This is a genomic window from Haloactinomyces albus (genome assembly GCF_031458135.1).
Taxonomy (GTDB): domain Bacteria; phylum Actinomycetota; class Actinomycetes; order Mycobacteriales; family Pseudonocardiaceae; genus Haloactinomyces; species Haloactinomyces albus.
Genome location: NZ_JAVDXW010000001.1, coordinates 56026 through 112716 on the forward strand (window position 1 = coordinate 56026; position 56691 = coordinate 112716).

At 67.9% G+C, this 56691-nt stretch carries 55 protein-coding genes, 1 pseudogene and 1 riboswitch (2 of these 57 cut by a window edge); of the genes and pseudogenes, 30 read left to right on the forward strand and 26 right to left on the reverse strand.

All coding sequences use genetic code 11. The features are described 5' to 3' along the window. A protein-coding gene (locus tag JOF55_RS00285; RefSeq protein WP_310278236.1) for a tyrosine-type recombinase/integrase crosses the window boundary here: on the reverse strand, positions 1 to 416 show its 5' portion. 613 nt of this gene lie to the left of the window's left edge; 416 of the gene's 1029 nt are visible here — the first part of the coding sequence; the start codon lies at positions 414 to 416; its stop codon lies beyond the left edge, outside the window. A 327-nt stretch (positions 417 to 743) separates the two neighbouring features. On the opposite strand from JOF55_RS00285, the gene JOF55_RS00290 reads away from it, so the two are divergent. From JOF55_RS00290 to JOF55_RS00300, 3 genes are all read left to right on the forward strand, one after another. After that, complete coding sequence (locus JOF55_RS00290) at positions 744 to 2375, forward strand: ABC-F family ATP-binding cassette domain-containing protein (protein WP_374727332.1); 1632 nt, start codon at positions 744 to 746, stop codon at positions 2373 to 2375. 431 nt (positions 2376 to 2806) lie between these two features. Beyond that, on the forward strand, positions 2807 to 3454 hold the full coding sequence (locus JOF55_RS00295) for an ArsR/SmtB family transcription factor (protein ID WP_310267707.1): 648 nt from the start codon (positions 2807 to 2809) through the stop codon (positions 3452 to 3454). A 26-nt stretch (positions 3455 to 3480) separates the two neighbouring features. Beyond that, on the forward strand, positions 3481 to 4758 hold the full coding sequence (locus JOF55_RS00300) for an MFS transporter (RefSeq protein ID WP_310267711.1): 1278 nt from the start codon (positions 3481 to 3483) through the stop codon (positions 4756 to 4758). Positions 4759 to 4959: 201 nt separating this feature from the next. On the opposite strand, the gene JOF55_RS00305 is transcribed toward JOF55_RS00300, so the two are convergent. Further along, on the reverse strand, positions 4960 to 5589 hold the full coding sequence (locus JOF55_RS00305) for a trimeric intracellular cation channel family protein (RefSeq protein WP_310267714.1): 630 nt from the start codon (positions 5587 to 5589) through the stop codon (positions 4960 to 4962). 139 nt (positions 5590 to 5728) lie between these two features. Next, the gene (locus JOF55_RS00310) at positions 5729 to 6775 is read right to left on the reverse strand and encodes an NAD(P)-dependent alcohol dehydrogenase (RefSeq protein WP_310267717.1); all 1047 of its coding nucleotides are present in this window, start codon (positions 6773 to 6775) and stop codon (positions 5729 to 5731) included. A gap of 122 nt (positions 6776 to 6897) precedes the next feature. Here JOF55_RS00310 and JOF55_RS00315 point away from each other — a divergent pair, with 122 nt between their 5' ends. From JOF55_RS00315 to JOF55_RS00345, 7 genes are all read left to right on the forward strand, one after another. Continuing rightward, positions 6898 to 7530, forward strand: a complete 633-nt coding sequence (locus tag JOF55_RS00315) for a TetR/AcrR family transcriptional regulator (protein WP_310267720.1) — start codon at positions 6898 to 6900, stop codon at positions 7528 to 7530. 159 nt (positions 7531 to 7689) lie between these two features. Next, a complete protein-coding gene (locus JOF55_RS00320; RefSeq protein WP_310267723.1) occupies positions 7690 to 8319 on the forward strand; it encodes a DUF2238 domain-containing protein in 630 nt (209 codons plus the stop codon). 129 nt (positions 8320 to 8448) lie between these two features. After that, complete coding sequence (locus JOF55_RS00325) at positions 8449 to 8955, forward strand: hypothetical protein (protein WP_310267727.1); 507 nt, start codon at positions 8449 to 8451, stop codon at positions 8953 to 8955. Between the two features lie 43 nt (positions 8956 to 8998). Further along, positions 8999 to 10528, forward strand: a complete 1530-nt coding sequence (locus tag JOF55_RS00330; protein ID WP_310267730.1) for an ArnT family glycosyltransferase — start codon at positions 8999 to 9001, stop codon at positions 10526 to 10528. Between the two features lie 103 nt (positions 10529 to 10631). Beyond that, positions 10632 to 11108 carry a hypothetical protein gene (locus tag JOF55_RS00335; protein ID WP_310267733.1) on the forward strand — a complete coding sequence of 159 codons (477 nt, stop codon included), beginning with the start codon at positions 10632 to 10634 and terminating at the stop codon, positions 11106 to 11108. 29 nt (positions 11109 to 11137) lie between these two features. Beyond that, positions 11138 to 12628 carry a molybdopterin-dependent oxidoreductase gene (locus tag JOF55_RS00340; protein WP_310267736.1) on the forward strand — a complete coding sequence of 497 codons (1491 nt, stop codon included), beginning with the start codon at positions 11138 to 11140 and terminating at the stop codon, positions 12626 to 12628. Beyond that, on the forward strand, positions 12628 to 12897 hold the full coding sequence (locus tag JOF55_RS00345) for a hypothetical protein (RefSeq protein ID WP_310267739.1): 270 nt from the start codon (positions 12628 to 12630) through the stop codon (positions 12895 to 12897). Before JOF55_RS00340 ends, JOF55_RS00345 begins: the two co-directional genes overlap by 1 nt. 25 nt (positions 12898 to 12922) lie before the next feature. Here JOF55_RS00345 and JOF55_RS00350 read toward each other — a convergent pair whose 3' ends face one another. Further along, on the reverse strand, positions 12923 to 13255 hold the full coding sequence (locus JOF55_RS00350) for a hypothetical protein (RefSeq protein ID WP_310267741.1): 333 nt from the start codon (positions 13253 to 13255) through the stop codon (positions 12923 to 12925). A gap of 45 nt (positions 13256 to 13300) precedes the next feature. Then, positions 13301 to 14374 (reverse strand): hypothetical protein, encoded by a 1074-nt coding sequence (locus JOF55_RS00355; RefSeq protein ID WP_310267744.1) that lies wholly within the window; start codon positions 14372 to 14374, stop codon positions 13301 to 13303. Positions 14375 to 14593: 219 nt separating this feature from the next. On the opposite strand from JOF55_RS00355, the gene JOF55_RS00360 reads away from it, so the two are divergent. Continuing rightward, positions 14594 to 15439 (forward strand): SAM-dependent methyltransferase, encoded by an 846-nt coding sequence (locus tag JOF55_RS00360; protein WP_310267747.1) that lies wholly within the window; start codon positions 14594 to 14596, stop codon positions 15437 to 15439. Between the two features lie 101 nt (positions 15440 to 15540). Here JOF55_RS00360 and JOF55_RS00365 read toward each other — a convergent pair whose 3' ends face one another. Beyond that, positions 15541 to 16056 (reverse strand): hypothetical protein, encoded by a 516-nt coding sequence (locus tag JOF55_RS00365; RefSeq protein ID WP_310267749.1) that lies wholly within the window; start codon positions 16054 to 16056, stop codon positions 15541 to 15543. A 163-nt stretch (positions 16057 to 16219) separates the two neighbouring features. On the opposite strand from JOF55_RS00365, the gene JOF55_RS00370 reads away from it, so the two are divergent. The 5 genes from JOF55_RS00370 to JOF55_RS00390 are packed head-to-tail and all read left to right on the forward strand — an operon-like array spanning position 16220 to position 22114. Continuing rightward, complete coding sequence (locus tag JOF55_RS00370; protein ID WP_310267750.1) at positions 16220 to 17749, forward strand: AMP-binding protein; 1530 nt, start codon at positions 16220 to 16222, stop codon at positions 17747 to 17749. Next, positions 17746 to 19122, forward strand: a complete 1377-nt coding sequence (locus JOF55_RS00375; RefSeq protein WP_310267752.1) for a condensation domain-containing protein — start codon at positions 17746 to 17748, stop codon at positions 19120 to 19122. Before JOF55_RS00370 ends, JOF55_RS00375 begins: the two co-directional genes overlap by 4 nt. Further along, positions 19119 to 20294, forward strand: a complete 1176-nt coding sequence (locus JOF55_RS00380) for a cytochrome P450 (RefSeq protein WP_310267756.1) — start codon at positions 19119 to 19121, stop codon at positions 20292 to 20294. Before JOF55_RS00375 ends, JOF55_RS00380 begins: the two co-directional genes overlap by 4 nt. 15 nt (positions 20295 to 20309) lie before the next feature. Further along, positions 20310 to 21863: a class I adenylate-forming enzyme family protein gene (locus JOF55_RS00385; RefSeq protein ID WP_310267758.1), complete on the forward strand. Its 1554-nt coding sequence runs from the start codon at positions 20310 to 20312 to the stop codon at positions 21861 to 21863. Continuing rightward, complete coding sequence (locus tag JOF55_RS00390; protein WP_310267761.1) at positions 21860 to 22114, forward strand: acyl carrier protein; 255 nt, start codon at positions 21860 to 21862, stop codon at positions 22112 to 22114. Before JOF55_RS00385 ends, JOF55_RS00390 begins: the two co-directional genes overlap by 4 nt. Before the next feature lie 112 nt (positions 22115 to 22226). On the opposite strand, the gene JOF55_RS00395 is transcribed toward JOF55_RS00390, so the two are convergent. The 4 genes from JOF55_RS00395 to map form a co-directional block, all read right to left on the reverse strand. Further along, the gene (locus JOF55_RS00395) at positions 22227 to 23651 is read right to left on the reverse strand and encodes an aldehyde dehydrogenase family protein (protein ID WP_310267764.1); all 1425 of its coding nucleotides are present in this window, start codon (positions 23649 to 23651) and stop codon (positions 22227 to 22229) included. Beyond that, complete coding sequence (locus JOF55_RS00400) at positions 23644 to 24672, reverse strand: NAD(P)-binding domain-containing protein (protein ID WP_310267767.1); 1029 nt, start codon at positions 24670 to 24672, stop codon at positions 23644 to 23646. The genes JOF55_RS00395 and JOF55_RS00400 overlap by 8 nt, the downstream gene beginning before the upstream one ends. Before the next feature lie 148 nt (positions 24673 to 24820). Next, a complete protein-coding gene (locus JOF55_RS00405; RefSeq protein ID WP_310267770.1) occupies positions 24821 to 26002 on the reverse strand; it encodes a macrolide family glycosyltransferase in 1182 nt (393 codons plus the stop codon). Between the two features lie 256 nt (positions 26003 to 26258). Beyond that, complete coding sequence (gene map, locus JOF55_RS00410) at positions 26259 to 27026, reverse strand: type I methionyl aminopeptidase (RefSeq protein WP_374727333.1); 768 nt, start codon at positions 27024 to 27026, stop codon at positions 26259 to 26261. Between the two features lie 256 nt (positions 27027 to 27282). On the opposite strand from map, the gene JOF55_RS00415 reads away from it, so the two are divergent. Continuing rightward, on the forward strand, positions 27283 to 27717 hold the full coding sequence (locus tag JOF55_RS00415) for a DoxX family protein (protein WP_310267774.1): 435 nt from the start codon (positions 27283 to 27285) through the stop codon (positions 27715 to 27717). Positions 27718 to 27803: 86 nt separating this feature from the next. Here JOF55_RS00415 and JOF55_RS00420 read toward each other — a convergent pair whose 3' ends face one another. From JOF55_RS00420 to JOF55_RS00430, 3 genes are read right to left on the reverse strand one after another with little or no spacing between them, the layout of a single operon-like run. Beyond that, positions 27804 to 28271, reverse strand: coding sequence for a DUF6314 family protein (locus tag JOF55_RS00420; RefSeq protein WP_310267776.1), 468 nt, complete (start codon positions 28269 to 28271; stop codon positions 27804 to 27806). Next, complete coding sequence (locus JOF55_RS00425; RefSeq protein ID WP_310267778.1) at positions 28264 to 28950, reverse strand: histidine phosphatase family protein; 687 nt, start codon at positions 28948 to 28950, stop codon at positions 28264 to 28266. Before JOF55_RS00425 ends, JOF55_RS00420 begins: the two co-directional genes overlap by 8 nt. A 54-nt stretch (positions 28951 to 29004) precedes the next feature. After that, entirely contained in the window at positions 29005 to 29835 is an 831-nt protein-coding gene (locus JOF55_RS00430) for an undecaprenyl-diphosphate phosphatase (RefSeq protein WP_310267781.1), read from the reverse strand. A 322-nt stretch (positions 29836 to 30157) separates the two neighbouring features. On the opposite strand from JOF55_RS00430, the gene JOF55_RS00435 reads away from it, so the two are divergent. From JOF55_RS00435 to JOF55_RS00445, 3 genes are all read left to right on the forward strand, one after another. Beyond that, on the forward strand, positions 30158 to 31153 hold the full coding sequence (locus tag JOF55_RS00435; protein ID WP_310267784.1) for an aldo/keto reductase: 996 nt from the start codon (positions 30158 to 30160) through the stop codon (positions 31151 to 31153). Between the two features lie 107 nt (positions 31154 to 31260). Beyond that, on the forward strand, positions 31261 to 32262 hold the full coding sequence (locus JOF55_RS00440) for a YncE family protein (RefSeq protein ID WP_310267786.1): 1002 nt from the start codon (positions 31261 to 31263) through the stop codon (positions 32260 to 32262). Beyond that, the gene (locus JOF55_RS00445) at positions 32259 to 32498 is read left to right on the forward strand and encodes a DUF5703 family protein (RefSeq protein ID WP_310267788.1); all 240 of its coding nucleotides are present in this window, start codon (positions 32259 to 32261) and stop codon (positions 32496 to 32498) included. The genes JOF55_RS00440 and JOF55_RS00445 overlap by 4 nt, the downstream gene beginning before the upstream one ends. A gap of 94 nt (positions 32499 to 32592) precedes the next feature. Here the strand turns inward: JOF55_RS00445 and JOF55_RS00450 are convergent. Then, a pseudogene (locus JOF55_RS00450) lies at positions 32593 to 32889 on the reverse strand (2Fe-2S iron-sulfur cluster-binding protein); the annotation flags it as partial. A 138-nt stretch (positions 32890 to 33027) separates the two neighbouring features. Here JOF55_RS00450 and JOF55_RS00455 point away from each other — a divergent pair. After that, complete coding sequence (locus JOF55_RS00455) at positions 33028 to 33210, forward strand: hypothetical protein (RefSeq protein WP_310267793.1); 183 nt, start codon at positions 33028 to 33030, stop codon at positions 33208 to 33210. 287 nt (positions 33211 to 33497) lie between these two features. On the opposite strand, the gene JOF55_RS00460 is transcribed toward JOF55_RS00455, so the two are convergent. After that, positions 33498 to 33761 carry a WhiB family transcriptional regulator gene (locus JOF55_RS00460; RefSeq protein ID WP_374727192.1) on the reverse strand — a complete coding sequence of 88 codons (264 nt, stop codon included), beginning with the start codon at positions 33759 to 33761 and terminating at the stop codon, positions 33498 to 33500. Between the two features lie 434 nt (positions 33762 to 34195). Here JOF55_RS00460 and JOF55_RS00465 point away from each other — a divergent pair, with 434 nt between their 5' ends. The 7 genes from JOF55_RS00465 (at position 34196) to JOF55_RS00495 (ending at position 41342) form a co-directional block, all read left to right on the forward strand. Then, positions 34196 to 35275 carry a sensor histidine kinase gene (locus JOF55_RS00465; RefSeq protein ID WP_310267796.1) on the forward strand — a complete coding sequence of 360 codons (1080 nt, stop codon included), beginning with the start codon at positions 34196 to 34198 and terminating at the stop codon, positions 35273 to 35275. Beyond that, positions 35272 to 36066, forward strand: a complete 795-nt coding sequence (locus tag JOF55_RS00470) for a LytR/AlgR family response regulator transcription factor (RefSeq protein WP_310267798.1) — start codon at positions 35272 to 35274, stop codon at positions 36064 to 36066. Before JOF55_RS00465 ends, JOF55_RS00470 begins: the two co-directional genes overlap by 4 nt. Beyond that, on the forward strand, positions 36066 to 36413 hold the full coding sequence (locus tag JOF55_RS00475; RefSeq protein WP_374727193.1) for a hypothetical protein: 348 nt from the start codon (positions 36066 to 36068) through the stop codon (positions 36411 to 36413). The genes JOF55_RS00470 and JOF55_RS00475 overlap by 1 nt, the downstream gene beginning before the upstream one ends. Beyond that, positions 36413 to 38113, forward strand: a complete 1701-nt coding sequence (locus tag JOF55_RS00480; protein ID WP_310267804.1) for a sodium/solute symporter — start codon at positions 36413 to 36415, stop codon at positions 38111 to 38113. The genes JOF55_RS00475 and JOF55_RS00480 overlap by 1 nt, the downstream gene beginning before the upstream one ends. 99 nt (positions 38114 to 38212) lie before the next feature. Beyond that, positions 38213 to 39091, forward strand: coding sequence for a haloalkane dehalogenase (locus JOF55_RS00485; RefSeq protein ID WP_310267807.1), 879 nt, complete (start codon positions 38213 to 38215; stop codon positions 39089 to 39091). Between the two features lie 299 nt (positions 39092 to 39390). Further along, complete coding sequence (locus JOF55_RS00490) at positions 39391 to 39735, forward strand: DUF485 domain-containing protein (protein WP_374727194.1); 345 nt, start codon at positions 39391 to 39393, stop codon at positions 39733 to 39735. After that, positions 39732 to 41342 carry a monocarboxylic acid transporter gene (locus tag JOF55_RS00495; RefSeq protein WP_310267814.1) on the forward strand — a complete coding sequence of 537 codons (1611 nt, stop codon included), beginning with the start codon at positions 39732 to 39734 and terminating at the stop codon, positions 41340 to 41342. Before JOF55_RS00490 ends, JOF55_RS00495 begins: the two co-directional genes overlap by 4 nt. 105 nt (positions 41343 to 41447) lie before the next feature. Here the strand turns inward: JOF55_RS00495 and JOF55_RS00500 are convergent, their stop codons facing one another. The 4 genes from JOF55_RS00500 to JOF55_RS00515 all read right to left on the reverse strand — a co-directional run bounded on the left by JOF55_RS00500 (position 41448) and on the right by JOF55_RS00515 (position 45512). Then, on the reverse strand, positions 41448 to 42263 hold the full coding sequence (locus JOF55_RS00500) for an ABC transporter ATP-binding protein (RefSeq protein ID WP_310267817.1): 816 nt from the start codon (positions 42261 to 42263) through the stop codon (positions 41448 to 41450). A gap of 22 nt (positions 42264 to 42285) precedes the next feature. Next, positions 42286 to 43323, reverse strand: coding sequence for a FecCD family ABC transporter permease (locus JOF55_RS00505; protein ID WP_310267819.1), 1038 nt, complete (start codon positions 43321 to 43323; stop codon positions 42286 to 42288). Further along, entirely contained in the window at positions 43320 to 44348 is a 1029-nt protein-coding gene (locus JOF55_RS00510) for an ABC transporter substrate-binding protein (protein WP_310267824.1), read from the reverse strand. Before JOF55_RS00510 ends, JOF55_RS00505 begins: the two co-directional genes overlap by 4 nt. 62 nt (positions 44349 to 44410) lie before the next feature. Then, positions 44411 to 44588, reverse strand: a riboswitch (cobalamin riboswitch). A 168-nt stretch (positions 44589 to 44756) separates the two neighbouring features. Further along, the gene (locus tag JOF55_RS00515) at positions 44757 to 45512 is read right to left on the reverse strand and encodes a TetR family transcriptional regulator (RefSeq protein ID WP_310267826.1); all 756 of its coding nucleotides are present in this window, start codon (positions 45510 to 45512) and stop codon (positions 44757 to 44759) included. 180 nt (positions 45513 to 45692) lie between these two features. On the opposite strand from JOF55_RS00515, the gene JOF55_RS00520 reads away from it, so the two are divergent. Beyond that, positions 45693 to 46847: an acyl-CoA dehydrogenase gene (locus tag JOF55_RS00520; protein WP_310267827.1), complete on the forward strand. Its 1155-nt coding sequence runs from the start codon at positions 45693 to 45695 to the stop codon at positions 46845 to 46847. Positions 46848 to 46937: 90 nt separating this feature from the next. Here the strand turns inward: JOF55_RS00520 and JOF55_RS00525 are convergent, their stop codons facing one another. Then, on the reverse strand, positions 46938 to 47369 hold the full coding sequence (locus tag JOF55_RS00525; protein ID WP_310267829.1) for a hypothetical protein: 432 nt from the start codon (positions 47367 to 47369) through the stop codon (positions 46938 to 46940). Positions 47370 to 47692: 323 nt separating this feature from the next. On the opposite strand from JOF55_RS00525, the gene murJ reads away from it, so the two are divergent. Beyond that, a complete protein-coding gene (gene murJ, locus JOF55_RS00530) occupies positions 47693 to 49261 on the forward strand; it encodes a murein biosynthesis integral membrane protein MurJ (protein WP_374727334.1) in 1569 nt (522 codons plus the stop codon). A gap of 10 nt (positions 49262 to 49271) precedes the next feature. Here the strand turns inward: murJ and JOF55_RS00535 are convergent, their stop codons facing one another. The 6 genes from JOF55_RS00535 to JOF55_RS00560 form a co-directional block, all read right to left on the reverse strand. Next, positions 49272 to 50000, reverse strand: a complete 729-nt coding sequence (locus tag JOF55_RS00535) for a type 1 glutamine amidotransferase (protein ID WP_310267836.1) — start codon at positions 49998 to 50000, stop codon at positions 49272 to 49274. After that, positions 49997 to 51358 carry a Mur ligase family protein gene (locus JOF55_RS00540; RefSeq protein WP_310267839.1) on the reverse strand — a complete coding sequence of 454 codons (1362 nt, stop codon included), beginning with the start codon at positions 51356 to 51358 and terminating at the stop codon, positions 49997 to 49999. The genes JOF55_RS00535 and JOF55_RS00540 overlap by 4 nt, the downstream gene beginning before the upstream one ends. Positions 51359 to 52000: 642 nt before the next feature. Next, complete coding sequence (locus JOF55_RS00545) at positions 52001 to 52867, reverse strand: siderophore-interacting protein (protein ID WP_310267845.1); 867 nt, start codon at positions 52865 to 52867, stop codon at positions 52001 to 52003. Positions 52868 to 53152: 285 nt separating this feature from the next. Further along, positions 53153 to 55588, reverse strand: coding sequence for an FtsX-like permease family protein (locus JOF55_RS00550; RefSeq protein WP_310267847.1), 2436 nt, complete (start codon positions 55586 to 55588; stop codon positions 53153 to 53155). Continuing rightward, a complete protein-coding gene (locus tag JOF55_RS00555; RefSeq protein ID WP_310267850.1) occupies positions 55585 to 56301 on the reverse strand; it encodes an ABC transporter ATP-binding protein in 717 nt (238 codons plus the stop codon). The genes JOF55_RS00550 and JOF55_RS00555 overlap by 4 nt, the downstream gene beginning before the upstream one ends. Then, positions 56298 to 56691: the 3' portion of a PadR family transcriptional regulator gene (locus JOF55_RS00560; RefSeq protein ID WP_310267853.1), read on the reverse strand. 131 nt of this gene lie beyond the right edge of the window; 394 of the gene's 525 nt are visible here — the last part of the coding sequence; the start codon falls outside the window, past its right edge — the gene reads right to left on this strand; it ends in the stop codon at positions 56298 to 56300. Before JOF55_RS00560 ends, JOF55_RS00555 begins: the two co-directional genes overlap by 4 nt.

Below are 56691 nucleotides of genomic sequence, written 5' to 3' on the forward strand. Positions count from 1 at the left end.
GGCGAATGCCGCCGATCGTAGCGAGGGCGGGAGACATCCCGAGCGGGGTTGGAGTCGATGGCGTCGGCGCGCACCAGGAAGGTGTACCAACTCGACACCGCCGCCAATTTGCGAGCACTGGTCGAGGCCGCATACGGGCGCCCTGTCCGCGGGTTGGGGCTCACGGCGAGTTCGGTGGCATACATCTGCACCTCGGGCAGCCGCATCGTCAGCGGATCGAGTCCGCGGCGGGTGCACCAGGTGAGGTACTCCCGGAGATCACGAGCGTAGGCCCCGCGCGTGTCGGCCGAGGCGGTGAACGATCCCAGCCACGCCGAGATCAATCCGGACACGGTATGTCCCGTCCTGGCCGTGGTGGCCAGGACCTGTGTCTGTTCACGGTGGACGAGCTCGTCCCGACCTGCTGCTTCCCACATCACTGTCCCAGCGCCTTGCCGACTGATCATCAAAACCGCCACCGATCATGGCAGAACCGCATCAGCCCCGACCACAGCACCGCCGGTTCGGCACGCACCGGCTGTGCTGCCGAACCACTGTCGGCAGCACTCGTCGGCACTGCGCTTTCCGGTGAGGACTGCAGTGCCGAACGCGATATTCGGCTGGCGCACCAGCAGGTCGTGTGCTTATCCTGGGGCCACTATGAGGAACTGACATCGAGTTCGGCCCGCGTCTGCGGCCGCACGCTGGTGCGTGCGTGGTGCCCGGCGGGCGTTGTTATCGCTCTTGCGATCGGTGATTACTTGATGTCTGCTGCTGCCCTGCTGGCTCGTGATCTGGTCAAGTCGTATGGGGATCGTCGTGTTCTCGATGGCGTGTCCCTGACGGCCGCCCCCGGCTATCGCCTGGGGCTCGTCGGAGACAACGGCGTCGGTAAGTCCACCTTGCTGCGCCTGCTCGCCGGACATGAGCACCCCGACGTCGGTGACGTCGAAGCTCCTCATGACCTGGGTTTCCTGCACCAGGAAATGCCCTTCGACCTGCGGAACACGGTGCAGTCGGTTCTCGATGACGCACTGGCCGAGATCCGTGCCGTCGAGCGCACACTCACCGAACTGGCCGAAACGCTGGCGCAACGCCCCGAGGATGCCGAAGTGCTCGCCGAGTACGGGCAGGCACTGGAGTGGGCCCATGACCACGGTGTGTGGGAGGCCGAGCACCGCGTCGAGACCGTCCTGGCCGGGCTCGGCCTCGATGGTCTCTCCCGGCGGCGCACCCTGGATACGCTCTCCGGCGGGCAACGATCCCGGCTGGGGCTGGCTGCGCTGCTGTTGCGCCGGCCCCGGGCGCTGTTGCTCGACGAACCCACCAACCACCTCGACGATGCCGCGATCGCGTTCCTGGAGCGGCACCTGGCGGCATTGCCCGGTGTGGTCGTGCTGGCCAGTCACGACCGCGTGTTCCTCGACGCGGTGTGTACCGACATCGTCGATATGGAACCCGGTCTCGATGGTCTCACCCGCTATCGCGGCACGTTCTCCGACTATTTGCACACCCGGCGCGCCGATCGACTGCGGTGGGAACAGCGCTACACCGACGAACAGCGTGAACTCGCCGAGTTGCGGCGGGCGGTGGCGGTCACCGCCCGCGAGGTCAGCCACGGCTCGGCGAGAGGCAACACCAGCAAGCTGGCCTATGACTACAAGGGCGGCCGGGTGCAAAAACAGATCTCCCGGCGCGTGCGCAACGCCCGGCAGCGTCTCGACGAACTCACCCGAAACCAGGTGCGCAAACCACCGCGACCGCTGCAGTTTTCCGCAGCGGTCACCAGCCACACCACCGAGGAGGTGCTCATTCAGCTGCGGCACACCGCCGTCGACGGTCGTGTGCGCATCGACGAGCTCGACCTGACAGGAGGCGATCAACTCCTGATCACCGGACCCAACGGGGCGGGCAAATCGACGCTGCTGCGCCTGGTGGCTGCCCAGCTACAGCCGGATGCCGGCACCGTGCACCGCAAGCCTGGTTTGCGCCTCGGTCTGCTCGAGCAGGACGTGATTTTCCCCGATCCCACGCAGACCCCCCGGCGGGTCTACGCCGAGGTCACCCGTCGGCGAGAGGATGTTCCCGCGCTGGCCGAGCTGGGACTGCTCAGCCCACGAGACCTGGATCGCCCCCTCGCGGCACTGTCGGTCGGCCAGCGCCGTCGGCTGGCGCTGGCCACGCTGCTGGCCGACCCGCCTCAGGTGTTACTGCTCGACGAACCCACCAACCACCTGTCGGTGACCTTGGCCGCGGAACTCGAGGATGCCCTGCACACCGCTGCCGGGGCCGTCCTCATCGCCAGCCACGACCGCTGGCTGCGGCAACGCTGGAACGGCCGCGTTCTCACCCTCGACCACGGACGGATCACCGGCCTCAGCCAGACGACTCCGTGAGGAAGAGACCCAGCACCCTATTTCGTCACGGTGACGCCCCACCAGTTTTGACGCCTGCTGACCTTCCCTCGGCAGTCCCGGAAAAAGCCCGGCGACTGTTCCTTGCTCCGTTCCTGCCTCTTCCGGCGGTCGCAGACCACCCTCGCCCCGCAACCGCACATAAGCGCACTTATGCGCGGTCGTCAAACCTATTTTAGTTTGGTTTGTAACGTAATAAACAAACCAAACGAAATTGAGCAGAGAAACAAGGGGGTGCGCCAGAGCGGCACGATGAGCGCTGCGTTCCCGCATCCCGTCTTTCGAGGGCCGCCTTCGGTCGCCGACAAGGCGCGATGACTGGTGCGTAACCGATTCGGCTAACGAGTGGGCGCAGGTTGGTGGACACATATCTCTCTTATTCCACGGAACTATGGAATAATGGCGGCGTGGCCATGGACAAGACTGATCTGTACGACGCCATCGCCGGCACCGGTAAGGCCTTGGCGCACGGCAAACGTCTGGAATTGCTGGAACTGCTGGCCCAAGGCGAACGCCCGGTCCGGGAGCTGGCCCGGGCTGTGGGCCTGAAGCTGACCACCGCCTCGGCCCACCTGCAGGTGCTGCACGAGGCAGGGCTGGTGACCACGCGCAGACAGGGAACGAGCGTGTGGTATCGGCTGGCCGGTGGCGATGTGGCCGGCTTGCTGTCGGTGCTGTGCCGGGTCGCCGATGCCCACCGCGCCGAGGTGGAGACCATCCGCCGCGCCTATCTCGACACCGCAGGCATCCGGCTGGTCGGTCGAGCGGAGCTCATGCAGGCCGCCGCCGAGGGCAGGGCCCTGGTGCTGGACGTGCGCCCCGCCGAGGAGTACGCGGCCGGGCACGTGCCCGGCGCGGTCTCCATCCCCGTGGACCAGCTGACCGACCGGTTGGCCGAGATCCCGGCCGATACCGAGGTCGTCGCCTACTGCCGCGGGCGCTACTGCGTGCTGTCCTACGACGCGGTGCGGCTACTGCAGGCCAGCGGACGCGACGCCGCGTTGCTGGAGGACGGCATCCTCGAATGGCGCCGCGACGGCCTGCCCGTCAACGCCGCCTGATCCACCACTTCCCCGAAGGAACGTTGATGACCACCGCGACCGCGGCCGCACTACACCCTGCCCAACGACGCATCCTGGCCGTCCTCGTCGCCGCCCAGATCTTCAGCGGCGCGGGGCTGGCCGCAGGCATCACCGTCGGCGCCCTGCTGGCCCAGGACATGCTCGAGACCACGGGCCTGTCCGGCCTGCCCAGTGCCCTGTTCACCGCAGGCTCGGCCGTAGCGGCCGCGCTGATCGGACGCACCTCGCAGCATCGGGGGCGCCGCACGGGGCTCGCGGCCGGCTACGCCACCGGGGCGCTGGGTGCCCTCGGTGTCGTGGTCGCTGCCGCCGTCGACAACGTGGGTCTGTTGTTCATCGCCTTGTTCGTCTACGGGGCCGGGACCGCCACCAACCTGCAAGCCCGCTATTCCGGTGCCGACCTGGCCACCCCCGGCCACCGTGCTCGAGCACTCAGTACCGTGCTGGTGGCCACCACCCTCGGCGCTGTCGTCGGCCCCAACCTGGTCACCCCGCTGGGCGCGCTGGCCCGGTCCTGGAGCATCCCGCCCCTGGCGGGGCCCTTCCTGCTGGCCGCGGCCGCCTACGCCGCCGCCGCAGTGGTGCTGTGGTCGCTGCTGCGTCCCGACCCACTGATCACCGCACGCGCGCTGGCCGAGCCCGACGCCGAACCCGGCCCGACTCGTTCCACCACCGCAACCGGCAACAGGCGCCGCGTGGTGCTCGGGGCCGCTGTGATGGTCGTGACCCAGCTGGTCATGGTCGCGATCATGACCATGACGCCGATCCACATGCAGCACCACGGCCACTCCATCGGCGCGGCCGGAGCCGTCATCGCCATCCACGTCGCAGCGATGTACCTGCCGTCCCCACTGAGTGGTTTCCTCGTCGACCGCTTCGGCCGGCTGCCCATCGCCGCCGCCTCCGGCCTCACCCTGCTGGCCGCCGGAGTGGTGGGCGCCTTCGCCCCACCACGGTCGGTCGCGCTGCTGGCGGTCGCGCTCGGCCTGTTGGGCCTGGGATGGAGCCTCGGGTTGGTCAGCGGCACCGCGATCATCGCCGACAGCACCTCGCCGGCCACGCGCGCCAAGACCCAGGGGCTGGTCGACGTCGCCATCGCCGTGGCGGGAGCCGGAGGCGGCCTGGCCTCCGGCATGATCGTGGCCGCCGGAAGCTACACCCTGCTGTCCCTCGCGGGAGGCATCATCGCGGTGGCCCTGGTGCCGGTCCTCGTGCTCACCACACGATCCGGCAGCACGCCGCGCCCGCACGACCAGCCAGTGTCCACATCAGCCAGCCGATGAGCCGAACAGCCCCCTTCTTCCGTTGTGGACCGTGTCCTTCCCTGCCGTGATCGCCGGGAGCGTAGCGCTGTCAGGCAGGTGGCACCGGCTTCGGCGGCCACGGTCTCGGCGGTGTTGGGGTGGCAGCCGAGCATTCCGGCTCAGCGGTTTGTGCCGTTGCGTCCTGGTCGGTTCGCCGCTGAACGCGGCCTCCGCTGGAGTTCAGTGGCGCCCGCCGGGCGGTGAGGGAGCCTGCAGGCCGAAGTGGACTCCGAGCATGCGCACGGTGAAGCAGGTGGCGACCGCCACCAGCGCGGCAGGCAGTCCGTGGACGCCGGCGTGGATGGTGCCGACCGTGACCGCCGCGCCGAGCAGGGCGGGGATCGCATAAAGGTCGCTTTGCAGCACCGACGGGATCCGCCGGATGAGGGTGTCGCGGATCGTGCCGCCGCCCACCCCGGTGATCGCCCCCAGGATGATCGCCGGTCCGATGCCCAGCCCGGCCCCGAGCGCCTTGCTCGCACCGATGACCGCGAACGTGCTCAACCCGATGGCGTCGAGCACGTTGATCGGCATCTCCAGCCGGTCCAGCCACTGGCTCAGGGCGAAGGCGACCAACCCGCCGCCGAGGGCCAGGGCCAGATACCGCCAGTCGCGGAAGGCCGCGGGCGGGACCGAGTCGATGAGCACGTCGCGCAGGATGCCTCCCCCCAGTGCGGTGATCATGCCGAGCGCGACGACACCGACGATGTCGAGCCGGGCGGCACGCACCGCGGTCAGCGCGCCGTTGAGCGCGAACGCGAACGTGCCCGTGAAGTCCAGCGCCAGCAGCAACGGCGGTTCGGTCGTCATGTGGCCGCTCTCCTCGTGCGGGCAGGCCTGCGCCTCTCCCGGACGACCGCGGGCCAGCGGTGGAACCAGGCCGGAGTGCACCGGTGCGGGACCACTCGTGCCGAGTGGTCCCGCACCACCGGGGCCGGTGAGCGCACCCTCAGCTGTGGCCGAGAGTGGCGGTGTCGATGACGAACCGGTACCGGACGTCGCTGTTCTGTACCCGTTCGTAGGCCGAGTTGACCTGATCGGCGGAGATGACCTCGATCTCGGCGCCGATGTGGTGTTCGGCGCAGAAGTCCAGCATCTCCTGGGTTTCCGGTAGCCCTCCGATCATCGAGCCGGTGAGGACCTTGTTACCTGCGATCAGGGAGAACGGGTTGTACGACAGCGCGTTGCCGGGTGCGCCGACGTTGACCATCGCCCCGCCGACGCGCAGCATTGCCAGGTAGGAGTCCACGGCCAACTCGGCCGAGACGGTGTTGAGGATGAGGTCGAAGCTGCCCCGCAGAGCGGAGAAAGTGGACTCGTCGCTGGTGGCGTAGTAGTTCTTCGCTCCGAGACGCAGGCCGTCCTCCTGCTTTTTCAGGCTCTGGCTCAGGACGGTGACCTCAGCACCCATCGCCACGGCGATCTTGACTGCCATGTGACCGAGCCCGCCGAGGCCGACCACGGCGACGTTCTTGCCCGGACCGGCGTTCCACCGATTCAACGGTGAGTAGGTGGTGATACCCGCGCAGAGCAGTGGCGCGGCGACATCGAGCTCGATACCTTCCGGGATTCTGCAGACGAAGGCATCTTTGACCACGACCTGCCTGCTGTAGCCGCCGTAAGTGTTCTCACCGTCGAGGCCGACGCCGTTGTAGGTGGGCACACTGCTCCGGCAGAACTGCTCGGTACCGGTCTGGCAGTATTCGCACTCGCCACAGGAGTCGACCAAGCAGCCCACGCCGACCCGGTCGCCGACCTGGTGTGCGGTGACCGCGGAGCCGACGGCCGAGACCACGCCGGCGATCTCGTGGCCGGGCACCATCGGAAAGATCGCGCTGCCCCAGTCCTCGTTGGCCTGGTGAATATCGGTGTGGCAGATCCCGGCGTAGGCGATGTCGATGCACACATCGTCCGGGCGAAGCTCACGTCGCTCGAGGGTGGTCGGCTCCAGCGGCGCACCCGGTCCGGCAGCGGCGATCGCGTGAGTCTGTGCCATGAAATCCTCCGTGGAGGTCCCGGTTTCGCCGGAACACACCGAGATAGTGCTCTGTCTGGATACAGATCTACAGTAAGAGGCCTCTTACATTGAGGGCAAACCGAGAGAGTGTGATCCGTCTTATGCCAGGCAGATACCACCACGGCGAGCTGCGTGCCGCGCTGATCACGAGTTCGCTGGAGCTCATCGCCGAGCGGGGGCTCCGTGGTTTCTCGGTGGCCGAGGTGGCCAGGCGGGCCGGGGTGAGCACTGCCGCGCCGTATCGGCACTTTCCCGACCGGGAGTGTCTGCTGGCCGCGGTCGCCACCACGGTCGCCGACCAGCTCACCGAACGGATCCGTCTCGCGGCCGCAGCCCACACCACTCCCGTGGATCAGCTGGCCGCGGCCGCAGGCAGTTACACGGGGTTCGTGATCGAGCGGCGCGCCGGGCTCCACGTCGTGTTCGCTTCCGGACTGCAGGACCCCGAACATGCCGAGTTGCACACGAGCAGCCGTGCGCTGATGGATTGTTTTCTCTCGCTTGCCTGCGCGGTGGCCCCCACCGCGCAGGAGGCTCTGGAGCTCATGGAGCAGCTGCTTGCCCAGGCGCACGGCTACGCGACGTTCCACCTGGACGGGGTCCTGGACCAGTACGGCTACGGCACCGATCTCGTGGTGGGCAAATCCGTCGAGGCGGCCCGGATCGTGATCGCCGAACGAATGCGCTGCCAGACACATTCCCGGGCGTGGGGCGAGAGTCCCGACAGCCCGTAGCGGCCCCCGGGATGGACGCCACCCTTCGGTGCCACAACAGTCCTGCTCATCCCGCACCCGGTGTGGTCGTCGACCGCAAAAGCCGCATCGGTCACGTGGCGTGCTGCGTCGGTGCTGTGCCCTGAGGCACAGTGGCCGGGGACGGAAAGAGGCGGTGCCATGGACAGGACACACCGGAACACCCTGCTACGGGGCGTGGACATCATTGCCGACCTCCTGCGGTTGGTGAGCCTGGCGGGCATACCGCTGGCTTGGGTACTGTATTCCTGGTCGTCGGCCTTGGTGTTCGTCATCGTGTCGGTGATCCTGATCGTGCCCAGAGCCACGGCTCTGCCCCGCCCGGTCGACCTCGCCGTCGCAGTCACCTGGCTACTGGCCGGCTGGGCCAATGTCGCCGGCTGGTACCTGCTCCTGGACTGGATCGACATCCCGATCCACATCATCACTCCCGCAGCCACTGCCGCAGCCCTCTACCTGCTGCTGGTCCGAGTCGAGCTGGTGCCGCCCCTGCAGGAACGCCAGGTCCGTAATCCCGCCCTGATCCTGCTGACCTTCGCTCTCGGAGCCGCGATCGCCGTGCTGTGGGAGTTCTACGAATGGCTCCGCTACCCCGACCCGCAGGGATCACCGTTCGTCGGCTACGCCGACACCATCGGCGATCTGTTCAACGGGTGCATCGGCTCCGTGGTGGCAGGGATCGGTCTGGCCGTGTGGGCCTGGTTCGGCTGGGGAACCCGGCGGATCCCGCTGAGGGGCATCGCGTCGCGGGCAAGAGTGGGTGATGCTTGATCGGATCGTGACCGGTAGGGTCTGGATCGCCGGTGGGGCTCACTCGCCGGTGGTACTGGCCGTTGTTCCTCACCCGAGTCGATACGGATGACACTTCAAGACGACCTTGCTCGACCTTGGTTCCAGCCGATGGTGCCGACGGAGTCCCCTGCCGACGACCAGGCACGGCCGGATTCAGGGCCGCTGACCACCCGCATCGTGGGCGAGTTGCCACCGCTGGACGAGCCACGCACCCCCGCCCACCCCGAGCCCGAACAGCTGGAAGTCACCCAGCCCTACATCCCCGCCATCCGGGAGAAGCCCCCCGAGTTCGCCAAACGCCTCAATCCCGACCGGTCCCCGGCCGGGACGGGACAGGACAGGCAGGCAACCGAGACCACCACCGCCGCCGAACCGGCCGCAGAAACAACGCAGACGCCCACCCCGCCCCCCTCGGCCGAGCCGCACAGCACGCCGGTCGAGACACAGCACATAGCTGCCGACACCATCGCGCGCCCGCCCGAACCGGCGCGGACCGAACCGGCGCGGACCGAACCGGCACCGGCGGGCAAACGCCGGAGCCTGGCCCGGCGCGTGGTGCGGCGGATCATCGGGCCGGACCTGCTGCGCAAAGATCCGGCACCGAAGCGGCGCTGAGGCAGCAACCGGCCAGGTAAGGATGGTTTCCTCATCTCCGCGCGTGCCCCCGACACGGGCGGCGCCGGAGCTGCCGTCTCCTGCTGCCCCTCGTGACTTGGCGGCACCGGCTGTGGGACCGGTGCTGGTGCTGGCCGCGGCGCTGACCGGTGTGCTACTGCTGACCAGCGGCCGCTACGGCTATTTCGGAGACGAACTGTACTTCCTGGCAGCCGGAGATCACCTGTCCTGGGGCTATGCCGACCAGACACCGGCCGTGCCGCTGCTGGCTCGGGTGATGCAGAGCCTGTTTCCGGATTCGCTGGTCGCGCTGCGTATTCCGGCGTTGCTGGTCACCGTGGGCTGTGTGGTGTTGGCTGCGGTCACGGCACGGGAACTCGGCGGCAACCGCCGGGCTCAGACACTCACCGCGGCAACGTGTGCGGTCTCGCCGCATTTCCTCGGTTCCGGGCACCTGCTGGTGACCTGGTCGTTCGATCAGGCCTTGTGGACATTGATCATCTGGTTGCTCGTGCGGTGGGTGCGATTGCATGCCCGGGGAACCCCCGACGACCGGTTGTTGCTGGGGGCCGGTTGTGCCACGGCCGCAGCGCTGCAGGTCAAGTTCCTGGTTCCGGCCCTGTGGGCTGCGCTCGCCGTGGCGGTGGCACTGGCCGGTCCGCGCGCACTGCTGCGGCGGCCGCTGCTGTGGGTCGGCGGGGCCGTGGCGGTGCTGACGGCCGTGCCCACGCTGGTGTGGCAGGCCACGCACGGCTGGCCCCAGTGGGCCATGGCCGAAACGGTGGCCACCGAGACGGGCAGCCCCTGGTCGTTTGTGTTCGCGGTCGGGCGCCAAGTGGGGGTGCTCGGCACCGTGCTCGGACTTCTCGGCCTGTGGTTCCTGCTTCGTGCCCGCGACTTCCGCCGGTACCGGTTTCTGGGATGGACGGTTCTGCTGCTGCTCGGGGTGTTCCTGCTCGCCGGTGGCCGGACCTACTACATCGCCGGGCTGTATCCGCTGCTGTTCGCCGTGGCCGTGGTGGGGCTGCAGCACCGCCGTACCCTGCTGGGCTCACCTCGCCAGTGGTGGACGGTGGCCGGTGCCTACACGGTCTCGGCGGGGTTGGCGTTGGGGGCCCTGCCGGTCCTGCCCGCCACCTCGATCGGGGCTTCCGAGGTCATCAGCAGAGCCAGCATCGGCTGGCCCGCCCTTGCCGAGACCGTGGCCGAGGCGTATCGCAGGGTGCCGCGCAAGCAGCGCCGCACCACCGCCGTGCTCACCCACGACTACTGGTCGGCCGCTGCGCTGCACCACTACGGTCCCCAGCGCGGTATCGCCGAGGTCTACAGCCCCAGCCGGGGATTCTGGTATTTCGCACGCCCGCCGCAGACCACGAACCAGGTGCTCTACCTCGGCGCCGACCGCACCTTGCTGACCCGCTATTTCCACACCGTGCGCCAGGTGGGCACGGTCCACACCGGACAGGCGGTGGCCACCTACTACGAGGGCATGCCGATCTGGCTGGCCCGAGATCCCATACAGCCGTGGCCGGTGCTGTGGCCGCAGCTGCACCACATGAGCCTGTGGGGATGATCCGGCGCGGGTTCTTCCACCATGCATCCACCTTCGGGTGGTGCTAGCGTCAGCGGGTGGCAGGTTGGCAGGTGGTCACGATCGAATCGACCGGTGGCAGCCGATGAGCACTGTGCTTCGGTGGACGGGGCTGGGCAAGCTTTTTTCCTTCTACCGGTATTTCGCCTTCAACGTCCCGCGAGTGACCACGTTCTCGGGGGTCGTGCTGCTGGGCGGTCTCGCGGCGATCCACCTCTACCTGCTGCTGGGGACTGCCGTTTTCCCGGTCTACCTCGCCGCGTATTTCGCTCTGCTGGCCACTGGTGCGCTGATGGCCTCGGCGGGCATGGTGATCGGACGCAGGCCTGCCCTGACCAGGGCCGGGTGGGCGTTGGGAAGCCTGGCCTCGGCGACGTCGGTGGCCATGTACCTGCTCAGCCGCACCCTGGGTCTGCCCGGACTGTCCCAGTTGGTGGGCCGGTGGGATTACGCTCTGGGCACCTTCTCCCTGCTGCTCGCGGTGTTGTTTCTGGCCCTGCACGTCTCGGTGGTGACCGGGATGAACGTCGCTGTGCCCCAGCGGCGGCAGTGGCACAGCTGACGAGGTGTCGATGTGCACAGGAGGCGATCGTGGCCGAGTTGGACTTTCCCGTCTGGCTGCGGATCGAGCACTGGGTCAACGTGTTGTTTCTGACTCTGCTCATCCGCAGCGGCATCGAAATCCTGGCCACTCATCCCAAGCTGTACTGGCGCGACGACAGCAGACCCGGCACCGAGTGGGCAAGATTCACCCGCAAGACCATGCCCACCGACAAGCTCTACGACACGCTGGATGAGGAAGAGGACTATTCTCCCGTGCTGTCCTTGCCCGGACACAAGAAACTCGGGATGGGCAGGCACTGGCATTTCCTCAGCGTGATCGGCTGGGTCGTGACCGGGGCCACCTATTACATCCTGCTGTTCGCGACCGGGCAGTGGCACCGCTACATCCCGTACTCGTGGTCGATCTTTCCCACGGCATGGAACGATCTGCTCACCTACCTGAGTTTCAATCTGCCTCCGCTGCTGCCGGGCCAGCCTTTCGACGGCATCCAGAAGCTCAGCTACGCCTTCGTCATCTTCCTGCTGGCACCGTTTCAGATCCTGACCGGGATCGCACAGTCCCCGGCATTGGAGGCGCGGTTCCCGCGGTATGTCCGGCTGTGGGGAGGCAGGCAGACAGCGCGCAGTCTGCATTTTTTCGGTCTGCTGGCCTTCCTCGGGTTCCTCGCCGTGCATCTCATGATGGTCGGTCTGTGGGGCTGGGGACAGCTCAACGCCTTGATGATCTTCGGGGATGTGCGGGATCCGCAGTGGGCGATCGCCTGGTCCCTGGTCATCATCGCCGCGATCGTGGTGGTTCACGTCGCGGCCACGGTGGTCAGCCTGAAAAGCCCGCGCACGGTGCAGCGAGTTCTCGGGGCGCTGGTCATGGGAGTCCGCAAGCTGCTGTTGACGCCGCTGGTGTCCAAGCAGGACTACTCGACGGCCCGGATCTCGCCCGAGCATCGGGTCAACGGCAAGCCCCCCGACAGCGACGAATACAAGATCATGGCCGTGCACAACTTCGTGGATTGGAAACTGGAGGTCGGGGGCCTGGTGGAAAGCCCGATGACTTTCACCCTGGCGGATCTGCGTGCCCGGCCCGAGAAACAGACCCAGCGGGTACTGCACAACTGCATCCAGGGCTGGACGAGTATCGGGGAGTGGAGCGGCATGCCGATGCGGGACCTGGTGGATCTGGTCAAGCCACTGCCACAGGCCCGCTACCTGTGCTTGTTGACGATGCAGGATGCCGGCCGGGACGAACCGAGCGCACAAGGAGCCGGACAATTCTACGAGGTCATCGATCTGAGCCTGGCCCGGCATCCCGAGGCGCTGCTGGCCTACGAAATGAACGGTGGCCCGCTGCCCATCGAGCACGGTGCTCCGCTGCGCCTGCGCCTCGAGACCCAGGTCGGGTTCAAGATGGCCAAGTGGATCGAGCGTATCGAGGTCCTCTCCGACTACTCGGCCATCGGCGAGGGCATGGGGGGATGGCGTGAGGACAACGTGTTCTACGACAAAAACGTGGAGATCTAGTGAGCACCTCCGAACAGATCCGTCCGGAGATCACGGTGCTGAGCGAGGAGCACAAGCACCGGGCTCGCCGGCAGCTGCTCCGCAGGCGCCCGGCCTGCGGCGGCTGCGGTGGCGGTGATTTCCAGGTCGGCGACGCCCTGTATCTGGGGTTTTTGTTCCTGCACGAGGACACCGATGCCTACATGGTCGCGCTGACCTGTACCAACCCCGCGTGTCCTGCTGCCCACACCGGGATCACGCTGCGCGGATCCGAGTTCCTGACGTCCTGACGGCCGGGCGGTTCCTGCTCGGCCGCTACCGAGGATCGGCGTCGGCGAAGGCTCTGTCCGGACGCGGCAGGCCCAAGCGCTCGACCAGCGGTACCGCCTCGCGCAGTTCGGCGCGCAGCCTCTCGTAGCGCGCCTGCTCGTCCGGTGCGAGCTCGCTGCGGTGGTGGTAGTGGTCCAGGCGCTGCAGGCGGCCGTACAGCAGTACCGCCCACCGGATGCCGAAGTCGTAGACCCGGTCGCTGTCCTGGGCCTTGTCCGGGTCGGATGCCAGCTCACGCAGCGCCTGAACCTGGGCGAACAGCAGATCGAGGTCCGTGTCCGCGCCGATCACGCGGCTGTTTGCTCGCTCGTCGGTCACACCACCCACCTTCCCTCCGGTCGACCGGATCTTGCCTCTTCCGGGTCAGAGATTCGGCTTGGCCACGCTCACGACATGGGGATGGCCCTGCAGAGTCAGGTAGACGCGGTCGGAGCCCACGGCCAGGCCCGACAGCGGTGCGTTCTCGAGTGCCCGGTTCTGCAGAGCGGCTCGGAAGTCGATGGTCTCGACGAGCGGGAACCTGTGGTGGGCATACCCTTCGAAGCTGTTCGTCTCGAAGACCACCAGCTCGTGCTCGGTCGCCGCATAGATGCGGGTCTCGTCCACACCCAGGTGGCGCACCGGCTCGCCCAGCCTGGCCTGGGCCACCACCTCCATGCCTTCTCCGGTGGGCGTGGTCTGCACGGCAAGCAGCCGGTCGGTGCCGGTGACCGCGACGTAGACACGCGAGGCTTTGACGAGGTCACCGGCGGTTTTCTCGGCGCTGATGGGGATTTCGCTCTTCTTGTGCACCGACGTCGGGACGCCCTTGTAGTGGGCGATGCCGTCGGGTCCTGCCACGTGGTATTCGATGCGCCGCCCCCGTTTGGCCCCGTCCAGCTCGGCTTGCGGGCCTGCCCGCACGTCGTCCGCGGGCAGGGCCGTGGACCCCTGCATATCCACCTTGGTCACGGTCGAACCGTCCTCGGACAGGGCGAGCAGCACGTGCGATCCGACATCGATGGCCAGAAACGACGGCGACGGGCCTGCCTGCACGACCTCGACCCGGCGCAGGCCCTCGAGACCGACCACGGCGATCCGGTCGAGGTTCGGCTGGGGAACATAGACCACGTCGTCGCCGGTGGGGCTGGTGACGATGTTCTCTCCGACATCGCGCAGTGGCCGGGACAGCGTGGTCCGGGCCGTGGAGGGCGTGCCCAGCCGTGCGGACGGATCGATCTTGGCGATGCGGGGACTGTGCTCGGCCAGGGCCAGCAGCACTTGCTCGGTGTGCGACCACATCGGCTCGTGCACGGGCACCTCGATCCGCAGGACCGCGACAGGGTTTCCGGGCCGGGCTGGTGTGCCTGCCGCCGAGCACCCGGCGAGACCGAACACCGCCACGACCGCGACGGCCAGCACCCGGCGAGTCCGCCACCGCAGCCGTACGGGATGCATGGTCCTCCTTACTCGTAGACAGCCTCTCCTGCTCCGCGACCACGCTGTCCTAGGGTGACAACTCGGGCGACAGCGGCCTACCCCGGTGATCGCGGCCTCAATCGTTGTGCTCGCCCGTCGAAACAGCCACCGGGACAGACGGTCGGGCTGTGGTGTGGGCTTCTGCGGTGGGATTACGGTTTCGTGGAAACCGTGCTCGGCACTGCGAAGGAGGAACCGATGGGCCGAGGGGACGAATCGGGGCACACGGCGTTCGACCCGCTGGTCGATGTGCCGCCCGAGGTGGATGTGGACCGGCCGAGCGCGGCACGGATGTACGACTATTACCTGGGTGGGTCGGCGCATTTCGCGGTGGACCGGCAGGCGGCCGAGCAGGCGCTGGCCGCGGCCCCGGGTGGCGGTGACTACACGCGGGCCAACCGCTCGTTTCTGCGGCGCGTGGTGGGTTATCTCTGCCGGGCAGGCATCGACCAGTTCCTGGACCTGGGCTCGGGAATTCCCACGGTCGGTAACGTGCACGAGGTCGCCCACGAGCACAATCCGGCCTCGCGCATCGCCTACGTCGACATCGAATCCGTGGCCGTGGCCCACGCTCGCCAGCTGCTCGGCACCGAACCGCGGGTGACCGTGACCCAAGGGGATCTGCGCCGGCCGGATACGGTGCTGTCGGCTCCGGGTGTGGCGGGACTGTTGGATTTCACCCGCCCGGTGGCGGTGCTGGCGATCTCGATCCTGCCGTTCATTCCCGACTCCGACGAGCCGGTCGCGATCATGGCGGCCTACCGGCAAGCCTGCGTGCCGGGCAGCTACCTGGCCGTCTCGCACGGCTCACCGGTCACCCTCAGCGCCGAGCAGGTCCGCCGCAGCGAGGCGGTCTATCGCCACACCACCACCCCGTTGACCTGGCGCAGCCGCGACGAGATCGCCGCGTTCCTGCCCGGCTATCGACTGGTGGAGCCCGGGCTGGTGCTGCTCGGTGACTGGCATCCCGACCCGGGTGAGCACACCCCTGCCGAAGCCACCAACGGATACGGTGCCCTGGGCTTTCTGCCCGGCCCCTGCTGATTCGGTCGTTTCCGCCGGATGGCAGGCACCCACCACGCCGAGATCCGGGCCGAAAACCACCGTGGCGCTGTGGCGGTACGCCGGCCACTTCCGCCGCCCGGCTACTTTCGGCGCATGTCCTGTTTGAGATGCGAGTACAGCAGGTAGCCCGTGGCGGCAGGCACGATCACGTGCATCGTGTGCGCCATCTTGCGCAGCTTCTCGGCCTGCTCCATCGCGACGCCCTCACCGGAGTGCTGGTCATGCAGCTTCGATCCCTCGGCGCGCAGCCGCTTCGCGGTGATCGCCGCGCTCAACGCGACGACGGTGACCGCCGTGCGTGCCTTGTTCTCCACACCTTCCGTGATCCACCGAGGAACGCCGTTGGCGGTGAAGGCCTTGCCCTGGAAGCGGACGAGGCCGGTACCTGCCAGATAGGCGGTGACCGAACCGGCGACCAGTCCCCTGCTGCCCTTCCACCCCGCGTCGAGCACGCGATGGCGCGTGGCGGCATCCGGCTGCGACTCGCTGGCGGGTACCAGACCCGCCAGCCCCATCAGCGAGCTGCCGAACCAGGCGGCCAAGCCCATGTCACGAATGGCACGGTAGTTGACCTCGGCGGGATTACGAAAGATCATGGCGCCTCCTGTCTGTGCACACATACCAACAACACGTGCTGCAGGTACCCGCTGCGTGCGGCTCGAAACCCGCTGCGTGTACGAATCGGACTCCGGCAGGGTTTAGAAATCGCGCATCCGGGCATCCATGCGCACGAGGCGGCGTGCGAGGTGAGGAGCTGGGATGCCGGACAGTGCGGACGAGACGCTGCGGCGGCTTTACGCGCAGGTGCTCGCCGTCGACACAGCCGGCGATGATGAGGGCTTTTTCGAGCTGGGCGGCACCTCCCTGCATGTGGTGCGGCTGCTGGAGCTGGTCCACGAGCACCTCGGGGTCACCGTCGAGCTGGAGTCGTTCTTTCGCGAGCCGACGCTGACCGGGCTGCGCCACGCGGTGGACCGGCAGCGCGCCGACCTGGTGAGCCCGCTGGTGGAGGCGGCCTTCGCCGGGCCGGTCGACCGCCCGGCACTGGTGGCCCCCGACGGTCGGCTCTCCTATGCCGAACTGGCCGACCTGGTCACCACGGCCGCCAAGGAAGCAGACCCGCAGGCCGAACCCGCCGCGGTACGCGCCGACAGTTCCCTCGCCGGGGCGCGGGAGGTGCTGGCCGGGCTCGCCGCGCAACAGCCGATGCTGCTGTGCGATCCCGCAGGCACCGCCGCGGAGCAGCAGGCGGCGTGGCAGTCCTTCACCACCGACCCGCTGCCCGAGGCTGCGCGCGCCGTGCACGCCATCACGACCTCCGGCTCGACAGGGCAACCCAAGGTCGTCGTCTCGCCGAACGGCGGGATGCTCGCCGTCCAGCGCGCCCATGCCGGGCTGTATGAGCTGGGTCCCGAGGACTCCTACCTGGTGATGGCACCGCTGCACCATTGCTTCGGCCTCAAGGCCGGGATGCTGGTCGGCCTGCTCTCCGGTGCCACGGTGGTGCTGGCACCGCAGCCGCTGCGGCCCGAGTCCTTACGAGCCTGCGCGGAGCAGCATCGGATCACCATGACGATCGGTGTCAGTTTCGCCTACCGCATCCTGCTCGCCGCCGACGCCGAGCTGCCCGCGCTGCGGCACGCCATGGTCGGCGGCGACCCGCTGCCCGCCGACGTGGTGGTGGCATGGCAGGCACGAACCGCAGCCCCCCTGATCAACTCCTACGGCTGCACCGAAACCGACCACATCAGCGACAACATCGACGGCGTTGCGGACTCGGTGGGGCGCCCACTGCCCGGTGTCGAGCTACGGGTGCGCCGTGCGGACGGGACGATCACCGACACCGGCGAGGGCGAGCTGCTGGTCGACTCACCCGGCGTGGCGCACGGCTACGCCGCCGACCCGCAGCGCACCGCCGAACGGTTCACCGATGGCTGGTATGCCACCGGAGATGTGGCCGAGTTGCGCACCGACGGTCATGTGTTCCTGCGCGGCCGGCTCGACGACCAGCTCAACGTGGCCGGGACGAAAGTCGACCCGCGCGAGGTCGAGCAGACCTGCCGGGAAGCACTCGGCCTGATCGACTGCGCGGTGCTCGGGGAGACCGGCGCCACCGGTGTGGTCGAGATCAAGGCCTACGTCGTGGCCGAGCACCCTGTGACCCGCGACGGGCTGGCCCGCGCGGTGTCCGGCAGGCTCAGCGCACACAAGATCCCCAGCCGGGTGGTCCAGCTCGACCAACTGCCCCGCTCCGCGGGTGGCAAACTGCTGCGCGGGGAGCTGCCGTGACCAGCGCCGCACTCGCCGGGCAGTTCGAGGCGGCACCGCAGCGGCCACAGCAGGTGCTGACACTGGCCGAGCGGATGCGGCCGGGCAGCGTGCTCGACCCGCGCTGCACCGTCTACCGCGCCTACCGGTTCGCCGCCGAACCGAACCTCGGGCTGCTCGCCCGAGTGCTGTCGATGGTCATCGAGCGGCATGACGCGGTGCGCACCGTGCCGGTGTCCGACGGCGACGACCTCCGCCCGGTATGCCATCCACCCACCGCGGCCGAACTCGACGTGCGGCAGCTGCCCGGCGCGCGGCCTCGCGCGGCGATCACCGAAGCGGGCTGCGCCCCGCATGATCTCGACGGCGGGCCACTGCTGCACGGGACCTGGCTGCGCGCGGAAACCGGTGGGGTGCTCGTGCTCAGCCTGCACCACTGGGCCGGGGACGGTGGGGCGCTGGACGCCCTGCACCGGGAGGTCACCGAGCTGTACGCGGCGCTGGCGCACGGTGCCCCCCTGCCGCCGGCCCCGGTGCCCTACGCCCGGCCCGGCCACCGCGAGTCGGAGACACCACCGGAGACACCGCTGCCCGAGGCCGGCGTGTCCTGGTGGCGTGATCAGCTGGCCGGAGCACGCCGGGCAGCGCTGCCCACGACCGGACCGGGCCGCACTCCGGGTGGGGCGACCGCCCTGGTGTCGACCTCGCTGCACCGCGATGGCCACGCCGCGTTGCTGTCGCTGACTCGCCGGCACCGCGCCTCGCCGTACATGGTGCTGCTCGCGGCGCTGTGCGGGCTGCTCGACGGAACCAACACCCACTCCGACGGCCGGGCCGACCTCACGGTGTTCGCCACGCACGACACGCGGCGCCGCGAGACCCGGCGGACCCTGGGTTTCTTCGCCGAGCCGCTGCCGTTGCGGCTGCGGCTCGGCCGTGCCGAACCGTTCGGTTCCGCCGTGGCTCGGGCTCGCCAGACCGTGTTGGGAGCGCTGGGCCACGGCGACGTGCCGCTGCTGGAGCTGCTGGCCACAGCGCCCCGGCTGGCGGTGGCGCTGCTGCGCGGGCGCCAGCCGGCCACCCTGGTGCAATATCTCGCACTTGCCGATCTCGACCTCGACGGGCTGCGCGGGCGGGCACTGCCGACTTTCGAGGCCACCGTCGCCGGTGAGGCCCACCCCGCAGTGCTGCCCATCGACCTGGACATCACCATTGAGCGCTGCCGTGACGAGCGCGGCGCCGAGATGCATCACGTGGCCGCACTGTACGATCCCGGCCTGTGGGGGCGCGGCGACATCGAGACCGCGCTGGCGAGCCTGCACCGCATGCTGCCGCTCGCCGCCGCCTTCCCGGACCGGACCCTGGCCGAGCTCACCGCCGAGGCGGCATCGTGACCGCGCCGGTCGACTGGTTCGAGCTGACCCTGCAGCACGACAGCGAGGACCAGGACCACCACACCCTGCTTGCGCGTAAACGCCGCGACAGCCCCGTCGAGCGACTGGCGCCGTTCGGGCCCGACGGCCCCGAAGTCGGCATGGTCTACGGCTACGACCAAGCTGCCGCCGTGCTGGCCGACACCGGGCGGTTCTCGCTGGACGTCGTCGAGCAGCGCTACCGCACCGTGCTCGGCAGCAGCTTCCTCACCGCCGCACCCAGAGCACGGCGGGCACTGCGCCGGGTGCTGCGCGAGCGGCTTCATCCCGGCGAGCCGGAGGTGGCCCGGCTCGCCGGGCAGGTCGCCGAGGCCCGCGTCGACACGTTGCGCACCACGCACGGTCCGGTCGATGTGGTCGAGCCGCTGGCCGCCCAGATACCCGCGCGGGTCATGGTGAGGCTGCTGGGTCTGCCCGAACAGCAATGGCGATCGGTGGCCGAGCTCTCGGCCGCCACCGCCGGTTTCCTGCGGGACCCACGCGGGGCGGTGCGCGCCGCCCGAACGCTGCGCCACCGTTTCCGGGCAGCGCTGCGGGACCGGCACACCGAGGTGGGCGACGACCTGATGTCGGTGCTGGCCTGCACGGACGTCGACGGCAGGCGGCTCGATGACGCCGAGCTGACCTCGTCGCTGCTGCTGCTGGCGTGGGCAGGCACCGAAACCGCCGGGCCCGCGATCGCCAACTGCCTCTACGCGCTGCTCACCCACCCCGAGGAGGCCGAGGCCGTGCGCACCGGGGCCGAGCTGCTGCCTGCCGCAGTGGATGAGGCGCTGCGCTGGGAGACTCCCGTACAGCTCACGGCCCGCCGCGTCGAGTCCGGCACCGAGATCGCCGGGGTGTGGCTGCCCGAGGGCACGACCGTGCTGGCCCACCTGGGCGCGGCCAACCGCGACCCGCGACGTTTCGACCACCCGGATACCTACGCCCCCGGCCGCGCCGATGCGGGGCAGTTGGCTTTCGGGCACGGCCCGCACCACTGCTTGGGTGCGGCGCTGGCGCGCACCGAGATCGCAGGCTGCTTACGGGTACTTCTCGAGCGTTTCCCGAACGTGCGGCTCGCACCGCAGGCACCCGTCCCGCAGGGCCGGGTCGTGCGCTGTCCGCGCGAGTTGCCGGTGTGGCTGCACTGACGCGAAGGAGATCGGATGGGACGGGTTCGGTTGGCGCCGACGATGACGCTGCCCGACGTGGTCGACGAGGCCGTCCGCGCCGCAGGTGGCGCGTGGCTGGCCGCCGACGGCGAGCGAGCTCCATTGCGAGAGCTGGTCGACCGCGCCGATGCGCTGGCCGCGCGGCTGGGCGCCGCGGGCCTTGTTCCCGGCGACCCTCTCGGGCTGCTGCTGCCCAACGGGCTGCGCTACGCCGAGGCTTTCCTGGCTGCCGTGCGGCTGGGTGCGGTGATCGTTCCGCTCGACGAGGCACTGCCCGAACGCGGGCTCGACGATGCCGCGCGCACCGTCCCGCTGGCGGCGACGCTGGCCGAGCATCCCCGCCCGGTGCGGGGCAGCCTCGCAGTCACGGCAACCGGCGGCGGCTGGCACGTGCCCGGACAGCCGGATTCGGCAGGAGCAGCCGCTGCGCCGCGGCCGCGGCGCAGCGACCCGGCCGCGGTGTTTTTCACCTCCGGCACGACCGGTGAGCCGAAGCCGATCACGCTGACCCATCACCAGCTCGTGCGACCGTTGATCGCCTTGCAGCAATTGCACGCCTCGTTCTTCGCCGGTTCGCCTGCCGAGCAGGTCAAGCGGCTGACCACCGTCGTCCGCCGCCACGGCACCCGGCTGCTGGGTGCCGCCGGCCGTCAGACCTGGCTGTGTACGACACCGTTTCGCGCCATGGCGGGCCACCAGGTGTTCACCGGGGCGCTGCTGCTCGGGCACAACCTGGTGACCTCGAGTGCGTTTCACCCGCGCCGCACCCTCGAACTGGTCGATGCCCACCGCGTCAACGTCCTGGCAGGCACACCCGCCGTACTCGAAGTCCTGCTGCGCGTCGGCGATCTCTCCCCCTACGACCTGTCCTCGCTGCTGGTCATCGGCGTCGGTGGCGGACCGGCCGCGCCCGGTCTCGTCGACCGCGCAGGCAGGCGGTTCGGCTGCACGGTCACCGTCGGATACGGCTCCACCGAACTCGGCGGCGGCGTGCTCGCGACCCGGCTGCAGGACTCACCACAATCCCGGCAGCACACCGTCGGGCATCCGTTTCCGGGCTCGGACGTGCGCATTCTCGACGAGTACGGGGCCGAGATGCCGCCGGGCCGGCCGGGCGAGTTGGTCTGCCGCACCGACGGCCAACCGGACTGGCTGCACACCGGCGACCTCGCCCTCCGCGACGACGACGGCACGGTCACCATCCTCGGCCGCAAGGACGACCTCGTCATCCGAGGCGGGGCCAACATTCACCCGAACGAGATCGAGCGCGTTGTCGACGAGTTCCCGGCGGTGGCGCGCAGCGCCGCTGTCGGAGTCCCGTCCCACCACGATCAGCAGCTGTGGTTGTTCGTCGTCCCTGCAGGCGGGTACGACCCGAGCCCGGAGGCCGTCCGCGCAGAGTGCCGGGACGTGTTGGCACCGGGCAAGCAGCCCGACCGGGTGCGCGTCGTCGACGAGCTGCCGATGACCGAGCACGGCGAGGTGTGCCGCCACCTGCTGCGCGAGCAGGCAGGCGACCACGCCGGAAAGGAGACAGCACAGTCATGAACGAACCGCTGGCCTTCGAGGCCTTCCGCAACCATCTCGCCGAGCAGCTCGAGGTGCACCTCGGCGACATGGGTCCGCAACATCGCCTCGCCGACGACGCCGAGCTCGACTCGGTGCAACGCCTCGAGGCGCTGGTGGCGATCGAGGATCTCGGGGTCGAGCTGCCCTACGACAGCGTGGAGCCACAGCAGACCCTCGGTGGGCTGCACGGGCGCTACACCCAGGCGTTGCTGACCAGCTCGGAATCCTAGTTCCGCACCGGGGCAGCCACCCGTTCGACGGGCCGGATCGGCCGAGTCGAGGCACGGCGCCCGGGGCTTGTCACCCGCGCCGCGGGCGCAAGCCCCTTGCCGAAAGGACTCCTCACCGCCGGTACAGCAGCCTGGCCAGGCGTATCCAGGCCGCCGGTCCCGCGAGACGCGGGAACCACTGGAGCTCACGGGGCAGGTCGAGCCAACCGGCCGTGACGGTCTGGGGGAAGCAGTACTCGCGCAGTCCCTCGGCACCGCCTTGGCGCCCGGACCCGGACGCGCCGACACCGCCGAACGGCATCGACGGCACCGCATAGTTGACCAGGCAGTCGTTGATCGCCACCGCACCGGCCCGCAACCCGGCGGCCAGCTGCCGGGCGCGGCGGGTGTCGCGGGTCCAGATCGAGGGATGCAGCCCGAAGGCGGAGTCGCTTGCCAGCTCGATCGCCGCCTGTTCGTCGGTCACCCGCATCACCGGCAGGATCGGGCCGAAGATCTCCTCGCGCATCACCCGCATGCGGTGATCCACCCCGGTCAGCACCGTCGGCTCCAGGTAGTCGCGACCCCCGTCGCGGTGCCTGCGTCCGCCGTGGCGCACCGTGGCGCCCAGCCGCACGGCGTCGTCGATCGTGCGTGCCAGGTCCTCGGCGTGGCCCGGATCGAGGATCGGGCCGATGTCGGTGCGCCAGCGCCCGCCTGCGCTGACGGTGCTCATCTGCCCGTCCAGCTCGGTCAGGAAGGACTGGTAGGTGCCGTCGACGGCGTAGACACGCTCGACCGAGACACAGTTCTGGCCCGCGTTGAAAAAAGCGCCCCACACCGCGGCCCGGGCCGCCCGGGAGGTGTCGGCCCCGTCCAGCACGAGGAAGGCATCGTTGGCCCCGTACTCGCCGATCACCGGGATGAGCCGCTCGGCGGCCAGTGCGGCCACCCGGCGCCCCGTGGCCGACGAGCCGGTGACGGCCACGATGTCCGGACCGGCCCGCACCAGGTCGGCACCGGACTGATCGCTGCCGTGCACCAGCTGGACGGCATCAGGAGGAATGCCTGCTTCGCGCGCCAGGAAGGAGATCAGTTCGGCCGAACGTGGCGCCGTCTCGGCCGGCTTGAGCACGACCGTGCAGCCCGCGGCCAGCGCCGAGCAGGTCGCCAGGAACGGCAGCAGAAACGGATGGTTGGCAGGCGTGATCACCAGCGCGGTGCCGCGCGGGCGGTGGGCCTGCCAGGCCCGCTTGGTCAGCACCGGCCACGCCAGGCTGGGGCGGGCGGCCAGAGCGCGTCCGGCATGGCGTGCACAGAATCCGGCGTGCGCGGCGGCATGCATGACCTCGGCCTGCGCCACGTCCGGTGCCGGCTTGCCGGTTTCACCGGAGACCACCGCCACGATCCGGGCGGCATGCCGCAGAATTCCGCGTCGCAGTGCGGTCAACAGTGGTCGGCGCTGGGCGTGGCTGCGGGCGCCCCAGTCGGCGAAAGCCGCCCGCGAGGCCGCCAGCACTGCCTCGGTCTCGTCGGCGGCTGCCGGATGCTCAGCCATCACCGTCGGCGTCCCCGGTCGCGCGCAACACCGGGAACTCCTTACGCAGGTTCTGCTCGGCGTCGGTGATGGGGCTGGGGCTGTCGGTGAATTCCCGGACCGCCTCGAGTGTCGGGTATCCGGCGTCGCGTTCCTGCTGCAGCCGTTCGGCGAACCCACCGTCACGGATGTCGGCCAGTGTCTGGCGGAAGAACGCGAGCATCCCCTCGGTATCGACGCCGGACAATCGGGTCACTCCACCGTAGGCGGCGGTGGTGCCGTGGTGACCGACGGCGCGGAAGAATCCCTGGTCGGCGAATGCCTGCAGTGTCCGGGCCATCTCGCCGGACATGTACAGCTCCAGCGCCATCGCCTCCGACGGCAGTCCCGCCTCGGTGCCGACCTGGAAGGCCGTCTGCAGGGCCATGCCCAGATACGGGCCGAAGGTCTGCTCGACGAACAGGTCCAGCAGTGCCTCCTGCTTCGCGCTGAGTGCGACCGCACCCCGCCGTAGCGAACCGACCGCGTCGGCGAGCGCGAGCAGCCGCGGCTCGGCCTGCCCGCTGGCATCGTGTTCCACCGAGATGTAGCTGAAGAATCCCTCGGTGTAGGCGCGGCGCACCTCGTCACCGAGCATTCGAGGGGCGATCACGAGGACGTCGACCCCCGCAGGCGGGTCGACGAGCCCGTAGGCGAGGGCATAGCCGGAGGCGAAGCACACCGCCGAGCCCGCACGCAGGGCCGGTGCGATGGCATCGGGGAAGACGTCGGGGATGACGTCGTCGGGGAGCAGGACCAGCGTGATCTCGGCGCCTGCCACGGCTTCCGCGATCTCACAGGATGTGAACCCGTCTTCGGCAGCCACCGTGCGGTACTCGTCGCCGATGTTGCCCACCAGCACCTTGCACCCCGAATCGTGCAGGTTCAGCGCAACCGAGCGGCCCAAGTTCCCGTATCCCACCACCGCTACGGTTTGTTCCTGCAACGCACCCGGATCGCAGTCCTGCGAACGAAAACAGCGGATCGGGTTGCCCTCGCTCATCTCGCCTCCGTCATCAGCTCCATCCCGGGCGAGGTTTCCCACTGTCCCCAGCGCGAAAACCTCCCAGCGCTGCTCGGGGCCGCGAAAGGGCGGGGTCTTTCGGTGACGGTCGAGCACGGCAGCCACGGACCGCCTGCCCCGCGCCGGCTCAGGCCAGGTGCGCTTCGAGGGCCTCGGCACCGGCGACCGGGCCGCCGCCGCTGCGCACGGTCTCGCGCATCGCCGCCACATTGGCCCGGATCCGCTCGTCGCCTGCGACCTCGTCGACGGTTTTGCGCAGTACCTCGGCGGTGGGCTCGGCAGGCACCATGCGGCCGAGCCCGAGTTCCTCGGCCCGGCGGGCATTGGCCTCCTGCTCGGGCATCTGCGGAAATGTCACCAGTGGAACCCCGTAGTACAGCGATTCCATGGTGGAGTTCATGCCCGCATGCGACAGGAATGCGGTGGCACGGGCCAGCACGGCGGGCTGGGCGAACCGGGTACGCACCTCGAAGTTGTCCGGCACCACGCCGAGCTCGTCCGGATCGACGTGCTCACCGACGGCCATGGCGACCTGCCAGGCACTGTCGGCGAAGGCCTCCAGACACATCCGGTAGAAGTCGGGCCGGTTGTTGAATGCCGTGCCCAGGGAAATGAACAGCAGCGGGGACTCGTCCTCGCGGGGCTGCCACTGTTCGGCATACTCGCGGTGGCCCAGGGACGGGCCGAGAAACCGGAAGCGCTCGTCGAAGGTCTCCGCGGCAATCTGGAACTGTTCGGGAATGAACACCAGGTTCAGCGGCGCCGGTGTGGCCGCGAACGGCGACGGCGGTTCGGTCACACCGTAGTCGGCGGCGAAACCCTCGAATTCGGTGCCGATCTCGAGCAGGGCCGGATGCCGCAGGTCGAACGAGGCAGGCATGAACATCTCCTGCGGGGAGAACCGTTCGTTGGCGGCGAAGCTGGGCAGCAGCGCAACGTTGGTGACGCCGAGGAGCTCGGCCAGCACCCGCCCGGTGAGGGCCAGCATGTCCGAACACACCGCATCCGGCCGGTCCTGCTGGAACCACGAGACCAGCGTCGGGAAGCTCTCCCGCGCATCGGCCAGGAGCATCCCCATCATCTCCGCCAGATGCTGCGGAGTCATCTCGGCCGCGGCCGGTGGCGGCGAGGGCATCCGCGTCGGCAGCGCCAGCCCCGTGGCCCCGGCGGCCTCCACGGTCGGGAGCAGATTTTCGCCGGTGGCATAGGTGACTCGATGCCCGCGCCGGACGAGTTCCTCGACCAGCGGCAGACTCGGATTGACGTGCCCGGGTGCGGGCGGGGCAACAACGGCGAAGTGCTTGGACACGGATCCTCACCACGACACAGCGACAAATGGCACGACTGCCATTTTAGAGCACGGTCTCGTCCGGCCGGGCCGCCTCCGGGCCGTCTGCCGATACCCGCGGCACGGCATGACCCTCGCCCGCGAACTCCCGACCACCTCGTTCTGCGGGGACTTCCCATGCAGAAAGGTAGTTTTCCCGAGGTCTTTGATCCGTCTCCGCTGCCTGTGGCCGGGGAATTCCACGCGCGCACCACCGAAAGCCGGTCTCCGTGAGGACTCACGCGATGGTGAGCACCCGCGGGCCGTGTTCGGTGATGGCCACCGTGTGTTCCATGTGGGCCGATCGGGTGCCGTCACCGGTATGCAGGGACCATCCGTCGGCAGCATATTCGAAGCTGTCGCGCCCTCCGGTCAGCAACATCGGTTCGATCGCCAGCACCATGCCGGGACGCAAAGGCGTTCCCTGACCGGCACGGCCGTCGTTGGGCACGAACGGTGCCTCGTGCATCCGGCGTCCGATGCCGTGCCCGCCCAGCAGGTCGGGGATGCCGTAGCCGCCGCTGCGGCCCACGACGCCGATCGCGCGAGAGACGTCACCGATGCGATTGCCGGGAACGGCTGCGGCGATGCCGTCCTGCAGCGCGGCCTGCGTCGTCTCCAGCAGCATTCGATCCTGCTGCGTGCTCGGGCCGATCGGGAATGTCACGGCCGCGTCACCGTGCCACCCGTCGACACTGGCGCCGCAGTCGATGCTGACCACGTCCCCTTCGGCCAAGCGATACGGGCCGGGGATGCCGTGCACGACGACGTCGTTGACCGACGTGCAGATCACTCCCGGGAACGGGCTCGGAGCCCAGTTCGGCCAGTAGTGCAAAAACGCCGGTTTCGCCCCCGCCTGCTCGATCATCGCCCGGGCCACCTCGTCGAGCTCGGCCAAGGACACCCCGGCCTGCGCATGACGACGAACCGCCTCCAGCGTCGCGGCCACCACACGCCCCGCCTCGCGCATCCTGTCGATTTCCGTGGCGGTTTTCAGTTCGATCACGCCTCGCCCCCCGATCCTGTCCGGCACCGGTGACCATCCTGCCTGCGAAGCAGCCAGGCAGCGAGGAAACCCGCAGGAAATCACGCCGTCTTCGGACACCGCGGCAGCCTCGATCCCATCGTGGCCACACCGGTCGGAGACCACCGGCATTCCCGGGATGCTGCCTGCCGAGCGGGCCTGGCGCACACTGTCGGTACGCAAAGGCACTGCACCCGGAGCGGGTGCAGCAGGCACGGGCCCGACAACGGAGGTGAGCATGAACGGCATTCGTGATCTGTTTGCGCTGATCGGCCGACTCGGCATCGGCGCGATCTTCATCGCGCACGGCTGGCAGAAGCTCAGTCAGGGCATCGCAGGAACGGCCGAAGGTTTCGCCCAATTGGGCGTTCCGCAGCCGCAGGCAGCCGCCTGGTTCACCACGATCGTGGAACTGGGCGGTGGGATCGCGCTGGTGCTGGGAGTGGCACTGCCCCTGGTCGGGGTGCTGCTGGCCATCGACATGGCAGGCGCGTTGTTCCTCGTGCACCTGCCCTACGGACTGCTCGGTCAGAACGGCTACGAACTCGTTCTCGCGCTGGGGACGGCCTCGCTGGCACTGGGCTTCAACGGCGGACGCTGGACACTCGATTACGCCGTGCTCGGCCGCAACCGTCGCAGCGCACCCGGTCAGCGGGCACACACCGCGGCGTGATCGCCACTCCGCCAGGGCAACCGCCGCAACGCCGAGAGGTGGACTCGGCTGACAGCAACCGCAACCGAGGGCGCTCGCACACGCCACTACACCGCGACGGTCGCGTCGTCGGTGGCCCGCCGAAACGAGGTGGTCATGCTGTGGTTCTTCGTGGGCCCGGCCACCGTCCACCATTGCTGCCACCGGTCGGGTCCCTGTACCCGGAACTCACCCCGGTAGAGATCGTCGCGGCACGGGTGCCGGGTCTGCCAGTGGCCACCACGCAGATCCAGTTCGTGGAAGAAGTCACCGTAGTCGAAATACACCGCAGCCCGGCCCGGACCGGTCAGGTGATAGTACAGCCGGCGATACGCCGAGCCCCGATACGTGCCGAGCTGCAATGTTCCCTGCTCGGCGTAGATCAGGCCCTCGCCGGCATCGCAGAACGTGGCACTGCCGGTGAACGTTCCGGCAGGCGCGCCACTGCCGTCGACGATGTCGCGTTCCAGGATCCACCGGCCGGTGAAATATTCCACCAGGTCCGCCACCGGATACGTCGTGCCGGGCTCAGCCACCGGTCGAGCCCCCGACCACCGCCTCGGAACCGGACGTGTCGTCCTTCGGCGGCAGCAACCCGGACACATCCGCGCCCGTGTCGTTGATCTTGAGCACAAACGGGCGAGTTTCGGTGTAGCGCACCACGCTGACCGAGCATGGTTCGACCACGATCCGCTGGAACCCGTCCAGATGCATCCCCAGTGCATCCGCCAACACCGACTTGATCACATCTCCGTGGCTGCAGGCCATCCACACCGCCTGCGGACCATGCTCGGCGGTGATGCGGGCATCGTGCTCGCGGAGGGCAGCCACCGCACGCGCCTGCACCTGTGCCAGCCCCTCACCGCCCGGGAACACCGCCGCAGACGGGTGCTGCTGGACCACGTTCCACAGCGGTTCCTCGGTCAGCTCCTTGAGCGCACGGCCGGTCCAGTCGCCGTAGTCGACCTCGGCCAGACGCGGCTCGACCGCCGCGGTCAGACCGCGCTGCTCGGTGACGCCGGTGATCGTCTGTGCGCATCGCTGCAGCGGGGAGGTCACCACCGCCTGCAGGGGGATCGCCGAGAGCCGCTCGGCAAGTCCGCACACCTGCTCGGTACCGGCCTCGTCCAGGCCGATCCCGCTGGTGCGTCCCGCCAGAGTTCCCGAACCGTTGGCTGCCGAACGCGCATGCCGCAGCAGGATGAGAGTCGCCACGGCGCCGAGGATAAAACCCATCCCTCGCACGCCGTGGCACAGGCCCCCACGGGATTACGGCTGCAGGACGCCCAAGCCCAGCAGCGCATACACCAGCAGGCCCACCACGACCCGCCACCACACGAACAGATACACACTGTGCCGTTGCACGTAATGCAGCAACCAGGCGATGCACGCATAGCCGATCAGCCCTGCCAGGATGGTGGCCACGATCATCTGGGCCCCGCTCGGCTGCAGCCCCGGGCCGGTGGCGTCGAACACGTGGGGGATTTCCATCAGCCCTGCCGCGAACACCGCCGGGATCGCCAGCAGGAACGAAAACCGCACTGCGGTGGGCCGGTCCAATCCCAATGTCAGCCCCGCGGTGATCGTGCCTCCGGACCGGGACACTCCCGGCACCAGCGCCAGCGACTGCGCCAGTCCCATCAGCACACCGTCACGGAGACGCAACTGTTGCTGACTGCGCACCTGACGCCCGTACCGTTCGGCCAGTCCCAGCAGTAAACCGAACACGATCAACGTGGTGGCCGTGATCCACAAGCTACGCAGGGCACCGCGGATCAGATCCTGAAAGAAAAACCCGAGAATCCCGATCGGGATCGTGCCGACGATGACATACCACGCCAGCCGGTAGTCCTGGGTGCGGCGCACCGTGGCGTCCCGCAATCCACGAAACCAGGTTCCCACCAACCGCGCGATGTCACCGAAGAAGTAGATGACCACCGCGAGCTCGGTGCCGATCTGGGTCACCGCCGTGAACGAGGCACCCGCATCAGCCCCGAAGAACAACTGCGACACGATCGCCAAATGCCCGGATGAGGACACCGGCAAGAACTCGGTCAATCCCTGCACCACCGCAAGCACGACGGCCTGCAACCACGTCAATGAAACCCACTCCAGTGCACCTCGACAGCTTGTGCGCAACGGTCGCGCACGCTTGCATGACCCCCTTGGGTGACGATCTTTGCAGTATTCACCCACTGTCACCGTGGCGGCCCGCACCTGCCCCGAAAGGCTCCGTCACCGCAGGACATCACCGTTGATGCGGCCACAGCGCAGCCCCCTGCCGAGGTCGAAATCCCCCCGAAGCCCACACCCGAACAGGGTGTGATCCGAGACACAGTAAGCGTCTTCGTTCGGGGGTCGTGCCCATCGGGTGGGCACGGCCTGCAACACGGCAAGCACGCACCGAATAAGCTCGGTGATCGTGGATCACCGACAGCTCGGCCGCAGCGGCCTCCGCGTCTCCCGTCTGGCACTCGGCACGATGACCTGGGGGCACGGTACCGACATCAACGAAGCAGCCGATCAACTCGCGGCCTTCCACGATGCCGGCGGCACCCTCGTCGACACCGCGGACATCTACCAGGACGGCCACAGCGAGCACATCCTCGGCGAACTGCTCGACACCGTCGCTGCCCGCGATGAGATCATCGTGGCCACCAAAGCCGTCGCGCGCCGCACCGCGGGCCCCTTCGGCGGTGGCGCTTCCCGCGGTGCCCTGCTCACCGCGCTCGACGGGTCACTGCGACGTCTGCAACTCGATCACATCGATCTGTGGCAGTTGCATGCCTGGGACCCCTCGGTGCCCCTCGACGAAACCCTTGCCGCCCTGGAGTCCGCCGTGGCCAGCGGCAAAGTCCGCTACGTCGGCGTGTCCAACTACACCGGCTGGCAACTGGCCACCGCAGCGACCCTGCAGCAGACCCGGCACACCCGCACCCCTGTGGTGTCCACCCAGCTGGAATACTCCCTGCTCGAACGGGCCGGAGAACACGAAGTCGTCCCGGCAGCCCACTACCACGGCATCGGCCTGCTGCCCTGGGCCCCGCTCGGACGTGGCGTGCTGACCGGCAAATACCGCAACGGCACACCCCCCGACTCCCGCGGCGCCGACGCCCACCTCGCCCGGTACGTCGAGCACCACCGCACCGAACGCGCCGCCCGCATCGTGCAAGCCGTCTCCACCGCCGCCGACGGCCTCGGAACCTCTCCACTGGCCGTGGCCCTGGCCTGGATCCGCGATCGTCCCGGTGTGGCCGCCCCCGTGGTCGGCGCACGCACCACCACCCAGCTCACCATGGCCCTGGACTCCGAGGACATTCACCTGCCCGCGGCCATCCAAGCCGCACTCGACGACGTCAGCGCCGAAGACTCCGTGCCGCACCTGCCCATTCCCCCGCCCCAACCGGCCCTCGAGTAATCGAGAACACCGCCGACCCACCCGGCCGGTGACGCCGCACGCGGTGTCAGGGATCCTGGAGACCACACCGCCGTGGTCGATGGTCGCACTCATCGAGGAGGTCGCTGTTGCGTCGCCTGGTAGCCGCCTGCCTGATCGCATCGGCCGTGCTCACCGGATGCGCCACCGGCGGCACCGGCAGTCCCCTGCAAGTCACCGACACACTCGTCGCCGCGACACCGGCCGCCTCCCCACCCGCCGACACCGCCCCCGCGGGCACCGTTGTCCCCGCACCACCTGCCGACCTGACCGCCCTCGACCCCGCCACCCACACCCTGGCCCTGGCCGGCGCGGACCGGGCCACCCTCACCCTGTTCGACACCGAGGCACCCCAGCAGCAGCCCCGCAGCATTCGCCTGCCCAGCCCCGCGGCAAGCCTGCGCGCCACCGGCACCGCAGGAACTCTGCTCGCTGCTCTGCCCGCCGACGACGCCGTCGCCAAGATCGACATCGCCACCGGCGCCATCGATCGGATCCCCATTCCCGGTGGCCCCGTCGATGCCCTCGAATCCGGTGGGCACCTCATCGTGGCACGACGCGACAACAAAGACGTCGTCGTCACCGACCACGGCACGATCCTGCGCACGATCGGCGGCTTCAACGGCCCCGCACGCCTGCTCCGCCACGGCCGCAACGAGATCCTCGTCCTCGACCGGCTGGCCACCTCACTGACCCCCGTCAACACCGCCACCGGCGATAAAGGCGCCGCGCTGCGCGCCGGGGAAGGAGCCACCCACGCCGTCACCGACCGCTACGGGCGCATACTGACCGTCGATACCCGCGGCAACGAGCTCTTGGCATTTGCCACCGATCCGCTCATCATGAAGCAGCGTTACCCCGTTGCCGGGGTGCCCTTCGGGCTGGCCTACGACCCCACCCGCAACCTCGCCTGGATCACCCTGACCGCACGCAACGAGCTCGTCGCCTACGACATCGCCGGGGGCCAGCCCCGCGAAAAGTACCGGCTGCCCACCATCCGCCAGCCCAACACCGTCACGGTCGATCCCCACACCGGCACGGTCTATGTCGCCTCGGCAACCGGCACAGGACTACAGGTGGTGATGAAGTGACCCGCACCAAAACCGAGACGAAACACAAACAGGATTCCGGCGACCCCGACTGGGAATACCGGCCGCTGCACCTGCCCCCCGGCATCACCCGGCCGAGCGCGGCGACCCAGCTGGCCATCCACGCCGAATTCGCCGGCTGGGAACTGTCCCGAGTGCTGCTGTACTCCGACGGAAGCCGCCGGGTCTGGCTGCGGCGGCGCCGTACCACCCCCGGGATGCCGGAACTGTTGACCTGAAAAGACGCACCGGATCGTCGAGGCCCAGTTCTCCGATGGCCGATCCAGTGGGACCTCACTGGGGATGTCCCAGGTCGACGCCATCGTGCCGTCGACCTGGACCTGGGACGATGTCGACCTGGCACAGTCCGCACTCACCCTTGCGGCAGTCGAACATCACGTCCACGTCGGCGCGTTCAAGAGCATCGAGCGGTGATTCGCCGGTGCCGACGGTGGTTTCGACACCGTGCCCGGGAACCCTGACGACGAATTCCTCGGCCTCGAACCAGCCGCTGTTGCCGAAGGTTTCGTACCGCAGGTTCGGCAGCGGCAGGTCCCGTTCGAGCCAGGTGCCCTCGTCGTCGACGTGCACCTCGAGCCGATCACCGTGCACCTCGGTGCGTTCGGTCAAAACGCCATCGCCGCCCGGGCGGCTCGATGATCACTCCATCGGGGCGCACAGGTCGGTTTGTCAGCGCGTCGGCCTGCACAGACACAACGCGGCCCGCATCATCACTCGATATATCCCGCCACGAAAGAGGAACCGCCCGTGATCTCCCACGACCACGAAGCCGCGCCACGACGCCACAGTGCCGCCGAGGCCGCCGGCACGATGCCTGCATCACCCCTGGTGCCGACGCAGGCACGTCCTGCCCACCACTCCGCCGAGCACACATTCGCCCCCGACCGCGATGAGACCGAGGAAAGTCACCTCGTGCGTGGCTACGACTGACCAAAGACCCGGCCTCCGAGCACGGCCAACCCGCGACAGCGCCGCGTGATCGTGCCGGCCACGACGGTGCGCCTCCCTGCACGCAACGAGCACCGCGGGCGACAGAACACGTCTCCGGCCCGCGGACTCCTGAGCGGATCCGCGGGCCGGAGACGTGTGCCGGGCGCTGCGGGCACGACCCACCGCATGGGCACAAAAGGCCACTACGAAAAAGGACACCGTGCCGGTCACCGAAGGCGGTGCGGTGCGGCGACGATGGTGCACTACCACCGCGTGGCTGTCGGTGGTCAGGCGGCCCGGGGCCGGTCGTGGGACTTGCGGGCCAGCTGCTGGCGTTCGCGTTCGGTCGTGCCGCCGAAGATCCCGTGATGCAATCCGTTGTCCACGGCATAGTTCAGGCATGCAGAGCGCACCGGGCAGCGCGCGCACACGGCCTTGGCCTGTTCGACCTGCCGGGCACCCGGCCCCATGTCGGACACGGGGAAAAACAGTTCGGGGTCCTCATCGCGGCAGGCGGCACGGTGCCGCCAGTCCGTCATCTCGTTCTCCACGAGTGTGCCGCCTCCTTTCGGGGCGTCGGATTGTCGTTGTTGGTCAAGCACTGCTTCAGCTGCGGCGAAGCCGCTGCGGGCACCTCTTTCGGCTGTGCATTCCCGGATAAACCCGGAAATACACAGCCCACGGCGAGGAGTCGATACTTCCGCTCGCCTCTCGGCAAACGACACGGCGTGGCCGCCACGCCGAACGGTGTTGTGCGAGGGCACAGGGATGCGACCCGGCAACACAGTACGCATCGACCACGGCGAACAACACCGTTGCCGCCGTGTGATGTTCCGCTCGGGGCTGTGATCTCACTCCCGTTGCCCCGGTGCTGGGCCGACCACCTCGAGTAGTGCCTGCATGATCTCGTTCCGGCGCCGCGGCCTATTCGATCACGAGACGATCTGATATCAACGAACTCCTGTCGACAACGATGGGAGCGTCCATGTCGGCACCTGCCGATCGCAAGCTGCGCCGAGCACGACTCGGCTCCCGACGGGCACGCGCACACACCGAATCAACCCGGACACTGGCAACCGCACGCCGCGTCGCCGAGGAACTCCAGCAGGGGCTGGGCACCCCCCGGGCCTCGGCTGCCGCTCGTGGCCTGCGCCGACTGCTCGACGTCGAGGGACTCGGACTGTGCGACCTGTCCGGACAGGTGCGGTGGGCGGGCCACCCCGCCCCCGAGGAGACCGTCTCGGCGCTGGTCGATAACGTTCTGCATACCGAAACCCGCCGCGGACGACCCCCACTGATCGCCGTACCCCTCCACAGCTACGAGGAACTCGCCGGTGTCCTCGTGATCTCCGGACAGACCCGGATCTCCGCGGTGCGCGAGGTGGTCGGCTGGGTCGAACACGCGCTGGAACGCGGCCGACTGGAATCCTCCGCAGAACAGGCCGCGCAATCCGAACTGCGAGCCCTGCGGGCACAGATCTCGCCGCATTTCGTGTACAACGCGCTGACCGTCATCGCCTCACTGGTGCGTTCCGACCCCGAGCGGGCCCACGAGTTGATGCTCGACTTCGCCGACCACGCCCGCTACAGCCTGTCCGGCAACATCGAATACACGACAGTGGCCGACGAGTTCCACGCGATCGAAACCTACCTGACGCTGCAGCGCGCGGTTCTCGACGACCGTCTGCGCGTGCAGGTCCGGGTCGCCCCCGAGGTCCTCGCCGTGGCCATCCCCTACCTCGTTTTACAGCCCCTGGTGGAAAACGCGGTCCGGCACGGCATCGAACCACACGGCGGCTCCGGTCTCGTCCAGGTATGCGGCGAAGCAGAAGGCAACGACCTCGTCATCAGTGTCGAAGACGACGGCCTCGGCATGGACCCCGAACTCGCCGAAGCGATCCTGGCCGGGCAGGGCAACCACAGCAGCGTGGGCCTGACCAATGTGGACCGACGGTTACGCACCGTGTACGGCCCCCGGTTCGGTCTCGTCGTGGAAACCGCCACAAACGCGGGCACCCGGGTGGTGGTGCGGGTTCCCCTGTTCCAGCCGGGAGTGGTGCCGTGACCACGACGCCGGGGGAACTGCACGTACTGGCCGTGGACGACGTTCCGCCCGCCCTGGACGAGCTGTGCCGACTGCTACACGAGGCCCCCGAAATCGCCGAGGTCGCCGCAGCCGGAGACCCCCTCGGGGCACTGAAGATGATCCGGACCACTCGCTTCGACGCGGTGTTCGTCGACATCGCCATGCCCGGACTCGACGGGCTCGAACTGGCCTCGCTGCTGGCCAAACTCAACCAGCCACCGGCGATCGTGTTCGTCACCGCCTACGATGGCCACGCGGTCAGCGCCTTCGACATCGGCGCGGTCGACTACCTGCTCAAACCCGTGCGGGCCGAACGCCTCTCGGCAGCTCTGGGCCGGATCCGCAAAATGACCGCGCACCACCACGTCTCCGGCACCGACCGAGCGATGTCGCCACCGGATGCGATGGCCGCGCTCCCCGTCGACACCGCCGGCCGCACCTGGTACGTGCGGCGCAGCGACGTGCAGTTCGTGGAGGCACACGGCGACTACGTACGGCTGCACACCCGTTCCGGGGCACACGTGGTGCGGATGCCGATATCCCGTCTCGAGGAGTACTGGGAAAGCCACGATTTCACGCGCGTGCATCGAAGTTTCCTGGTCGCCCTGAGCGCGATCCGCGAACTCCGCAGCGGTTCGACCGGAGGGCTGATCGCCCATACCGAACTCGGCGACGTCCCGGTCAGCCGACGCCACGCCCGCGCACTACGGCAACGACTGCTGGACAACGCCCAACGCAGCGAACTCGGTCGCTCCCCGCGGAGAGCATGATGACACCCGGCAAACGCGTGGCGGTGACAAGCCCACAGACCCGACTGGCCCGCTCACGGCGCCGAGCACGCGGACACGGCGAACTCCTCCGAGGAGACCCACTCGAAGCCGAACACGCAGCCGGCCTGTATCGGGCGCAGCGCCGCCGGGCCGTGCTCGCCCTGGTGCTGCTGTTCACCCTGCTGTTCGGCCTCACCGCGGTTTTCGCCGTCTTCCCAGCACTGGACGAGATCCGCCTACTCGGGATACCACTGTCCTGGCTGGCTCTGGGCGTGCTTCCCTACCCGGCGATGGTCCTGCTGTCCGGGTGGCACCTGCGCCGAGCAGAGCACGTCGAGGAGCAGTGATGGTCGCCGTCCTGGCCGTGGCCCCGGTCGTGCTGATGACCCTGCTGATCGGCTTGCGCGGCGTCGCCGCGATGCGCACCACCTCGGATTTCCTCGTGGCCTCGCGGCGCATCTCGCCGCTGCTGAACTCGGCTGCGGTCTCCGGCGAGTACCTCTCGGCCGCCTCCTTCCTCGGAGTGGCCGGACTGATGGTCAAAAGCGGAGTGGGCGCGCTGTGGTACCCGGTCGGCTACACCGCAGGCTACGTCGCCATGCTCGTGCTCGTCGCCGCCCCGATGCGCCGCTCGGGCGCGCTGACCGTCCCCGACTTCGCCGAAGCCAGGCTGGCCTCGCCAGCCCTGCGCCGACTGGCCGCCGTCGTCGTGCTGACCATCGGAGGCCTCTACCTCGTCCCGCAATTCCGCACCGCAGGGCTCGTACTGAGCATGGTCGGCCACACCCCCTACTGGGTCGGCGTGGTGATCGCAGGAGTCACCGTCAGCACGACACTGGCCCTCGGCGGGATGCGCGCGGCCACCTACGTTCAAGCGTTCCAGTTCTGCCTGAAACTGGTACTGTTCCTCGTCCCCGCGGTATGGCTGCTCCTGCAAGCCGGAGCAGCCACCCGCCACGACGCGGTCCACCCGGTGGAGTTCACCCACTTCACGCACGACACCCCGGTGGTGTTCCGCACCGACGTGACCCTGCAGATCCACACCGACACCACCGTACGAACCCCACATGGCGACACCATCGTGCTGCAGGCGGGCACGCAACGGATCGCGGCAGGCCGAACCCTGATCTTTCCCGCAGGCACACCGGCGCCCGAGACTCGCGGGGGCACAGCACCCGATGACCCGGACTGGCAACGCCCACTGCTGGATCTCCACGGCACGGGCCACCCCGTACTGAGCACCTGGGGAGTGCTGATGGCCACCATGCTCGGCACGATGGGACTGCCGCATGTGCTGGTTCGCTTCCACACCAGCCCCCACGGCCGTGCCGCGCGGCAAACGGCCGCGCTCACGGTGGGCCTGTTGAGCGTGTTCTACCTCCTGCCCGGCATCTACGGAGCACTGGGCAGGGTCCTGATGCCGCACCTGTACTTGTCCGGCGCCACCGACACCGTGGTGGTCGCCCTACCCGCCCAGGTCGATTCCGGCTGGGTCGGCACCCTGTTCACGGTGCTGCTCACGGCAGGGGCCTTCGCCGCGTTCCTGGCGACCTCGCTGGGACTGCTGCTGGTGGTCTCCGGAGCGATCTCGCACGACCTCGCCCCCGGTGGCCTGGTCCGCCTGCGCAGCACCGTGATAGCCGCGGCCGCCGCCGTCGTGCTGCTGGCGCTGCCCGCCGCAGGCGTGGACGCGGGAATCCTGGTGACCTGGGCATTCACCGTCGCCGCCGCTACATTCTGCCCGCTGCTGGTGTTCGGCATCTGGTGGTCCCGATTGACCGTGGCCGGCGCGATCAGCGGTGTGCTGGTAGGACTGCTGGGCTCAGCAGGAACCATCGCCGTGGCACTGTTCGGCCCGCCCCTGGCCGGATGGCCCGCATTGCTGGTCGCACAGCCCGCACTGTGGGCGGTACCGCTGGCGTTTACGACCATGGCGGTCGTGTCCCTGATCGGGCAACCGCCACCACGGTCGGCAGCGGCCATGCTGCGACTGCATCTCGACCCATCTCGAAGCCCCCACGACCGACGACCGGCATCACGGCACTAGCCGAACGTGGCGGCAGGGCCACCGCGGGCCACGGGAGCAGGCCGACGTTCTCCGGATCGGCAACTGGCCGACGACCGCGGCGCGTAGTAGGAAGTGGGCATGGCCGAGCCGCGGAATCCGCACCCGAAGAAAGAAACCGAGGTACTGGGCCGGAAGATGGCCTACGTCGATGTCGGCGAGGGTGATCCTGTCGTGTTCCTCCACGGCAACCCGACATCGTCGTATCTGTGGCGCAATGTCATACCGCACCTCGACAGACGGGCACGATGCGTGGCACCGGACCTGATCGGGATGGGCGATTCCGAGAAACTGCCGGACAGCGGCCCGAACAGCTACCGCTTCGTCGAACATCGTCGCTACCTCGAGGCACTGCTCGAACAGATCGAAGTGCGCGACCGGGTCACTTTCGTCATCCACGACTGGGGATCGGCACTCGGGTTCGACTGGGCGAACCGGCATCGCGACGCGGTCAAGGGCCTCGCCTATATGGAGGCGATCGTACGCCCGGTGAGCTGGGACGAGTGGCCCGAGTCCGCTCGCGGTGCCTTCCAAGAGCTGCGCTCGTCGGCCGGTGCGGAGATGGTTCTCGACAAGAACGTGTTCGTGGAACGAATTCTGCCCTCCTCGATGCTACGCACCCTCACCGAGCAGGAGATGGAGGCCTATCGGGCACCGTTTCGCCAACCAGGGGAAGACCGCAGGCCCACCCTGACCTGGCCCCGGGAAGTACCCATCGCCGGTGAGCCCTCCGACGTGTCCGAGATCGTCGCCGACTACGGCCAGTGGCTGGCCTCGTCACCAATACCGAAATTGTTCGTCAACGCCGATCCGGGCATGATCCTGACCGGACCCCAGCGGGAATGGGTGCGGTCCTGGCCGAACCAGCACGAGGTCACCGTACCGGGCACCCACTTTCTCCAGGAAGACTCGGCGGAGGCCGTCGGCCGGGCTGTCGCCGACTGGTACGCGCGCCTGTGAACACGCCCGGCGAGAACCGCCTCCCGGTCGAGACGTGCCCCGGCGCGGCCGCAGCAGGCTCCGGGCTGCTGCGGCCGCGCCGGGGCCGACGGCAGTGGTGGCCTACTGCAACGCCACCTGACCACCCCACGACGCCACAAAGCGCGCACCGACACACCTTCGGACCACTCGACGCACGCAGAGCACCGCTCGTGAACCGCTCGTCGCACAAACCGTCGATCGAGCCGATGAGGATACCCAAACGAATGTGACCTGCCTAACGTATCGCCGACTATTCGTCACACGCAGAGAGGCATTCGTTGAGTACCACAGACCCCGTGACCGGGCCATCCGAGCCCGATGTGTGGAGCGAGGTCCATTCCAGCGCGGAATTTGTCGCCCTACGCAGGCGGCTGCGGACCTTCGTATTCCCGATGACCGGCCTGTTTTTGGCCTGGTACCTGCTCTACATCCTGCTGGCCGACTACGCCCACGGATTCATGTCCATCAAACTCGTCGGCAACATCAACATCGGCCTGGTCTTCGGCTTGCTCCAGTTCGTGTCCACCTTCGTGATCACAGCGCTGTACGTGCGCCATGCCAACCGCAATCTGGACCCGATCGCAAGCAAGATCCGCAGCGAGGTCGAGGGAGACACGGAATGAACACCCTCGCACAGAGCATCGAGGGCACCAACCCGGCCCTGAACATCAGCATCTTCGCGGCCTTCGTCGCGATCACTCTGCTCGTGGTGTTCCGGGCAAGCCGCAACACCAAAACCGCCTCCGACTACTACGCCGCCGGACGCGCCTTCTCCGGCCCCCAGAACGGCATCGCCATCTCCGGTGACTACCTTTCCGCAGCATCCTTTCTCGGCATCGCCGGTGCGATCGCGCTGTACGGCTACGACGGATTCCTCTACTCGATCGGATTCCTCGTCGCCTGGCTCGTGGCATTGCTGCTGGTCGCCGAATTACTCCGCAACACCGGCAAGTTCACCATGGGTGACGTACTCGCCTTCCGGATGCGACAGCGCCCCGTCCGCGCGGCGGCAGCGACCTCCACACTCGCGGTGAGCTTCTTCTACCTGCTCGCGCAGATGGCAGGCGCCGGCGTCCTCGTCTCACTGCTGCTCGGCATCACCGGCGAGGTCGGCCAAGGCATCGTGATCGCCATCGTCGGCATCATCATGATCGTGTATGTCCTGGTCGGCGGTATGAAAGGCACCACCTGGGTACAGATCATCAAAGCCGGCCTGCTCATCGCCGGAGCAGCAGCCATGACCATCTGGGTGTTCGCCACGTACGGCTTCAACCTCTCCGGGCTGATGCAAGCAGCAGTGGACCGAGCAGGCGAAGGAGGCGAAAAGCTCCTCAACCCCGGCGCCAAGTACGGCGAATCCGCGATGAGCAAGCTCGACTTCCTCTCCCTCGGCCTGGCCCTGGTGTTCGGCACAGCCGGACTCCCCCACGTGCTGATGCGCTTCTACACCGTGCCCACGGCCAAGGACGCCCGCCGCTCCGTGGTGTGGGCCATCGTCCTGATCGGCCTGTTCTACCTGTTCACCCTGATCCTCGGATACGGCGCCGGCGCCATGGTCGGACCGGAGGCGATCAGGAACGCCCCCGGCGGAGTGAACTCGGCAGCACCGCTGCTCGCACAGGCTCTGGGCGGACCCGTGCTGATGGGCTTCATCGCCGCCGTCGCCTTCGCCACCATCCTGGCTGTGGTCGCAGGCCTGACGATCACCGCCTCGGCCTCCTTCGCCCACGACATCTACGCCAACGTGATCAAAAAGGGACAGGTCGACAGCAAGAACGCCGAGGTCAGGGTCGCCCGGATCACCGCCGTGGTGATCGGGGCATTCGCCATCGTCGGCGGCATCCTCGCCAAGAACCAGAACGTGGCCTTCCTCGTCGCACTGGCCTTCGCCGTGGCCGCCTCGGCGAACCTGCCCACGCTGCTGTACTCGCTGTTCTGGAAACGGTTCAACACCTCCGGAGCACTGTGGAGCATCTACGGCGGACTGGCCACGGCAATCGTGCTGATCATCTTCTCCCCCGCGGTCTCCGGCAGCGAAAGCTCCATGATCAGCAGTGTCGACTTCCACTGGTTCCCACTGCAAAATCCCGGGCTGGTGTCCATCCCGCTGTCGTTCTTCTTCGGCTGGCTCGGCACCGTACTCTCGAGCGAACACAACGCAGCCAAATACGCCGAGATGGAGGTGCGCTCGCTGACCGGAGCGGGCGCCGAAAAGGCCACCACGCACTGACCGGCATGGCCGTCTTCAACGGGGTCTTTGCCGCCACGCGCGGCAAAGACCCCGTTTTTTCCTTCCCCACAGCGGACCCCTTGCCGAAGCAAACGGAGATCACTGTCAAGGCCCATGCTCTGCTGACGAAGCACTCGCTCTGTGGCCGGTGAAATCCTCGAAAGGCAAGAAACGCACAGAAGGGCGGCCACCCGGCCCGTCCGGGGTCACAACGGTGTTGACGTTGTAGACGTCGGCGATGAGCTCCTCGGTGAGCACCCGCGCCGGAGTACCCGCCGCCACAGCCCGGCCTTCCGTGAGCACCACGAGACGATCGCAGAACATCGCGGCCAGGTTGAGATCATGCAATGCGATCACACTGGTGACCGGGATACGGACGACGAGTGCGAGCAGTTCCAGCTGGTGCTGGATGTCGAGATGGTTCGTCGGCTCGTCCAGCAGCAGCTCTCGCGGCTCTTGGGCGAGGGCACGGGCGATCTGCACCCGCTGACGCTCACCCCCGGACAACGTATGCCACGACTGCGCGAGCTTGTCCTCCAGCCTGGTGTACTCGAGGGCCGTGCGCACCGCGGAATCGTCGTCAACCGAAAGCGCGGACCATGCCCGACGGTGCGGAATGCGGCCCAGCCGGACGACGTCGAGCACACTCATGTCGACCTCGGTGGTCGCATGCTGCTCCACAACCGCGACCTGCCGCGCCACCGCCGTACGACCCAGCTTTCCCAACGAGACACCATCGAGGCTCACCACGCCCGACGACGTGGCCCGCACACCAGCCAGCAGCCGCAACAGCGTCGACTTGCCCGAACCGTTCGGCCCGAGCAGCCCGATCGTCGACCCCGGGTGGGCTTCGAGGCTGACACCATCGACGATCATCCGGCCACCGGCCTGCCACGAAACGTTCTCGGCACGCAAACTCATCGCAGAACTCCCCCGCGCACGATCACTGCGGCCGCCGACTCCGGTAGAGGATCAACACGAACGCAGGCACCCCGATCAGCGAGGTCATCACACCGACCGGAAGCTCTTGGGGATCCAGGGCTGTACGCGCGACGGTGTCGACCCACACCAAAAAGATCCCTCCGACCAGTGCCGTGGTCGGTAGCAGCCTGCGATGACCGGGACCGACAATCGCGCGAGCGGCATGCGGCAGCACGAGCCCGACAAACCCGATCGCCCCGGCGGCACTCACCAACGTCGCCGTCAGCAATGCGGTCACCAGGAGAAGCAACGACCGGCTCCGGGCCACGGAGACCCCCAGCGAGGCCGCGGCATCCTGCCCGAAAGTGAACGCATCGAGCACAGTGGCCTTGGCAGCACACACCAGTAGCACGATGCCCAGGACACAAGCACACAGCCCCACGTCGAACCAGTCCGCGCCACTCAACGATCCCAGCAACCAGAACAGCACCCCACGCGTCTGCTCGGCATCGGCCGAGGACATCACGATGAACGAGGTCAGCGCCGAGAACAGCTGCATTGCCGCGACACCGGCCAGCAGCACACGGTCCGGCGTCCCGCCCACCGCACGGGCCAGCAGCAGGACAAGGGCGAACGAACACAGTGCCCCGAAAAACGCGCCGGTGGACAGCGACACCATGCCGCTGCCGATCCCCAGCACCACCACCAGCACCGCACCCGTGGATGCGCCCGAGGAAATGCCGAGCACGAACGGATCGGCGAGCGGATTGCGCAGCAGCGACTGCATGACCACCCCGCACATTCCCAGACCCGCACCGCACACAGCGGCCAGCAACGTGCGCGGAAGACGCAGCTGCCAAACGATCCCGTCGCGAATCAGCGAAAGCCCCGACTCACCCAGACCGATGTGCTCGGCGACGACCGCCCAGACAGCGCCGAGAGCGAGGTCGGCAGGACCGATCGTGATCGCAAACGCAATGGACAGGACCAGCAGCACCAGGCCACCAACCCACAAGGTGGCCGTCCCCCGGACTCCGGCGCGGGTCGAGAGCGCACTCAACCGGCGAGCCCGAATGCGCGCAGCGCCCCGGCCACCTTCTCCACCCCGTTGACCGTGCGGATCGAGGGATTCATGGCGGCACCACTCAGCAGGATGTACCGCTGGTTGCGAACCGCCGCCATGTGCCGAGTGACCGGGTTGGACTCGAGGAACTCGATTTTGCTCGCCGCCGTTTCGGCGGTCTGACTCCGGCGGGTGAGATCGCCGAGAACAAGAACATCGGGATTGCGGGCGGCGACGGTTTCCCAGTTGACCTGTGGCCATTCCGCACGGGTGTCATCGAAGACGTTCTTCGCCCCGACCGCATCGGTGATGATGCCCGGCGCGCCGCAGCAACCGGCCATGTACGGCGACTCGGAGTTCGCGAACCAGTACAGCATGGTCACACCGGAGGCATCGATGTCCTCAGTGGCCTTGTTCATCCGTCCCCGCAGCGCGGCGACCAGTTCCTCGCCGCGCTGCTCGACTCCGAAAACCCGCGCGATATCGCGAACCGCGCCGTAGATGCTCCGCATCGTCAACAGCTTGCCACGCCGGCCATCGCCATCCCCCTCGTTGTTCTTGATGCAGTCGGCCGGGGATACGTACAGGGGCACACCAAGTTCGCCGAAGTCGGCGCGTGAAGCGACTCTTTGCACGGTGGCCTCGAACGAAGCCGACACGAAGTCCGGTTCCTCGGCCAGCACCCGCTCGAAGGAAGGCTCGTTGTCCGCCAGCCGGGGAACCGTGGCATTCGCCGCCTCGAGTCCTTGCAGTACCGGATCGGTCCACGTCGCGGTGCCGACCATCCTGTCGGCGAGACCGAGAGACAACAGGATCTCGGTCGATCCCTGATTGAGCGAGACCGCCCGCTCGGGCGGGGATTCGAGCGTGATCTCCCTGCCACCGTTTTCGATCGTTCTCGGGTAACCCGCGATGCTCTCCTCTACCCTGCCGGTGGGGAAGTCCCCACCACACGCAGTGAGCAGTCCCACGATGAACACGAGCGAACCGGCAAGCGGCAGCATACGGCGCGATGGCGCCATGGCGATCCCTTTCCCTCAAAGACTCAGTCGCGGAGTCTGGCGGTTGTGCCCCGGGCCGCAGTAGCAGCCCGGAGATGCCAGCAGGTTTTCGGACTCGGGATCACGCGGACGAGGCGCCTTCCCGGATGCTCATCCAGTGGCCAATGCCTCGCCCGTCACCCTCACCGCTGCGCGTCAGCTCCGGATTCGCACCGGATTCCCTGGCCCATCAAGGGTTCGACTGGCAGCGGCAAGCTATCAGGGTGCTTCTTGGCCAGGGTTTCCGGGTTGATCGATTTTCGCTTGTCGTTGCGGTGTTGGTGGTGTGTTGGGTGAAGGATTTATTTTACTCAACACTGAAACAGTAATAATTACTAAATAATGATGGCATGTAATTTGCGAGGCCTCATGGCACCGGGTGCCATGAGCTTACTCGTCCGGCAGCTCGCGGAGCACATCCTCGATCCGTGCCCGGACATCCGCTGCGGAGGCGGCCGTTTTCACCACACCGACCACGACCTGGTCGGTGGACTCGGCCTCGCGGCGTGTCTCCTGCCCGCCCCAGGAATCCTCCACTGCTGCGGCGACAAGTCGGAGTGCTTCGCGCAGCGCGCCGTGCGCGTCGGTGGCGCCGCCGCTTCTGAGCCATTGCCGCAGGATGTGGTTGTGCGTGGCGACGACTGCGGCAGCCCCCACCGCCGCGCGCAGGTCACCGTGGGGCTCCTCGCCGTACCGGTACCGCAGGTAACGGGCGAAGACACGCTGGTAGCGGTCGATGCTGGCGATCTCCCTGTCCCGCAGCGACGGCACCGTTCGGGTCAATGCGAAGCGCTTGAGCGAGATCTCCGGTTCGGCCAGATACATCTCCAGCACCACCTCGGCCGTGTCACCGACCACCGACAACGGTGATTCGGCGGTGTCGGCGGCCTCCAAGCGTTCGACCACGGCAGCGAGTCGCTCGTCGTGATCGGGAAAGACGACTTCCTCCTTGGACCGGAAGTACCGGAAGAACGTCCGACGGCCGACGCCGACCTCCTCGGCGATGTCCTCGACCGTGGTGGCCTCGTAGCCCTGCGCGGCGAACAGGTCCAGCGCGGCCACCGCGAGCGCGCTGCGAAGTCGCCTGCGTCCGGTGACGGTGCGTCCGGCGCGGGGCTTCGGGGCGGGTGCGGCGGCCTCGGGCATGACCGAAATGTAACAGGAGCGGATTGCTAATGGCACTCAGTGCCGTTACGATCGGTGTTGCGGCATGCAGGCGGCCGTTCCCACGGTCCGGTTCTCGGCACGAGGTCCCTCCCTGCCCTGCCTGATGCCGGGACCGAATCAGGCACGATCAGCGGTAACGCTGCGGACAGGAGGCGCGTGGTGAATCCCAGCTTCGAGACCTACCAGTTGGCCGACGAGCACAATGCCCTGCGCGAGGCGGTGCGGGCGATGGCCGAAAAGGAGATCGCCCCCTACGCCGCCGAGTGCGACGAGCAGGAACGCTTCCCGCGCGAGGCCTTCGAGGCACTGGTCAAGTCCGGTTTCGCGGCGGTGCACGTCCCCGATTCCTACGGCGGCCAGGGTGCGGACTCGGTGGCGACCTGCATCGTCATCGAGGAGGTCGCCCGCGTGTGCGGTTCCTCGTCACTGATCCCGGCGGTCAACAAGCTCGGCACCATGCCGATCCTGCTGTCGGCCTCCGAGGAGCTCAAGCAGCAGGTGATGCCCTCGATCGCCTCCGGTGCTGCGATGGCCTCCTACGCCCTGTCCGAACGCGAGGCGGGCTCGGACGCGGCCTCGATGAAAACCCGCGCCCGGCAAGACGGCGACAACTGGGTACTCAACGGCACCAAGTGCTGGATCACCAACGGCGGAGAATCGAGCTGGTACACGGTCATGGCCGTGACCGACCCCGACCAGGGAGCCAACGGCATCAGCGCCTTCGTCGTGCACGCCGACGACCCGGGTTTCGAGGTCGGCGGCAAGGAGAAGAAGCTGGGCATCAAGGGGTCGCCGACTGCCGAAATCCACTTCAACGACTGCACCATCCCCGGCGACCGCATCATCGGCGAACCGGGCACCGGATTCAAAACGGCCCTGCGCACCCTGGATCACACCCGCCCCACCATCGGTGCGCAGGCCCTGGGCATCGCCCAGGGTGCACTGGATGCCGCGGTCGACTACGTCAAGGAACGCAAGCAGTTCGGCACGGCCATCGCCGACTTCCAAGGCGTGCAGTTCATGCTCGCCGACATGGCGATGAAGATCGAGGCCGCCCGCCACATGGTCTACGTCTCGGCCGCACGCGCCGAGCGCGGTGAGGGCGAGCTCGGGTTCATCTCGGCAGCGGCCAAGTGCTACGCCTCCGATGTGGCCATGGAGGTCACCACCAACGCGGTGCAGCTGTTCGGTGGCGCAGGCTACACCCGCGACTTCCCGGTCGAGCGGATGATGCGCGATGCCAAGATCACCCAGATCTACGAGGGCACCAACCAGATCCAGCGCATGGTCATGGCCAGGACACTGCTGAAGTGATGTCCACAGCGGACTCGCCGTGGCCGGCTCGGCGGTCGATGATGTGCGGAGGTGGGCATCGGGAGTTGCCGACGGTAGCGACTCGCGCACTCATCCCGGCGGCGGATGCCTGCGCAGAGGTCGGGATATCGACCGGGTGATCGTGTCCACGAAGTCGTCGACGTCGCTTCGGACTTTCGCGACCGCCCACGCATGACCGCACTGATCCCATGCGACCAGGTCCGCGGTCCCGACGGTGGCCAGCCGGGCGAGCACTTCCTGCGACCAGTACCGGGAGGCGGGCACGGCCCGGAACGCAGCCCAAGCACCGAGATTGTCCGCGGACAGTGCCCGCGCTTCGGCACCACTGAGCTCCCACTCGGGCCGGTACCGGCTCCATCCGGCACGCAACCGCATGATCCTGGCCAATCCGTACAGGAAGCCACCGACCGAGCCGACCGCACAGGCGATCCCCCCATGCCTCCACGCGTCCAGACAAACGATCCACTCCGGAAAATCCTCGAAAACCTCGCCACTGTTCATCGCCCCACCCCCAGGAGCCGCATGTCGCGCCTGAGGCAAGTATGCGTGCCGTCCGAGACTCCCGCAGTTCTTTGCGCAGCACCTTTGCGTATCCGGGCGGCAACCCGGCAATAACCGCCCCGGGCGCCGCATCCTCCAACACCGGAAAATTCACCCGGACGGACATCGCCGTCTTCGTTACCGTCGGGCTGACCGGCCCTACCTCCGGTTGCACACGGAACCGGCACCGACGGCACTGATCGAAAACGAGGACTGCTGTGGTCGACCAGGCCAAAACACCGGCGGAACCCCGCTCCCCCTCCTTGAGCAGAGCCAGCGGGGCCATGGCCGTGGCCACCATGACCAGCCGGATCAGCGGCCTGCTCGCCAAGGTGCTCCTGGTGGCCGTGCTCGGCCTCGGCGTCATCAACGACTCCTACACGGTGGCCAACACCCTGCCGACGGTGATCAACGAACTCCTCCTCGGCGGTGTGCTCACCAGCATCGCCGTCCCACTGCTCGTTCGCGCCCAACAGGACGGGCCCGAACACGGCGAGTCCTATGCCCAGTGGATGATGACGATGGGCGCGGTGCTGCTGGTCGGTGCCACCGCGCTGGCCGTGGCGGCGGCTCCCCTGCTCACCGATCTCTACCTCGGCTCGCAGACACGCGCCAACGCCGCGCTGACCACCGCATTCGCCTACCTGCTCTTACCCGGCGTCGTCTTCTACGGCATGTCCGCCCTGTTGGCCGCGATCCTCAACGTCCGCGGAGTGTTCGGCCCACCCGCATGGGCTCCGGTGGTCAACAACCTTGTCGTGATCATCACCCTGGGGGTGTATACGGCAGTACCGGGGGAGATCTCCACCCACCCGGTCCGCATGGGTGATACCAAGCTGCTGATCCTGGGAATCGGCACCGCCCTGGGCATCACCTTGCAGGCCGTGACCATGGTGCTGGTGCTCAAACGCACCGGTTTCCGGTTCCGCTGGCGCTGGGGATGGGACCACCGGCTGTCCGAGTTCGGTTCGCTGGCGTTCTGGGTGCTGGTCTACACGATCTTCAGTCAGATCGGCATGATGGTGGCCATCCGCGTCACCAGCCAGGGCACTCCGGGCAGTGTGGCCACGTTTCACTACGCCTGGCTGCTGTCCCAAATGCCCTACGGGGTACTCGGCGTATCTCTGCTGACCGCACTCATGCCCCGGATCAGTCGCGCTGCCACCGAGCAGGACACCGAGAATTTCGTCAGTGACCTTTCTCTGGGCACCCGGATGAGCACGGTGCTGCTCATGCCGATCAGCGCGCTCATGCTCGTGGCAGGTGACGCCATCGGCGTCGCGTTCTTCTCGCTCGGCCAGGGCAGTGTGGCCGCCGCGGACCGGCTGGGAATCACGCTGGGCTTCTTCGCCGCAGGCATGGTGCCGTTCGCGATCACCATGCTGCAGCTACGGGCTTTCTACGCCCTGAAGGACTCACGCACCCCGGCGATCATCAACGCGATCATGGTCGCCGTCCGCAGCGTCCTGTGCTACGTATCCCTGGCCGTGCTCGACCCGCAGCACCTGGTCATGGGGGTCGCCGTCGCGATGTCGCTGAGCTTTCTGCTCGGCGCCATCGTCGGCCAGATCTGGCTGCACGCACGACTGGGGCGACTACGCACCGGCAGTGCCCTGATCAGCATCGCACGTGCCGCTGCCGCCTCGGGCGTGGCCTCCGCAGCCGCCATCGCCGCACTCGGCGGTATCCGCGCGTTGACGGGGCCACTCGCACCGGTGCCGTCGGCCTGGCTTGCGCTCAGCGTGGAAAGCGCGGTGATCCTCGTACTCAGTTTCGGCTTGCTGGCGCTGTTTCGGGTCCCCGAACTCGCACCGGCCACCGAACGACTCCGGCGGCTGGTCCGTCGCGAGTGAGCACCGCCGCTCACGCCCTCCCGCTACCGACCGCACGAGTGCGTTCGGCGCGCAACGCGGTCAGCTCCGGAAACTCGGGCAGTTCGGCAAGCGCCCCACCGACGGCCCATTCCAGGATGGTGTCGGTCAACGCCGGATTGCGCGCCAGGATCGGACCATGCAGGTAGGTGCAGACGATGTGGCCGCTGACCACACCCTCCACTTCGCCGTACCCGTTTCCGATGCCGTGCCGGACATGGCCGAGGGGGCGGGCTCCGTCGGCGAGTTCCGTGCGACCGAGATGGTTTTCGAAACCGGTCAGCGTACCGACACCGGCGAGCGTGGAATCGGCCGTCACCTCACCGATCGCGCGGCCGTGTCCCGGCTCGCTGACGACGTCGACCAGGCCGATCCCGTCGTGCTGTGCTCCGTCGCCGGTTCGGAAGCGAGTTCCCAGCACCTGCAACCCACCGCAGATACCCAGCACGGGCACCCCCGCATGCGCAGCGCGCTGCAGCCCCCGCCCGCGGGACAGGAACCGCACTGCTGCTTGCTGGGCGACGTCCTCGCCACCACCGAGGAGGTAGATGTCGCAGGAGTCGGGAACCGGATCCGATGCGGACAGGATCGTCACGATCTCACTGGGAATACCCCGCCACTCCAGTCGCCGCTGCAACACGATCGCATTGCCCCGATCACCGTAGGTGCCCAGCAGGTCCGGCAGGACCACCGCGATACGCAGTACCGATTCACTCGTCATGGTTTCGTGCCCTTCGCGAACAGGTCACGGAAAGCCGTGTAGTTGGCGATCACGTCCGGCGTGTCCTCGGACATCGCCGCCAGCGCGGCAGGCACGCTCGAAGCGACCTCACAGCGCACCCCGGCATAGCGCAGACGCACGGCCAGATCCAGGGCACGCTCCCCCGCCACCGTCACCCCACGATCCTCCAGTGACTCGAAGGCGATGTCCCACAGCCACGACACGTCGTAACCGTCGGCTTCCTGGCTGTTGACCACGAGGATCAGCGGTCGCCGATGCGTCGAAACCAGATCGAGCATCTCCAGCCAGCTCGCCGGGTTCTTGGCCAGCAACAACCGCACGGTCCGCCCTGCCAGCACCACCGTGCCGTAGCGGCCGTGGGCCTGATCGATGCTGCCGATACGGGCCAGTACCGCTTCGATCCCGCCGCCCAGTTCCCGTGCCGCCGCCAACGCAAACGCGGCATTGGTCCGGTTCACCTGCCCGGGCAGTCGCAGGGAAAGCTCGTGATGAGCACCGTCCGGCCCGGTCAGGCCGGACGCGTCGACGGTCCAGTCCGCCGCCGGGCGCGACAACCCGCAGGAGCACCGCCAATCGTGATCGACATTCTCGAGGAAGGCACCGCACCGTGGGCAGTTGAGGGCATCGTCCTTCCAACGCCCTCCCCCTGAGATCCAGGTGACGTTCGGATGGTCGGCGGCCGCCGAAACAACATTGGGATCGTCGGAATTGGCGACCACATGCGCCCCCGGTGCCTGCCGCAGCGCCCGGCGGATGCTGTGCTCGACGGTGCGGATCTCACCGACCCTGTCGAGCTGGTCCCGGGTGAGGTTGAGCAGCACGATCACCGCCGGCTCGAACTGCCCCGTCACCTGGGCCAGGTGCAACTCGTCGACCTCGAGAGCGGCATAGGATGCCTGTGGCCGCATCATCAAGGCCGCGACATGACCATCGAGCATGTTGGCGCCGGTGGCGTTGCTGACCGTCTCCCCCGATGCTCGCAGCGCTTCAGCCACCATCTGGGTCGTGGTCGTCTTGCCGTTCGTGCCGGTGATCATGACCACGCGGGTGCCCCGCACCAGATGCGGCAGGGCTCTCGGCTGCACCGTCATCGCCACACGGCCGCCGATGATGGCACCACTTCCCATCCCCAGACGTCGGGACAGGGTGGCGGCCGTCCTGCCCGCCGTGAATGCCAGGACCGTTCGGAGACCCCTCGGGCGCAGGGCCGCGGACAGTGCTTTCGGCGTGGGCGCAACCACACGCCATCGCTGCTGTGTGGCAGGTCCGTGCGCGGAAACCGCGTCACCATTGCTGCGCGTGTCGTTGTCCCGTGACTGTGCCTGCGTCTGTCTCATGCGGCGATCCCTCCGTCGGCCGGCGCACCGTTGGTGAACATCCGTCCCGGTCACCTCCCCCTGGCGCGGTGGGCTCCGGCACGGTGATCGCATTCATCACCGGCTGCCGGAGAATCCCTCGCATGCTGTTTGTGTGTGGCTCGCCTCGAGCACGGTGATCACCGAGCGTGCCCGATATGGGATCGCCACCAGTCTATGGTGTTCATCCCTTGTCGGCTCGCTGATGAAAGCGAGCCGAACTGTCACGTCATCGTGTGGAACCTGTTCTCCCCGCTGACACTACGGGAGATCGCAGGGGATCCGACACGGCCGAACAGGCAGTGTTCGCACCGACTCCATGTCGAGAGCCTCCTCTCCGCACTGCTTGACGCAGGCTCACGACATGCAGCAAGCTCGATACTGCCTTCAGTGAGCATCAGCAACGTTCACGGTTGACCGTTTTCCACCAAGGAGGGTCGTCGTGACGGAAAACCTGATCTTGATACTGCTTTCCGTCGTCGCGCTCGGCGGCATCATGTGGACGGTGTGGGATATCCACCTGGACCGACGCCGACGTCGGTAGCCGTCGCACCGAGGAAAACCGAGCACAGCGCAAGCCGATCGACACGGGTTTCTCCTGGTGGCGCCGAGAAAACTCCGGGCTCAGCCGCGATCGTTCTGCGGGTCCTCGGTCGTTCCCGGACGCCAGTAGCCCATGAAGGTGACCGCGCGGCGGTCGAGGCCACGGTCGTCGACCAGATGTCGCCGGGCTGCCTTGACCATGCTCGCCTCTCCGGACACCCACGCGTACACATCGTCGGACGGCAGTGGCATGGATCGAAGCTCCTCCAGCAGCGCCGTACCCCGCCGCCTGCCGAGTTCGCACCGGGGAAGCCAGTGGATGTCCAATTCGGCGGAGGTGACCAAGGACTGAGCATCGGCGGCTTCCGGAATCTCCACCAACGCGGTCGCTCGTACCCCCGCAGGCAGTGTCTCCAGGATACTGCCGATGGCGGGCAGCGCGGTCTCGTCGCCGACGATCAGCGTGTGTCTGCCCAGCATCCCGAGGTCGTATTCGACGCCACCCGCTCGGTCGATGTGCTCGCAGTGCGCGTTCGGCCCGAGAACACCGATGCGGTCTCCGAGTCGCGCACGTTGAGCAAAAGCCGAACCGGGGCCGGTGTCGCCGTGCACCACGAAGTCGATGTCGAACTCATGGCTCTCCGGGCGGTAGGCACGGATCGTGTAGGTCCGGGGCACGGGACGCAGCCGTCGTGGCATGGCTCGGACCGCCCGGATCGTCGGATCCTCCTCCGGCAGACGGGGAGCGTCCTGGCCCGGTAGCGGAAACAGCAGTTTGCTCCGCTGATCCAGTCCACCGCTGGTCATCCCGGCCAGCTCCGCACCGCCGAAGGTGATGCGGACGAGATTCGGACTCAATCGCCGCACACCTGTGACCTGGGCGGGAAACACCACATAGGCGGGGACCGTGGTCGCGGTCCCGGGGCGGACCGGTGCGTTCGTGGCCATCGGCGGACTCCGGACGTGCATTACTGGGCATCACAGGAAACCGCCGGGCAGCACTGAATCCGAGAGCATCCGGATGATCCCGACTGCACGTGAAGACCGAGCCACCTCAGCGGTTAACCAAGGCTAGCCTCATCTTTCTGTCTCTGCCGGGTGGGACCTTGCTGGCTGGAGAATTTATTTCGGTCAACACTGATATGATAGTTATCAGCAAATAATGAAAGCATCGCCATGCACGTGCGGGGTCGGTACCCGACACGTCGGGTACCGACCCCGCACGGCTCGAATTCACTCGGTATGCAGACCGTCCGGATGCATGGCCCGGCGCAGGGCGGGCATGGTCAGCGCGGTGACCACCAGCAATGACAGTGCCGCAATCGCCACCAAGCCCAGTATGCCCAACGGGTCGAAGGTGAGCTCGTCCATTCCGGTCACTATCACCACGAGTACACCCAGTGCCAAGCCGACCAGAACGGCCAGCACCACGGCGACCAGCATCGGTACGGCGTTCTGCAGGAAGGCCGACCACCCCAGTGTTCGGCGGCGGGTGCCGACCGCGGCGAGCACGGCCGTCTGCCTGCGTCGTTCCTGGATCTGTTCGGCCGCCGTCACGAACAGGCTGCATCCGATGAGCGCGAAGGTGACCAGTGCACCGAGCAGCAGGCCGTAACGGATCATCGCGTAGAGATTGGTGGCAATCGCGGAGTCGGGAGTGAGCCGGTACGCCGAACTGAAATCCAGGTACTCCGCGGCAACATTACGCACCCGTTCGATGGCTTCCTGAGGTGCCGAGGCCGCGAAATCGAGCCCCACCTGCACGCTGCGCGCCCACCACGGGATTCCCTCGGCGGCCTGCGGGGTCAGCACCAGGCCGGACAGGGATACGGGACCAATTATTTCCCCGCTCTGCGGGAGTCGCCGGAATTCCTGCGGTGCCTGCCAGATGGCCGACTCGGTGGCGCGATCCTGCGAACCCCTGGGATCGTAGTGGCCGGCCGCGATCGACAACCGTTCGCCGGCACGCACCGGTTCCTGCGATGATCGCGACTTCGGTGCCTGTTGCGAATCCTGCGGAGATTCCCGGAAGGCCTCGCCGTTGCGGCACCGGGTGATATCGCGCAAATCCCTCAGCGTGGCGCAGTCGGCGATCGTCGCCCGGACCTGGTGCGTTGTGCGATAGGTATTCGCAGAATCCGTATTCCCGAGCAGCGCGGTGGCGAAACCCTCGACGTCGCGCGTCGACGGGAGGCCCGCCAGAGCACCGATCAGCCCTTCCAAGCTCCGCTCGGGTCCCGCCAGACTCCCCCTGACGGAGACCCCGTGCCATTTCTCGAGCACGGGAGCATTCGGCTCCGAGGTGGAATCGGTGTACTCGGTCGCGGCGGTGGCCATGACCGTCTGCAGTCCGATGATTCCGGTCATGACCACGGCGATCGCACTGACCGAACGTGCGGCGGTGCCGCTGCTGAGCTGCAGCCGCCGCAGCGCGAGCTGCCACGGCAGCGACTTCGCATGCACCCGGTGCACGACACGCTCGACACCCCAGGGCAGGATCAGCGGCACGCCGATGAGCAGCAGCACGATCGAGCCCAGGAAGGGAATCTGGAGTTCGCTGGCGCTTCCCGAATCGGTCCCGACGAAGAGCAGACCGAGGATTCCCAGGGCCATCGGCATCAGCCGCCAGACCATCCTGCGCTTTCGCGGCGTGACCTGACGCATCACTCCCAGCGGTTCGATGATCGTGTTCCGCATGGCCGCCTGGGCGGTGGCCACCGCGATGACCGGGATGGCCAGTGTCACCAGCAGCACCGCCCACCAGTCGGGGTGGATGTCGGAGGCGAACACGGAGAATCCGATGATCGACAGGTGCCCTGCCAGTTGCCGTCCGGCGAGGAAGAACAACCACCCGACCAGCACTCCGAGCATCGCACCCACGAGCGCCTCACCGGAGGCAATACGGCGGATCTGGTTGCCGTCGGCGCCGACCAGTCGCAAAGCGGCCAGTCGACGTGACCGGGCGGCCTCGGCCAGCCGGGTGGTGCTGGCCACGAACACGACCACGGGCACCAGCAGCGCGGTCACGCCGAACGCCAGCACGACCCACAGGTCCGGCGGCAAACTCGTCGTATTGTCCGACCGATTCCGCACGGAATCCGGATAGACAGCGGCCACGCTTGTACCCGTTGCCGACAGGTCCGTGGCTCCGGTGTAGTAGAGCAACTCGTCGGGGCTGACCAGCCCTTCCTCGTCGATCACACCGGTGATCTCACCGGGCAGTCGCGGCCGCAACAGTTCCCCGCCCGGGCTTTGCAACAGGTCCTGCAGTGCGGGCGAGACCACCATCTCACCCGGTCCGGGGAATCGTTCCACTCCCTGTGGAACCGGCGCGTCCGGAGCCTGCGGCTGCAACGCCCGACCGGTAATGTGTTCACCACGAAACGTCGTGCCCCGCAGCGCAGTCAGCAACACGGGATCCTGGTTGGGCACGGTGCGGTAGATCCCGCCCAAGCGGGCTTCCTGGACCTCCTCGCGGGCCTGCCACATGTTCGGCACCGAGGAGGCCAGCAGCAGTACCGCCACGCCCAGGCCCGTCCCGATCGCGGCCAGGATCAGCCGCCCCCAGGGGGTCCGGTTGCCCCCGACAGCCAATCGAACCCCGAGCCGGAAGTCGCTGATCCGGGTGCGCAGGGCCCGGAAGTTCGGGGGCTTGTCGTGCTTGCTCATCGGGCCGGCTCCTGCTCCTGCTGCGTACTTCCGTCCCGGATCACGACCTCGCGGTCGGCATAGGCGGCCACCCGAGCTTCGTGGGTCACCAGCACCACGGCCGTGTTCGACTCCTCGGCCACATCGGACAGCAGGGTCATCACCTGCTCACCGGCCAGGGAGTCCAGAGCCCCGGTCGGTTCGTCGGCGAAGACGACGACCGGGTCGGCCACCAGCGCCCTGGCCACGGCGGTGCGCTGTCCCTGCCCACCGGAGATCTCCCCGGGACGGTGATCGGCGATCGCGGTCACCTCGAGCCGCTCCAGCCAGTGCGCGGCCCGCCGCCGTGCCTCCTTGTGACGCACACCCGCCAGCCGCAACGGCAGGGCGACATTTTCGGCCACGGTCAGTTCCGGGACCAGTTGGCCGAACTGGAACACGAAACCGAAGTCGGTGCGGCGCAGCGCGCTGCGCTGTTCGTCGGACAGGGCCGTGATGTCGCGGCCGCCGTAGTGCACCCGGCCGTGTTCCGGCGCGAGGATGCCCGCCAGGCAGTGCAACAGCGTCGACTTGCCCGAGCCGGACGATCCTGTCACGGCCACTGTCTCCCCGGCACCGATGGACAGGCCCGCCCCCCGCAATGCCGGTGTCGGGCCGAAGGACAGGTACAGGTCCGAACCGGCCAGTACCGGTTCGGCGCCCTCCCGGTGATCGGGTGGTGCGTCCATGGTCATGGAGCGATCTCCTTGGTGAGTTGTTCGAGGCGGCTCACGGCCAGTTCGAGCCACCGCAGGTCGGCTTCCAGGTGAAACAGCGAAAAGTCGTGCACGAGCTGGGCCGTCGGGTCGGCTTTCGACTTGCGGCGCGTCAGATCACGCATCACCTCCATGTGCGCTTGGCGCTGGGCGTCGAGCACATCGTGGGCGTCCCGACCGGACAACACCGCCAGCACGACCTTGGTGAACAGGGTGTTGTGCAGGTCGGCAATCGGCTTCTCCGGTGTGGACAGCCACCGTTCGAGCGTGTCCACGCCCGCATCGGTGATCGAGTACCGCTTACGTTCCGGCCCCTCGCCGGACTCGACGCCGTCCACGGCAACCAGCTCGTCCCGCAGCAGTCGCGAC

Excerpts from the sequence above, each read along its gene's own strand:
- JOF55_RS00385 (WP_310267758.1), top strand. The coding sequence starts at position 20,310 with ATGGGACGGGTTCGGTTGGCGCCGACGATGACGCTGCCCGACGTGGTC.
- JOF55_RS00320 (WP_310267723.1), top strand. The coding sequence starts at position 7,690 with ATGGACAGGACACACCGGAACACCCTGCTACGGGGCGTGGACATCATT.
- JOF55_RS00305 (WP_310267714.1), bottom strand. The coding sequence starts at position 5,589 with ATGACGACCGAACCGCCGTTGCTGCTGGCGCTGGACTTCACGGGCACG.
- JOF55_RS00290 (WP_374727332.1), top strand. The coding sequence starts at position 744 with ATGTCTGCTGCTGCCCTGCTGGCTCGTGATCTGGTCAAGTCGTATGGG.
- JOF55_RS00395 (WP_310267764.1), bottom strand. The coding sequence starts at position 23,651 with ATGGCTGAGCATCCGGCAGCCGCCGACGAGACCGAGGCAGTGCTGGCG.
- JOF55_RS00315 (WP_310267720.1), top strand. The coding sequence starts at position 6,898 with ATGCCAGGCAGATACCACCACGGCGAGCTGCGTGCCGCGCTGATCACG.
- JOF55_RS00550 (WP_310267847.1), bottom strand. The coding sequence starts at position 55,588 with ATGAGCAAGCACGACAAGCCCCCGAACTTCCGGGCCCTGCGCACCCGG.
- JOF55_RS00465 (WP_310267796.1), top strand. The coding sequence starts at position 34,196 with ATGTCGGCACCTGCCGATCGCAAGCTGCGCCGAGCACGACTCGGCTCC.
- JOF55_RS00480 (WP_310267804.1), top strand. The coding sequence starts at position 36,413 with ATGGTCGCCGTCCTGGCCGTGGCCCCGGTCGTGCTGATGACCCTGCTG.
- JOF55_RS00510 (WP_310267824.1), bottom strand. The coding sequence starts at position 44,348 with ATGGCGCCATCGCGCCGTATGCTGCCGCTTGCCGGTTCGCTCGTGTTC.
- JOF55_RS00300 (WP_310267711.1), top strand. The coding sequence starts at position 3,481 with ATGACCACCGCGACCGCGGCCGCACTACACCCTGCCCAACGACGCATC.
- JOF55_RS00535 (WP_310267836.1), bottom strand. The coding sequence starts at position 50,000 with ATGACGAGTGAATCGGTACTGCGTATCGCGGTGGTCCTGCCGGACCTG.
- JOF55_RS00400 (WP_310267767.1), bottom strand. The coding sequence starts at position 24,672 with ATGAGCGAGGGCAACCCGATCCGCTGTTTTCGTTCGCAGGACTGCGAT.
- JOF55_RS00335 (WP_310267733.1), top strand. The coding sequence starts at position 10,632 with ATGAGCACTGTGCTTCGGTGGACGGGGCTGGGCAAGCTTTTTTCCTTC.
- JOF55_RS00485 (WP_310267807.1), top strand. The coding sequence starts at position 38,213 with ATGGCCGAGCCGCGGAATCCGCACCCGAAGAAAGAAACCGAGGTACTG.
- JOF55_RS00415 (WP_310267774.1), top strand. The coding sequence starts at position 27,283 with ATGAACGGCATTCGTGATCTGTTTGCGCTGATCGGCCGACTCGGCATC.
- JOF55_RS00495 (WP_310267814.1), top strand. The coding sequence starts at position 39,732 with ATGAACACCCTCGCACAGAGCATCGAGGGCACCAACCCGGCCCTGAAC.
- JOF55_RS00310 (WP_310267717.1), bottom strand. The coding sequence starts at position 6,775 with ATGGCACAGACTCACGCGATCGCCGCTGCCGGACCGGGTGCGCCGCTG.
- JOF55_RS00540 (WP_310267839.1), bottom strand. The coding sequence starts at position 51,358 with ATGAGACAGACGCAGGCACAGTCACGGGACAACGACACGCGCAGCAAT.
- JOF55_RS00365 (WP_310267749.1), bottom strand. The coding sequence starts at position 16,056 with ATGATCTTTCGTAATCCCGCCGAGGTCAACTACCGTGCCATTCGTGAC.
- JOF55_RS00295 (WP_310267707.1), top strand. The coding sequence starts at position 2,807 with ATGGACAAGACTGATCTGTACGACGCCATCGCCGGCACCGGTAAGGCC.
- JOF55_RS00515 (WP_310267826.1), bottom strand. The coding sequence starts at position 45,512 with ATGCCCGAGGCCGCCGCACCCGCCCCGAAGCCCCGCGCCGGACGCACC.
- JOF55_RS00325 (WP_310267727.1), top strand. The coding sequence starts at position 8,449 with ATGGTGCCGACGGAGTCCCCTGCCGACGACCAGGCACGGCCGGATTCA.
- JOF55_RS00545 (WP_310267845.1), bottom strand. The coding sequence starts at position 52,867 with ATGGCCACGAACGCACCGGTCCGCCCCGGGACCGCGACCACGGTCCCC.
- JOF55_RS00370 (WP_310267750.1), top strand. The coding sequence starts at position 16,220 with ATGCCGGACAGTGCGGACGAGACGCTGCGGCGGCTTTACGCGCAGGTG.
- JOF55_RS00525 (WP_310267829.1), bottom strand. The coding sequence starts at position 47,369 with ATGAACAGTGGCGAGGTTTTCGAGGATTTTCCGGAGTGGATCGTTTGT.
- JOF55_RS00390 (WP_310267761.1), top strand. The coding sequence starts at position 21,860 with ATGAACGAACCGCTGGCCTTCGAGGCCTTCCGCAACCATCTCGCCGAG.
- JOF55_RS00355 (WP_310267744.1), bottom strand. The coding sequence starts at position 14,374 with ATGCATCCCGTACGGCTGCGGTGGCGGACTCGCCGGGTGCTGGCCGTC.
- murJ (WP_374727334.1), top strand. The coding sequence starts at position 47,693 with ATGGCCGTGGCCACCATGACCAGCCGGATCAGCGGCCTGCTCGCCAAG.
- JOF55_RS00475 (WP_374727193.1), top strand. The coding sequence starts at position 36,066 with ATGACACCCGGCAAACGCGTGGCGGTGACAAGCCCACAGACCCGACTG.
- JOF55_RS00360 (WP_310267747.1), top strand. The coding sequence starts at position 14,594 with ATGGGCCGAGGGGACGAATCGGGGCACACGGCGTTCGACCCGCTGGTC.
- JOF55_RS00500 (WP_310267817.1), bottom strand. The coding sequence starts at position 42,263 with ATGAGTTTGCGTGCCGAGAACGTTTCGTGGCAGGCCGGTGGCCGGATG.
- JOF55_RS00555 (WP_310267850.1), bottom strand. The coding sequence starts at position 56,301 with ATGACCATGGACGCACCACCCGATCACCGGGAGGGCGCCGAACCGGTA.